We start from the raw sequence: 41964 nt of genomic DNA on the forward strand, positions 1-41964 counted from the left end.
CGTTTGTTGGTCGGCCTCCGGGTTTTCTGGAGGGTGGAGCGTGGGAGGTATCCGATGTGTATACGAGACAGGTGGTGGTGGTGGCGGCGGCGGCGGCGGATGTGGCCGCAAATGCCTCGGCGGTGGCGGCCGTATCGGACGCGTCGACCTTGTCGCGCTCAACACGCGGCTGAATGCGCTTGTGATCCAGGCCCGGGGAGGGAAGTAACGAGCGGCTATGCCGCCGTCATTGATATCGCCGGCTTGATATCCTCCTTTGGCTTCCTATCGTTTGAAACAGTTCTGGTTCTGCAAGGAGCAGTACCGATGAAAGCATTCATCTTGGCGATCGCCGCTGCCGGATTGTCGGCGCTGCCAGCGCAGGCTCAGACGCAGACGCCGCAGCACACGCCGCTGCCGGAAATTGTCGTCGGCGCACCTCCGCCGACGGTCAACCTCAACCGCGACACCAGTGGCGGCACCGGCCGGGCTGCGGCAAGAGGTGGCGGCGGCAGTGCTCCCGCCGAGCGCTGCGGCGATGCAGCCTCGCTTGGCTGCATCAACGAGCGGTTGAAGAAGCAGGTCGATCAGGTCAATCCGCCCGTGACCAACACGCCGCCGATCGACGCGAAGTCGCAAGATCTCAAGGTGGGCGTGGTCAACGTCCCGGCGGTGCAGCAGCAATATGGCCGCAACTTCGGGGTCTCCGCCTTTCCCTATCGCCCGCCAGCGCCCGTTTTCAGTCATCGATAACGATCACGCGACCCGACGCCTGCTTCTCGCAGATCGTGACGCCGTCACATTTCTGACGATGGGCATGTGGACAATAGAACGTGCAACGGCTTGCTGATTCCATGCGAAAATCTGACGTGACGTGCCCCCATTGCCAGGCCGGCTATCGCCGGATCGAGTTGACGTCGAAGGGCGGCATCGCAGGCGAGTTTCGATGCCTGGTGTGCGATCACATGATCGAGCTGATGGATGGCTCGACCGATGTTGCGTTTCGGCTGACCGTGCAGCCGGGCAAGACGTCCTACGCCTATTAGTGTCTGCCCCGGTGAGGCGGTGAGGGATCGCAGCTTGCGATCATTCGCCGCGGATATCGCTCGGTGCCTTGTTCGTCCACCGGTGGAACGCGCGCCTGAAGTTTGCCGCGTCGCTGAAGCCGAGTGCCAAGGCGATATCGTCGTTGGCCAGCGTCGTGTTGCGGAGATATTTCAGGGCAATCTGGGTCCGCAGCTCGTCGTGCAGCCCCCGAAACGAAAAGCCTTGCAGACGAAGCTGGCGACGCAACGATCGGTCGTTCACGCCGAGCAGCTTCGCGATGGCTTCGAAAGTCGGGGGATTTGCGATGTCGCGAAGCAGAATGGCACGAATTTTTCCGGCAACGCCGGTCCGCAGTCTCAAATCCCCGAGCAAATCGTCGCAGAGCGCCACGATGGTTGGATAGGTCGTCTTGTTGCCGAGATCCGCGCTCCGATCCAGCCATTGCGCCTTGAAGACGATCTGGCTGGCCGGCTGATCGAAGCGCACCGGGCATCCCACATGATCGAGCGGAAGTTCGAAGTCCGGTCCTTGCGAATAGGCGAGCGTGATTTCGGTGGGGGCGAAGCCCGACCCCATGATGTCGCGCATCAACGAGATGTGGATGCCGATCTGCATCTCGGTGACGAACCGGTAAAGCGCGGAATCGGCCTGCGCGTGCAGATTGGGCTCGATGGTCCATCTCGCAGAGGCCTTGTCCTCGGTGAAGTCGATCGTCGCCAGCGGCGCCGCGAGCGCGTGGTAGCGCATCGCAAACTCCATTGCCTTGCGGAAGTCCGGGCAGCAGAGCAGCGCATAGCCGTACATTCCGTATGTCGAGATGTGGATCGATGCGCCGATGCGATAGGGCAGATGACGGTCGGTCGACAGGCGCAACGCGTTCTGGCAGACCTTCGTCAGTTGCGTCAGCGAGATCCGCGCTTGCGGAGAATGGACGTCGGCCAGCGGAATCTTGGTGTCGCGCAGGATGGCGTCGGCCGGGACGCCGGCGCCGGCCAGCATGTCGAAGACCGCGCCGAGCTTGGTTGTCTCATAGACCTTGTCGCTGGTGCCGACAGTCAGGATATCGTGCCGGGAGCCCAAAGGCTTCTTCAGTCGCATGGTTGGTTGCAAAGTGAAGCAGCCTTTCCCTGGGTCCCGAAGCGCCGCAAACTTGGCCTGAGCGGATGTCCGCTCGCCGACTCCTTGGAACATAGCCGGTTCGCGCCACAACCCAAGACCTATCAATGGGGCCGCCTTGTTGCGCAGCAGCAAAAAATCGGAGCGGCAAAATCACGATGGGGACGGCACGAGAGCAATTTCGGTAAAGACCGCTGCCGCTGATGAGAGCACCTTGTCCGGTTGAGACCCCTGCGATGACCGTTTCGGACCTTCACAAATCTCGGGCGTCACGCGAGGCTTCGTTCTAGTGTCACACGGTCAAACCGTCGCGACGCAAGACGGCAGACCACGCGATCCGCGCGCTCAAGAACTGCGGACGTCACGGTCGGAGGACATGCCAGGTCGAGGGAGGCTTCCATGGTTGGAAGGCTGATTCAGACTGCCAAATCCGCTTATGACTATCCGCTCATCTTCAAGCAGCTGTGGCACACGCCGCGCGTGCAGGCGCCGGATCAGGAGATCGTCTACCGCGATCTCAAGCGTCAAACCTATCGGCAGACCAGAGAACGCATCGGACGTCTCGCCTCGGCGCTCAGCAAGGCGGGCGTCGAGCCCGGCGACACCGTCGGCGTGCTCGAATGGGACAGCCATCGCTTCCTCGAAGCGTTCTTCGCGATTCCGATGATGGGCGCCGTGCTGCAGACGGTCAACGTCCGCCTGTCGCCCGAGCAGATCGCCTACACGATCGATCATGCCGGCGCGACGACGCTGCTCGTCAACGAGGAATTCGTCGGTCTGCTGGAAGGCATCAAGGCGCAGCTGCCGAAGGTCAAGCGGCTGATCGTGATGTCGGACCGGTCGGCGCCGCAGACCGGCAGCCTGTCCTTCATCGGCGAATATGAAAGCCTGCTGGCGGCGGCCTCGCCGGATTACGACTTTCCCGATTTCGACGAGAACACTCAGGCCACCACCTTCTACACGACCGGCACCACCGGTTTGCCGAAGGGCGTCTATTACAGCCACCGCCAGCTCGTGCTGCACACCATCGCGGGACTGGCGCTGTTCGGCATGGCAGGCTCGCAGGGTCGCTTCTCGCGCGACGACGTCTACATGCCGATCACGCCGATGTTCCACGTCCATGCCTGGGGCTTCCCGTGGTCGGCGACGCTTGCCGGCACCAAGCAGGTCTATCCAGGCCGCTACGAGCCGGCGATGCTGATCAAGCTGATCAAGAGCGAAGGCGTCACCTTCACGCATGGCGTGCCGACCATTTTGCAGATGCTGCTCAACGCCGCCGCCGCGGCCAAGGTCGATCTCAAGGGTCTCAAGATGGTGATCGGCGGCTCTGCGTTGCCGAAGGCGCTGGCCAAGCAGGCGATGGAGGCCGGCATCGATATCTTCGCGGGCTACGGCATGTCGGAGACCGGCCCGCTTGCCGCGGTCTCCCATGTCCAATCCAGGGATCTCAGCGGCGATCTGGAAGGCGAGGTCGAATTCCGCACCCGCGCCGGCATGGCCGGCCCGCTGGTTGATTTGCGTATCGTCGACCCCGACATGAAAGACGTGCCGCATGACGGCAAGTCGGCCGGAGAGATCGTGTTGCGCGCGCCGTGGCTCACGCAAGGCTATTTCAACAATCCCGAAGGCTCGGAGCAGCTCTGGGAGGGCGGCTATCTGCACACTAGCGATATCGCCGTGGTCACCCCGGGAGGCTATGTCCAGATCACGGACCGGATCAAGGACGTGATCAAGACCGGCGGCGAATGGGTCTCCTCGCTCCAGATCGAGGATCTGATCTCGCAATGCGCCGGCGTCGCCGAGGCCGCGGTGATCGGCGTCAAGGACGACAAATGGGGCGAGCGGCCGCTGGCGCTCGTGGTCAAGAAGCCGTCCGGCGCCGACGGCCTCAGCGACGATGCCATCAAGGACCATCTCAAGGTGTTCGCCGACAAGGGCGTGATCTCGAAATACGGAATACCCGGCAAGATCCTGTTCATCGACAGCATTCCCAAGACCAGCGTCGGCAAGATCAACAAGAAGGAGCTGCGCGAGCAGTACGGCGACATGTGACGGTGCGGGCGCGCCTGAGAAAAGATCGAGGAGGACAACGAGATGAGCAACCTCACAATGGCCGGGCTGGGTGAACATGTCGGAAAGGAGCTCGGACTTTCCGACTGGGTCGCGATCGATCAGCAGCGCATCGACAATTTTGCGTCCTGCACCGGCGATCACCAATGGATTCACGTCGACGTCGAACGGGCGAAACGGGAGAGCCCGTTCCGCGGTCCGATCGCGCATGGCTACCTGACGCTGGCGATGGTGGCGCCGCTGGCGATGCAGGTCGGGATCATTCCGCGCGATGCCGCCGCGGGGCTGAACTACGGGGTCGACAAGGTGCGCTTCCTGGCGCCGGTGCCGTCAGGCGCGAAGGTGAGGCTGCGCGTCGTGCTGTCCGGCATCGAGCCGCGGGACGGCGGCCAGGTGATCATGAAGACCCTGAATACGCTCGAGGTCGAAGGATCGGAGAAGCCGGCCTTGATCGCCGAAACGCTGGCGCTTCTGATTCCCGCAGCGGGAGCAAGACAATGAGTGCGGAAAATCGCAGCCCGGATTCGCCGGCCTCCGACATGTCCGAGGCCGCGTCGCGGACCACGCTGGCGCTCAATCCACTGGTCGGCATTCAGGGCCAGGATCTGGTCGAGAGCGCCGGCATCCTGTTCAAGGCGGTCATCAACGAACCGAAGGTGGCGACCGAACAATGGCTGTCCTTTGTCGGCGAGCTCGGCTCGATCGTCGCCGGCAAGTCCGAGCGCGCCCCGAAGTCGGGCGACAGACGGTTTGCGGACCAGACTTGGAAGGAGAGCTCGCTGCATAGCAGCCTGCTCAAGACCTATCTGGCGTGGGGCGAAGCGGTCAACGGCCTGGTCGACAAGACCAGTCTCAGCGACATCGACAAGCAGCGCGCGCATCTGATCACTGACATCCTGATCGACGCGGTCGCGCCGACCAACACGATGCTCACCAATCCGGCAGCAGTCCGCAAGTTCATCGACACCGGCGGGCAGAGCCTGTGGAGCGGGCTGAAGAACTATATCGGCGATCTGACGCAGAATCGCGGCATGCCGTCGATGGTGGACACGAGCGCCTTCAAGGTCGGCGAGAACCTCGCGACCACGCCGGGCGCGGTGATCTTCCGCAACGAGCTGCTGGAGTTGATCCAGTACACCCCGACCACGCCGACGGTCAGGAAGCGGCCGCTTCTGATCACGCCGCCTCAGATCAACAAGTACTACGCGCTCGACCTGTCGCCGGACAAGAGCATGGTCCGTTTCCTGCTCGAGAGCGGCATCCAGGTCTTTGCGGTGAGCTGGCGCAACCCGACGGCGGCGCATCGCGACTGGGGGCTCGACACCTATGTTGCGGCGCTCGACGAGGCGGTCGACGCTGCGCGCGAGATTTCCGGCAGCGAGGACATCTCGATGATGGGATCCTGCTCCGGCGGCATCACCTCGACAGCCTATTTCGCGACGCTCGGCTCCGCCGCCGAGAAGAAGATCAAGAACCTGGTGCTGGCGGTCTGCCTGCTCGATCCCAACTCGGCCGAGGAGAGCACGTTCGGCTGCCTGATGACGCCGGAGACCATGCGGGCGGCGAAGGCGTCGTCGCAGCTGCGCGGCATCGTCGACGGCCATGATCTGGCGCGGATGTTCGCCTGGATGCGGCCCAACGACCTGATCTGGAACTACTGGGTCAACAACTATCTGCTCGGCAACCAGCCGCCCGCCTTCGACATCCTGTACTGGAACGCCGACACGACGCGGCTGCCGGCGGCGCTGCACGGCGACTATCTTGATCTCTATTTCTCGAACCCGTTCGTCAACGCCGGCAAGCTGACGCTCAACGACAAGACCATCGACATGAGCAAGGTCAAGGCCGACAGCTACGTCGTCGCCGGGGTGACCGATCACATCACGCCGTGGAAGGGCGTCTACAAGACGGCGCAGATCATGGGTGAGGGCACCACCTTCGTGCTGTCGAACAGCGGGCATTTGCAGAGCCTGCTCAATCCGCCGAGCAACCCGAAGGCATCTTTCATGATCGGGCCGATCTCCAACGACAAGCCTGATGCGTTCATGGCCTCTGCCGAGAAGCGCAAGGGCAGCTGGTGGCTCGACTGGCGCGACTGGCTGCAGCCGCGCTCGGGCGACGAGATCAGCGCGCCGAGCTCTCTCGGCAGCGCGCGCTATCCGACGCTGGGTGCGGCTCCGGGGACCTATGTCTTTGACTGAGGATGTCACCAGCGCCGACAAGGCCGGGCCTGCGGCGGCTGCGCAGCGCGGCACGATCGAGACCCGGCAGGTCACGATCGATGGGCAAATGCTTCAGGTCGCGATCCGGCACGGCGACGGCAACGGGCCGCCGCTCCTGCTGTTCAACGGCATCGGCGCCAACTGGGAGCTCGCGAAGCCGTTCCTCGACGCGCTTACCGGCACGTCAGCAATCATCTTCGACGTGCCCGGTGTCGGCGGATCACCAAGGCCGGCGTGGCCCTATCGCCCGTCGACGCTGGCGCGGCTTGCGGCCGAGCTCGTCGCGGCCCTGGGCTACGCCGTGGTCGACGTCGCCGGCGTGTCGTGGGGCGGCGGGATCGCGCAGCAATTCGCGCATCAGTTTCCGAAACGCTGCCGTCGGCTCGTGCTCGCCGCGACCGCGCCCGGTTTCACCATGGTGCCGGCAAGCCCCTCGGTGCTGTGGAAGATGGCGACGCCGCGCCGCTACACCGACAAGGGCTACATGAAGAGCATTGCCGCCGACATCTATGGCGGCGCGTTCCGCGACGATCCGTCCCTGATCGGCCGGCATGCGGCGGCGATGCACGGCGCGCGCAGTGCGGGCTACTTCTATCAGTTGCTCGCGATGACCGGCTGGACCAGCCTGCCGTGGCTGTGGTCGCTGCCGCAGCCGACGCTGATCCTGATGGGAGGCGACGATCCGCTGGTGCCTCCGATCAACGGCCACATCATGGCGAGCCTGATCCCGAACGCCGAACTGCAGCTGATCGACGACGGGCACCTGTTCATGGTGACGCGGCCGGCGGAGACCGCCCGGCTGATCGAGGCCTTTCTCGCCGACGAGAGCCGTCAGGTCGCGCCGTCGACCCTGCTCTCGCGCACGACCAGCTACCTCAGGGATCTCGTTCCAACGTCCGGAGAGCGGCGGCAGAAATCGTAACCACAGGGAGGACATCATGACGGATAACAGCTCATACATCGATATGCTGCGGAAGTTCGGTAGTGATCTCGGCTTGCCGAAGCTGAACGTGGACGAACTGCTCCAGAGCCAGAAGAAGAATCTCGAGGCGCTCGGCCAGAGCGCGAAAGTGGCGGCGCAAGGTGCGCAATCGGTGGCGCAGAAGCAGCGCGAGGTGCTGGAGGCGGGCTTGCGCGAGGCCTCGACACTGGCGCGCGAATACAAGCCGCTCGGCAAGGTCCATGAGAACCTCGCCTTGCAGACCGAGTTCGCACGGAAAGTGTTCGATATTGCGGTCAAGGGCGCACAGGACAGCGCGTCGACGGCACGGCAGTCGACCACCGATGCGGTCAAGATCATCCAGGACCGGATGAAGGAGAACTTCGAAGAGTTCCGCGCCAGCGTCCGTCCGAACAAGTCGACCTGAGATCGTCTGCCGGCATCACGACAGATCAAGCAAGGCCTCGCCAGGCATCAGGGAGGACACCATGGTTAACGCGCAGGCAACACGGACGTCGAGGCCGGACTACGCGCCACCGCCGATCAACGGCGATTTTTATGGCATTGCCAACGTCCTGAACGAGACGGAGCGCGCGCTGCTGCGGCGCGTGCGCGAGTTCACCGAAGGCGTGGTGGCGCCGGTCATCGAGGAATTCTGGGGCCGCGACGAGTTTCCGTTCGCGATCATCCCGAAGATGGCCGAGATCGGCATCGGCGGCGTCGGCTACCAGGGCTATGGCGCCGCCGGCGGCAGCTGGCTGCTGAACGGCTTCGTCGCGATGGAATTGGCGCGCGTGGATTCCTCGGTCGCGACCTTCTGGGGCGTACATACCGGGCTTTCGGCGGGCTCGATCTATCTGTGCGGCGACGAAGCGCAGAAGCAACGCTGGCTGCCTGCGATGATGCGCTTCGAGAAGATCGGCTCGTTCGGTCTCACCGAGCCGCTGGTCGGCTCCGCGACGTCGGGCGGGATGCTGACCACCTGCCGACGCGAGGGCGACGTCTGGATTCTCAATGGACAAAAGAAGTGGATCGGTAATGCCACCTTCGCCGACATCAACGTGATCTGGGCGCGCGAGGAGACCTCGAACCAGGTCAAGGGCTTTGTCGTGACGAAGGACAATCCCGGCTTCTCGGTCGAGAAGATCAAGACCAAGATGGCGCTGCGCGTGGTGCAGAACGGCCTGATCACCCTGAAGGATTGCCGTGTTCCCGAGGCGGATCGTCTGCAGAACGCCAACACGTTCAAGGACACGGCCAAGGTGCTGCGCATGACCCGCACCGGCGTGGCGTGGTTCGCCGTGGGCTGCGCGATGGGCGCCTATGAGCATGCGCTGCGTTATGCGACCGAGCGGCGGCAGTTCGGCAAGCCGATCGGCGGCTTCCAGCTGGTGCAGGATCTCCTGGTCAGGATGCTCGGCAACGTCACTGCGACCCAGGCGATGATGCTACGGCTCGGCCAGATGCAGGACGAGGGCGTGATGCTGGACGAGCACGCTTCGCTGGCGAAGGCGTTCTGCACCGTCAAATGCCGCGAGAGCGTCGGCTATGCCCGCGAGCTGCTCGGCGGCAACGGCATCCTGCTCGAAAATCATATCGGCCGCTTCGTCGCGGACGCCGAGGCGATCTATTCCTATGAGGGCACCCGCGAGATGAACACCCTGATCGTCGGCAAGTCGATCACGGGATTGAGCGCCTTCGTCTGATCAACGCAAACGCCAAGAGTTGCAGCAGGCTAACGACGGAGAAGCGGCATGAACGGGGCGGAAAGTCTTTTGCGGACGCTGGTCGGATCGGGTGTCGAGGTCTGCTTCGGCAATCCCGGCACGTCGGAAATGCACTTCGTGGCGGCGCTCGACCGGGTGGATGGTATGCGCACCGTGCTTGGCCTGTTCGAAGGCGCGGTGACCGGCATGGCCGACGGTTATGGCCGCATGGCCGAGAAGCCGGCCGCAACGCTGCTGCATCTCGGGCCGGGGCTCGCAAACGGGCTCGCCAATCTCCACAACGCGCGCCGCGCCGCCACGCCGCTCGTCAACATCGTCGGCGATCACGCGACCTATCACGCACAATATGATGCGCCGCTCGCCTCCGACGTCCACGGTTTCGCGCGGCCGGTCTCCGCCTGGGTGCATTCGTCGGCAAGCGCGCGCACGGTCGCCGCGGATGGCGCGCTCGCCGTGCAGGCGGCGCTGCAATATCCTGGCCAGATCGCGACCTTGATCCTGCCCGCCGACACCGCGTGGCTGGAGGCGGACCGTCCCGCGCCGGCCCTGCCCAAGCCGATGCCGGCGCAGGTTTCGACCGAGGCCATCGACCAGGCCGCAATCGCGCTCCGATCGGGAAAGAAGTCCGTGTTGCTGATCCGCGGCGCCGCGCTGAAGGAGCGCGGTCTCAATGCGGCCGGCCGGATCGCCGCAGCAATCGGCGCGCGGATCGCCTGCGACACCTTTGCGCCACGCTGCCAGCGCGGCGCCGGCCGTGCGCGGATCGAGCGCATTCCCTATTTCGCCGAGCAGATTGTCGAGTTCATGAGAGGAACGGAGCAGCTCATCCTGGTCGGCGCCAAGCCTCCGGTCAGCTTCTTCGCCTATCCGAACAAGCCGTCCTGGTGCACGCCGGAGGATTGCCGGATTCTCTATCTGGCTCACGCGCATGAGGATGGTACGGCGGCCCTGGAGGCGCTCGCCGACACCTTGAAGGCCACCCATCAGCGGCTCGATACCGACACATTGAACAAGCCGGATATTCCGGCCGGGCCGCTCGATGCGCGCACGGCCGGGCAGGTCATCGCCCATTATCTTCCGGAGGGCGCGATCATCTCCGACGAAGGCGCAACGGCAGGTGGCGGCGTCCATCGGTTCGCGGCTGCGATCGAGCCGCACGATCATCTGACCCTGACTGGAGGTGCGATCGGGCAGGGCATCCCGCTCGCGACGGGAGCGGCGGTCGCGTGCCCGGACCGGAAGGTCGTCTGTCTGCACGGCGATGGCGGCGCGATGTATACGCTGCAGGCGTTGTGGACGCAGGCACGGGAGGCACTCGACGTCACCACGGTGGTGTTTGCCAATCGCTCCTACGCGATCCTCAATATCGAGCTCGGACGGGTCGGCGCCGGCGATCCCGGACCCAAGGCGTTTTCGATGCTCGACCTGCACAATCCCGAGCTCGATTGGGTCAAGCTGGGGTCCGGCATGGGCGTGGAGTCGACCCGCGCAACATCGGTGGAGGAATTCGCGAATCAGCTTGGCAGCGCGATGAAACATCGCGGTCCGCGTCTGATCGAGGTGGTCTTGTGATGATCGCTGTCGTCTGAGGCCCGGGCAACGTCACGCCGCCGAGCAAGGACGGTCCGTCATTCGGCCGGCGGCAGGCTGCCATGTCCGCTGCCATGTCCGGCTGCGGCGTTCGCCTGCGCGAGCATGCCGAGTGCGACGAGTGCCGCGGCAAAGCCCGCGGCAGCGCCGACGCCGAGTGCCCAGCGCGGGCCGAGATGATCGGCGACCCAGCCGACGATCGGTGCGCCGATCGGCGTACCACCCAGCGCAACGCCGAGCCGCAGTGCCATCACGCGTCCGCGCATCGCAGGCTCGGTCGAGAGCTGCATCAGCGCATTCGAGGTGTTCAGGATCGTCAGCGAGGCGATGCCGATCACGACGAGGGCGGCGGCAAACAGCCAGTAGTTCGGCGCCAGCGCAGCCAGCGTGCAGCCGACGCCGAAAATCGCGGAGCCCAGCATCAGCGCGACAAAGCGCGGCTGGTCGCGGGTCGCGGCCAGCAATGCTCCCGACATCGTTCCGATCGCCATCATCGATGACAACAAGCCAAAACCGCGCGCGTCGGTATGGAAGACGCCGACCGCCATGGTCGAGATGAAGATCGGAAAATTCAGCCCGAAGGTGCCGATCAGAAACAGCATGACCAGGGTCGCCCTGAGATCGGGGCGCGACCAGACATACTGAAATCCTTCCGTGATGCCGCCCCTGGTGCGGGGTGCGCGCGCATTCGGTCGGAGCTCGGATTTGCGCAGCAGGCTCAGCGACGTCAGCACCGCCATGAAGGACGCCCCGTTGAACAGGAACGCCCAGCCGGTGCCGACCGAGGCGATGAGCAGGCCGGCCATCGCGGGGCCGACCATGCGCGCGGCATTGAACGAGGTCGAGTTCAGCGCGATGGCGTTCGACAGGTCTCGATCGCCGACCAGCTCGGCCACGAAGGTCTGGCGGACCGGAGCGTCAAGCGCAGCGCTGCAGCCGAAAAGAAATGCAAACACATAGACGTGCCAGAGCTGCACCAGCCCGGTAACGGTGAGAATGCCGAGGATGAGCGACAGCGTGCCCATCGTCGCCTGCGTCGCCATCAGGAGCCGCCGTTGGTTGAAGCGATCGGCGGCGAGGCCGGACCAGGGCATCAGCAGCAGCTGTGGGCCGAACTGCAGCGCCATCACGATGCCGACGGCGGAGGCGCTGTGGTTGGTGAGCTGGGTGAGAACCAGCCAGTCCTGCGCCGCGCGCTGCATCCAGGTGCCGATGTTGGACACCAGCGCGCCGGCTGCCCAGACCCGGTAGTTGAAGCTCGCCAGCGATCGAAAGATGCGTCTCATGTTCGCTGAGGATCATTGCCGCCGTGAAACCGTCCGAACCGCCGCGCCAGGAACAGGCCGATCAGGAGACCGCCGAGGCCGAGTGCGGCGACGTCGCTGGTGGTTCGGAGGCCGAAGTCGCCGACGCGGCAGACCAGCAGATATCCGACGGCGAGGTTGAAGAAGCCCCACACGATGTTGACGGTCGATGACGACAGGCCTTCGCCCGGCGGCTTTGCGAACGGGCTCTGGAACGCTTTGCCCATCATGCCGGCGACGACGTGGGGGATCGCGTTGGTGAGGAACGCGCCGCCGAAAAAGTAGGCGACGAGGTCATGCCAGTTCATGGGCGTTGGTCCTTTCAAGGAGATTGATGATCGCTTGCGTCGAGCCGGTTTCGCCGAGCCGCGGGAATACGTGTTCGATGCTGTAGTCATGGGCGTTCGGCCGCGCATCGGTCATGGCGTCGATCGCGAGCGTGACGTTGAAACCGGCCTCATAGGCCTGCCTTGCGGTTGATTCGACGCCGGTGCCGGTGGCAACGCCGGCGATCACGACATGGGTGACACCGCGGGCGCGCAGCCGGGTCTCGAGATCGGTGCTGGCGAACGCGCCCCATGTCCGCTTGGTGACGACGATGTCGCTCGCTTGCCGGTCGAGCTCCGGGATCAGCTCGGTCCAGCCATCGGGAAATGCGCCGCCGGGGCGCGGGCGCTCGGTTCGTCCGGGCGCTGTGCCGTCGACATTGACCAGCGCGATCGGCAGTCGGCGTTGCCGAAACGCTGTGATGAGGTCGCAGGCGCGCGCCACGACGTCGGCGAACGGATGGATGAAGGGCGCGCCGACGAGGCCTGATTGCAGATCGACGACAATGAGGGCGGTGATCGGATCGAGCGTCGTCAGGGCCATGATCGTTTCCTTTCAGCCGATGTTTCTCGCGATCGGCGCGGCGGGCATCAATCCTCGACCAGCCGCTTCAGGAGGCCGACGGCGGCGGCGAGTTCGTCCTGCTCCCGCGCCGACAGCCGCGTGGCGATGGTGCGCGACAGCCAGTCCTGCCGCGCGGCGCGGCCGGTGCGCAGCCGCTCGCGGCAGGTCTCGGTGAGCGACATGATGGTCTGCCGGCCGTCGTCCGGATCGGGCGCGCCGCGGACCAGGCCCGCGGCCTCGAGCGCCGATATCGCCGAGCTCATCGACTGCGGACGCATCCCCTCCGACCGCGCCAGGCTGGACACGGTCGCGGGGCCGCCCTTCTCGAGACGCAGCAGCACCGCGACCTGGGACGGCGGCAGGTCCTCACGCTGGCCTTGCTCGCGCAGCCGACGCTTCAGCTTTCCAATCAGCAGGCGGAGGTCTTCGGCGAGCGCGGAGGTGCGCGCCGAGCCGGTACGGGCCGGTGAATTGTTCATGCCGGTGAGAATGGCATATATGAAGGTAAACTGTAAAGATTATCTTCGCAGCCTTCCTTCAGATCCACGTGATCGCCGGCGTGGCGGCGCATCGCCAACCACCAGAAAGCCGCGACAAAGCTGGGCCGGATCGCTGGATGGGTATGGTGAGGATCAGGGGTGCGCAGGCGTTGAGCCGATCCGACGGCTCGGTGCGGATATGAAGCGCTGAGCAGGGAGCCGGGGAACCGTTGCGTTACCAGATGACGCGTGCGCAAATCAGTGCGAGCGGCACGACAGCAAGACCAATCGGAACCCATTTGCGCATGTCAGCGGGATCGCGGGAATACCGGAATATCTGGATGCAAATGAAGAAGCAGACGGCGGCGCCGATCAGGATGCGGAACAGGTCAGCGGGGGTGTCGTACAAAGTCGCAAAGCTCTCATTCTGGGGCATAGCCACCCGGGCCGTTGTCACCACCACGACCAGTAGAAAGAGCGTCCTTAGAACGAGACCGAGAAACCGCATATGCGTGCCAGCCATCACTCTGTCCGAGTCGATATATAGCACGAATCTGAAGATAAAATAAGCATCTGCACAACTTTGTGCGGTGCGGCGGCCTTATGACAACCCGCTCATTCAAAGGGCAAGCTGCAATGAAATTCGGCACGCTCTCCGTGGTCATCCTGGGATTGACCGTTCTCTCGGGCGCCGCAGCCTCCGCGGCATCCCCAGCGCGTTGCCGCGCCGAGGTGCTGCGATCCGAGGAGCTTCCCTATGCTCCGATCGGCTCCTGGCTGCACAAGTCCACCGTTCGGATCACCTATCCGGACGGCCAAACCGTCGATTCGACGTTTGCCAGGAGTGCGCCGTGGCAGGCTACGCTCCGCCGTGGCGATCGTTTCCGGTTCGACTGCGAGCGGCTGCGCGATGCGTGGCCCATCGCTCCGCAATAGGGGGATACGGTCATGATTGATCTGATCATCGGCGTTGCCCAGATTGCGCTCGCGCTGGGCAGTCCCGCCGGCCCTGCCGCCGATCGCGCTTGGCGGCCGTCGGTTGTCCGGATCAGGATGGTCTGCGATCAGGACTGCAACTGTCACCGAACGCGATATCACGAGCGCCGGCCGATGCCTGCGGGGCGCGACGATCTCGCCTGTCGCACTCCAAGCGGCCGCTACATCGGCCAATACAATGGCCATTACCGCAAGGGGCCGGCGACAGGCGTCGGCTTTGACGACAAGGCCCCCGTCCGTGAATTCCCATTTCCGTTCTGACCGGTCTGCCTGCTTCGACGAGCCTCGGCCGCGCTCCAAAATTCTGAACGGCGCCTGAACTCGATTCCGGATCGCATCACATTAGATTTGGTTGTCTTGGTGCGCGCGTTTGTCGATGACTGTGTTTGCGCTCACGACGTGGCGTCTCGTCCCCGCGGTGGCTCGCAGAGTTCTTTCCATGAAGCTTGATATCCGACTTGCGACGATCTGCGGATCGATCGCCTTCGCTTGCCTCGCGCAGCCCGCATCGGCCCGGACGTGCGAGGCGCCACCGGCGCTGACGTCGGTCGATCCGCCCGGCTTCTATCAGAATGCCAGCGGCTACGCGGAGGCCATCAAGCCGCTCCATGCGTTCATTGCGCAGGTCAACAAGGCGGCCGATGAGCGCGATCCGGACTGCGTCATGGACTTGCTCGCCGGCTGGGCCAGGGGAAATGCGCTGCTGACGATCGGCGCCAACTATCAGGGCGATTTCGAACGCTCCTGGGCCGGGACCGATTTCGCGCTGGCGTTGCTGCGCTTCCCCGCAGCGTCCACCAAAGCGGATCACCGCTTCCAGCAAATCAAGCCATGGCTGATCCGGATCGCTGAGGAGACGCGCGATGCCGATCGCATCAACCACCTCGGCAACAACCTGGTCTACTGGGCCGGGCTCGATCTGATGTCGATCGGCACCCTGACCGATCGCGATGATCTGGTCGAAGCCGGCCTCTCCTGGGCGCGTCAGGGCATCAGGGACATCGGGGCGCACGGCGAACTGGAACGCGAATTGAAGCGTGGCGAGCGCGCGCTGCACTACCACAATTTTGCGCTCACCCCGCTGGTGTTCTGCGCCGAACTCGCAAGCCGCCGGAAGATCGATCTCTATGCGGAGAATAACGGAGCGATCCATCGGCTCGCCGCCGTGATCGTTCGCGCCGTCAAGGATGAGCGGAGCTTCAGCGCTCTCTCGCAAGTGCCGCAGCAGCTCTTCCCCTGGACCTTCCAGGGCGACCTTGCCTGGATGGAGCCATACTACGCCCGGTTTCATGATCCGGATTTGTTGCCGCTTCTTCGCGCGAGACGGCCTTTGAACAATCCGCGGCTTGGCGGCAACGTGACGGCGGCCTGGGGCGCGCCGCTGCCGGACTGACCATCGGGCCGGGGTGCCCGACGACATGCGCTCACTCGCTTTCGCTCTCGCTGGTCGCCGGAGCCGCGTAGGTGTCGCGTGCGCGCTTGGTCACGGCCGCATAGCGCGCCGTCGCGCTGAGGCTCATCAGGCCGGCGCGCACCAGTCCGAGGATGGCGCGCCGTGAGTGGAATGGTCCGGTCTTGCTCGCGGCATATCCGCGCGGGTAAAGCTGCAGGCGGCCGACCAGCGCTTCCTGCAATGCCACCTTCTGGGTCGCGCTCAGGCGCCGGCGCCGCGCCGGCTTTTCCGCCTCCGCCAACATGCGCAGCTCGATGCGCGCCGATTTCCGTGGCGCAGCCCTCATTGTCAGCTCACACTCCGGTCGACTGGCGCGGCCTTCCGAAAAGCCCGGCGCCGGGCTGGCATCGCCATGGACGCCGGCATATGGCACATCACGACTTGCGCTGTTGCTCATCCTCGAACAGAACCGCATTTCGAGCGGCGGCGGCATCTGACGAAAGTCAGGATCAGTTGTGACGAAAGTCATATTCGTTTGCGGCCGCCACCGGCTTACGCCAGAGTGGGCTGCTCGCTGAGTTGATGGGCAACGCATGATCGATCTGAGCAAGGATTTGCTTGCGGCCGCGGAAGCCAATGTCATCGGTCTCGCCGTCATCGGTGCCGACCGGAGCATGCAGCGGAAAATCGGGGGGCTGGTCGAATGGCTTCCCGCCATTGGTATCGATTGCTGCGAGTGCATGCTGCTGGTCGGCATGGAAGCCGAGTTGGCGGCGCTTGCGAGCGGCCAGCGGGACATGATCGCGCTGGCCGGTGTGCGTGGCGCATCGCCTGACATCACGCAGCCGATGACGGCGGTCGTGCTGTGGAATGGCGCGCAGTCGCATTATTTCGTCATCGCCATGCCGGACTTCGCCGGCCGCCAGGTCGAAACTCTGCTCGGCAGCGAGCGCCGGGCCCGGCGCCTGATGGAGCAGCAGCTCGAGGCGGCGAGCGCGGAGGTGCGTTTTGCCTCGCTGGCGCGGACGCGGCTGCGGCTGGCGCGCGATCTGCACGATACGCTGGTGCATTCGATCGTGGCGCTGCTGACCCAGATCCGGTTGATCAGGCATTATCTGTCGGCCGATCCCTCCCGCGTTGCGGACAGCCTTGCGACCGCGGAAGACGCCGCGGCAAGCGGCCTCGGCCGAGCCCGCGAGGCGATCGCCCGGCTGCGCATGCCCGACGATTGGAAGCTCGATCCCGATGTCGAGGGGCAGCTCAGCGACTTCGCCACCCGCAGCGGCGTCAGGGTGTCGATCCAGATCGACGAGGAGGCACGGGCCGGCTTGCGCGACTGCGGCCTGACCGTTCAGCGTATTCTCAGCGAAGCGCTGCGCAATGTTCAGACCCATGCGCAGGCACGCCGCGTCTCGTTTCACGCCTTCGATGAGCCGGCCGCAGTCGGCCGGAAGCTCGTTGTCGAGATCCGCGATGACGGCCGCGGCTTCGATCCCGCGGTGCCTACTCCAGGACATTTCGGATTGATTGGAATGGCCGAATTTGCTGAACTTGTCGGCGGAAGCTGCGCGGTGGAGAGCGCGCCCGGACAGGGAACGCTGGTCCGGATATCGCTCCCCGTGGCGGTGCCGCCGGTAGCATCTGCCGGCGTGCTGGCCGATTGATGTGGTCGCCATGTTGAGGTGGTCGCCGTGCACACCTTTGAGAGGATGATGGAAGCCCGTGAGCAGGATTGAGAAGGTACGGGTGCTGATCGCCGAGGATCAGACGCTGATCAGGGAAGGGATCGCCACACTGCTCGCCCAGCAGAACGACGATTTCGAGATCCTTCCCGGCGCGTCCGACGGCGAGCAGGCCATCGAGTTCGCGCGGCGCTACCGGCCGGACGTCATCCTGATGGACCTGCAGATGCCGCGTGTCGACGGCATTGCGGCGACCCAGCGGATTCTCCGCGAGCTGCCGCAGACCCATATCGTGGTGCTGACGACATTCGAGACCAACGATCTGATCTTCGAGGCAGTGAGCGCGGGTGCCAAGGCGTATCTCTTGAAGGACGCCAGGATGGAGGAGATCGCATCGACGATCCGCGCCGTGATCAACGGCCAGTCCGGGCTTTCGCCTGGGGTCGCCGCGCGCATCCTCGACGAGTTCAAGCGACTCCGCGGTCCGCGCATCTCGGCGAAGCTGCCGGTGCGCGACGGGCTGACGGCACGGGAGAATGAAATTCTCACGCTGATCGTCGAGGGCAAGAGCAATACCGAGATCGGCGAGCGGCTGCACTTGGCCGAGGGAACCGTGAAGAACTATGTCAGCACGATCCTGGAGAAATGCCAGGTCAAGAACCGTACAGAACTCGCAATAAAGGCAATAACTTACTAGAAATAATTGCCCTTGTCCCGACAACCAGGCGGCTGATCTGGCTGAGATTGCTCGCCTTTTTCTGGGCCGCGCCCGCAAAATTGGCTATAGGATCGTTCAGGATTTGCTTTTGGAATGGCAAGTCCGGATTGCGCAGCTTTGACTAAGCAGGGAATGACCATGAAGGGTATCGAGCGCCAGACCAAGGATACGGATGGACTGGCAAACGCGGCGGCCGGCAACGGCGCGGATGCCGCGGCGCATGGCATGGCGGCGATCGATCAGGTCCGCGACCTCCTGTTCGGCGGCGCGCAACGTTCGCTCGAGACCAACCTCACGGGTCTGCGCGACGAGATGCAGGCATCGCTGAAGCAGATGCAGGCGGACTTCACCAACGAGCTCACCGCGCTTTCTGCGCGGCTCTCCGACCTGGAGCGGGACACCGAGCAGAAGCGCCTCGACTCGCTGAAGGATGTCGGTGCGGCCATCACCCAGCTCGGCGCGGCCATCAGCGGATTGGGATCGGGCCGCACGGGCAAATAGCATGGCAGCTGCTGCCGGCCAAAACCGCGAGATCGAGCAGCTCAAGACATTGCTGTTTCAGCCCGAGGCGACGCGTCTGACGTCGCTGGAGGCCGATCTCGATTCGCTGCAGCGCTACGTCGGCAATTCCGATCGCCTGGAGACGGCCACCGCCGGCATTCTGGTCGAGGCGCTGGAGCGCGCCGAGGTCAACCGGCCGCGCGAGCTCGCCACCGCGATTGCGCCGGTCGTGGTCTCCGCGATCCGCAGCGAGATCAAGAACTCGCGCGAGCAGATGATCGAGGCGCTCTATCCGATCGTCGGCCGGCTGGTCAGCGCCGCGGTCGCGAATGCGTTCAGGGAACTGGTGGCCTCGCTCGAGCAGCGCATCAACGCGCTGACCTCGGCGCAACTGTGGGTCGGGCGGGTCAAGTCGCTGGTGACGGGACGTCCGATCAGCGAGTTCGTGCTTGCGGATGCCCCGCCGCAGATCAATCGCCTGCTGATCATCGAGCGCGGCAATGGCCGCCTGATCGCCGACTGGAAGCGCGAGGCGAACCCCGACGAGCGCGCCGATCTGCTGAGCGCGATGGTCGCGGCGATCCTCGAATTCTCCGTGCAGGCGCTGGCCGGCGAAGGCAATCTGCAAACGCTCGATTTCGGTGGACGGCAGCTCGCGCTGCGCGCCTCGCCGCGCTACATCCTGGCGGCGGAGTGCCTGGGACCGTTGCGTCCTGCCGACAATGCCAGGATCAACTCGCTGTTCTTCGATGCGATCGAGCGCATCGACCGCGGCGCCGATTGCGATACGCCGATGCTTGCCTCGCTCGCCGCCGCGATCGAGACCGACGACGCGCCGCCTAGGATCGCGAGCCGGCGCGGCAAGGTGATCCTGTTCGCCGTGCTGGCCGCTGTGGCCGCGCTGTTGCTCTGGCTTGCTGCGACATCGGTGACGCGGGGTCTGTTGGAGCGGCGGACCCATGCGGCGCTGGAGCAGCTCGTTGTGAAGCAGCCGTTGCTCGCCACATTCCCGCTGCGGCTCGACTTCGATCACGGCGGCCGAAGCGTGGCCGTCTCGGGCATCGAGCCGAGCGAGCTCGAGACCGCGCCGTTGATCGACGCGCTCGCTGCGGCCGCTGCGCCCTACAAGGTCGTCAACCGCATCGGGCTGGTGTCCGCGCCGGAGCAGATGGCGGCATCGCAGGCCGGTATCGCAGGCCTGCAGCAGAGCCTGACGCGCCTGCAGGCGAGCCTCGACCAGATGCGCGAGGCAATGAGCGCGCAGACGAAGTCGGGCGACCAGAAATTTGCCGGGCTGACCGAGCAATACGACAAGCTCGGCGAGCAGTCCGTGAAGCTGGGCGATGAAGTTGCAAAACTGCGATCCGTGGTCGAAGGCCCGGCGGCGCGGCTAGACCGCTTCATCGCCTCGACCGCGATCTTCTTCGTCAACAATTCAGATGATTTCCTCGATAACGATCAGGCCGAGCCGCAGTTGCGCGAGCTTGCCGGACTGCTCGCGAACAACGATCTCAAGGTGCGCATCGTCGGCTATGCCGATCAGAGCGGCACCGAAGGCACCAACCGGACGCTGGCGCGCAAGCGGGCGGAGCAGGTGCAGCGCAGGCTGAGCGCGCTCGGGGTCGACCCGTCGCGGCTGATTCTGGTTTCGCGCGCCGCGACGATGCCGATCACCGACCGGCTCGATGCCACCGTCGGCGGCAATCGCCGCGTGGCATTCGAGACGGTCTATCGAGGCGAAGTGGCGCGCTGATGCTCACCGCAAAAGTCATGCTGCTCGGCGACATGGGGGTCGGCAAGACGTCGATCCTCTATCGGCTGATCTACAACCGGTTCGAGGGCCAGTACAAATCGACGCTCGGCGTCGAGATCCTGAGCCATGACGTGACGCCGGCCGACGGCAGCGACCCGATGCGCCTCGTGCTGTGGGACACCGACGGCGATTTCGGCACGCAGATCTTCGACACCGTCTATGTCACCGGCGCCTCCGCGGCGATCATCGTGTCCGATGTCACCCGACCGCAGACGGTGACCCGGATGGTCGAACTGGTCCGCGGTTTCGAGGAGCGATTTCCGGGACGGCCCTACCGGGCGCTGCTCAACAAGATCGACCTGCCGGAAGCCGCGGGAAGCGCCGGCCTGATCGCCGAGCTCGCGAAGTCGAGCGTCAAATCGGTCAGCGCCAAGACCGGCGTCGGCATTGCCGAAAGCTTTGTCGAGCTTGCTCAGGCCATTCGGCGCCGTCAGCTCTAGTTCAAGAAGCGCAAAGGACGTTGGTGTCAGCCGTCCCGACTTCTCGGGGCTGGCGAATCGGGCCGGGACGGCTGACTTCATCGCACGTGGGGCGTACGATGAAACGCGCGCGACGTGCGGCGCACGGCCGCACGAATCTCGCGCCGACTGCACCACGTCGTCCCACACTCCGATAGTGACGATGGTCATCTTCCGCTCGGCCAATGGCCTGCCTATCGTCCGCTCCGTCACCGGAACCAGCCACGAGACAAACGGTGTCTCGGGCGCACGGAGTGAGAGACATGAGCATTTTTGGAAGCATCATGGGTGCAATCTTCGGCCACGGCGCCCAGGCCAAGACACCTGAGAGCAAGACGCCCGAGACCACGACGTCGGCTGCGCCCGGCGCATCGCCTGCATCAACGTCCACCGCCGTACCCACGGCGCCCGGCACGCCCGTCGCGCAAACCGTCGACGTCGCGGCGATCGTCGACAAGGCAGCCGCCGTCACCGGCGAGAAGCTCGACTGGCGCACTTCGATCGTCGACCTGATGAAGGCGCTCGGCCTCGACAGCAGCCTTGCGGCGCGCAAGGAGCTCGCGAAGGAGCTGCACTACACCGGCGATACCAACAACACCGCCACCATGAACGTCTGGCTGCACCAGCAGGTGATGGCGAAGCTCGCCGCCAATGGCGGCAAGCTGCCCGCCGACATCAAGACCTGACGATCCGTATCGAGCCGTGCGCGGTGTTCGCGCCCGCACGGCTCCGAACCATGTGTATTGCGTGAGGAGCAGTTGCGATGACCTCATCTCATCCTGCCATCCTGAACGGGCGGCGCACGAGCGTCGCCGCTGCGCCGATCGGCGCGGGGCTTGGGCTGGCAGCATTGGCGCTGGGCATCACAATCGCCGTCGCCCGCGCGGATAATTCCGGCGACGAGCAGCATTCGACGAATGCGAATGTGCAGCGCGCCGCGCAGCTCCCGCCGCCGGCGCGGGTCATCTTGCCTGCACCCTGGGAGCAGGCGACGCCCGCACAGCCGGCCGCAGCGCCGGCGAAGTCGGAAGTTCACAAATAGGCTTCGCACTTTTGCAGCGGCCGGCGATCCGTCGCCGGGCCGCGCCACACCCTTTCTTGAAACAGGAGATGACATGCTGAAGGAATTCAGGGAATTCGCCATGAAGGGCAACGTCGTCGATCTCGCCGTCGGCGTGATCATCGGCGCAGCCTTCGGCGCGATCGTCTCGTCGATGGTGGCCGATATCATCATGCCGATCATCGGCGCGGCCAGCGGCGGGCTCGACTTCTCCAACTATTTCACCGCGCTGTCGAAGTCGGTGACGGCGACCAACCTCGCCGATGCCAAGAAGCAGGGCGCGGTGCTGGCCTGGGGCAACTTCCTGACGCTGACGCTCAACTTCCTGATCGTCGCCTTCGTGCTGTTCATCGTGGTCCGCCTCATGAACCAGCTCAAGCGCGAAGCGCCGGCGGCGCCGGCCGAGCCACCCAAGCCGACCAAGGAGCAGGAATTGCTCACCGAGATTCGCGATCTTCTCAAGTCGCGTGCGTAGCGATCGCTGCTTGTATCGTGCGTACTGCCCAGCTCTGGAGTCTAGTTATGCCAGAACAGGTCAAGCTGCCCCGTAAATTGTCGCAGGAGCCCGGTGGCCCGTCCAAGCTACGGCCGAGCCACCGGCGGGTCATCGAGGAACTCGACCGTTGGGCCAACAGCTCCGGCCTGCAGCCGCCGAGTGACGCAGACAAGCCGGACGACGACAGGCGCTAGCGCGCGCCAGATGCGACGATTGCTGCTCGCGACGCTAGCGCCGCAGAGCCGTCGCGATCAGCGCGGTCGAGGGAATCGCAAAACTGTTGCCGACCCGTCTGCTGTCGATCTCGGCACGGAAGGCGCCGGCCACCGCGGCGCTCTTGTCTGCGTCGAGCCCGCTCCAATGCGGCATGAACTCGAACAGTTTGTCGACGTCGCCGGGATTGGCGACATCGAGTTTGAAGTCGTGGGTGATCTCGGCGATGACAGGATCGGCGAAGCCGGCGGCGATGACCGCGGCAGCTAAGCGGCCGGGATCGGCGAGCTCGGCGAGGCCTCTGCAGGGCATTGGCGTGACGTTATCGGGATAGAGCCGCCGGATGATCTGCGACAGCAGCAGATGCACTGCTGCGCCGTCGGCGCTTTTCCAGACCGCAATCGCGACCGTTCCGCCAGGCCGCGTCACCCGCGCCATTTCGCGCAATCCGGCGCGCCAGTCCGGAAACAGCATCACGCCGAACACCGACACCGCCGCATCGAAGGCAGCATTGGCCAAATCGAGCGCCTGGCCGTCCATCTGACGTGCTTCGATATTTTGCAGGCCATGCGCGCGGACCCGCGCCACCATGCCGGCGGAGAAGTCGATCGCGGTGACGGCCGCGCCGGTGCGGGCGGCAGCAAGCGCCGCTGCACCCGTGCCGGTCGCGACATCGAGCACTTTCGATGACGGGCCGATCGGGAGTGTTGCGACCGCGGCGTCGGCGAACAGCGTCGTGAACGGCTGCGACTGCGCCTCATAGGCGGTGACCATTTTGTCCCAATGCGCGGGATCGTTGTACGGCAGAGGCTTCGCCTGCTCACTTGACTGCATGAATCTGGTCCTCGAGGCTTTGTTTGTGCTTGGCGAGCCGGCGCTTGAAATCCTTCGCCAGCGCTTCGAGCGTCACGCCGCCGAGCCGCTTCAGGAAGAGCGCCTCGACCTCGCGAAACGTATCGCCGAGTGCGTCGTTGACGGCCTGTTCGACCAGGCAGCCTGGATTTTCCGAGCGGTGGCCCATCGCCACGATCGTGGGTGCGCCGACCGCGCGATAGATGTCTGCGAGGCTGATGTCTGTGGGGTCGCGCGCCAGCGTCCAGCCGCCGCCATGGCCCTTTTCCGAGCGGACCAGGCCTTGCTCGCGCAGGCCCGCCATCACGCGGCGGACGACCACCGGGTTGGTGGCCATCGCCTGTGCAAGTTGCTCCGACGTCACCGGCTCGCCCGCTCCGATCATGTGGAGCAGGCCGTGCAGGACGCTGGATAAACGGCTATCGCGTATCATGTAACTTCATATGTTACATGATGGGGCTGGCGTCAAGAGAGGCGATGGGCATCATCGTTTCTGGCCATCCCCTTACCTCCCCTTGAAAAGGGGGGCGCTTTGCTCGCAAGAGCAGAGCGGGTGGCGATTTGCTCTCTCCGCATACAGCATCGCCTGTGGCTGACCCCCATCCCGACCTTCCCCCTTTCAGGGGGAAGGGGAAGAGATCACGGCGCGCATCCGGATTCTTCAATCGGGATTTGCGTGCCGGATTTGGCGGCGCCGCCCGTTTAATCCCCATCGGGGTTTGAGAGGCGGGGGCGCGATCGTGGGCAGTGCGGCGGTTGATCGGATGTTGCTGGATGCGGTGGCGCATTATGGCGCGGGCCGCGCGACGGAGGCCGGCACGCTGTGCGGCGATATTCTGACTGCCCATCCAGACCATGTCCCGGCGCTGCATCTGTCCGCCGTCATCGCCTTCGTGACCGATCGCGCCGCGGAGGGCGCGGTGCTGCTGAACCGGGTGTTCAGCCTCGATCCGCATCATGGACCGGCCTTCGCCACGCTCGGCGATGCGCTCGCCGTCAAGGGTGAGCACGAGGGCGCGGTGGCAGCGTTCGAGCGCGGCGTGACGCTGCGGCCGGACGATTCTCCGGTGCTGCGGAGCCTTGGTGCTGATATCGTCGACCTCGCGCCGACGCGCTTGGCCACCCGGTCTGGATGCTGTGTCCCTATGCACTCGACCGGCGCTGGCTGCGCGACCGCGCCGACACGCCCTGGTATCCGACCATGCGGCTGTTCCGTCAGGACAGGCCGCAGGCCTGGGAGCGCGTGCCGGCGCGGATGTCGGACGAGCTTGCGCGGCTCGCCGGCGGCGAGCGCGAGTTGCTGCTGCCGGCTCCCTTGGCGCGTTGACCTGCCGTCACCCCGCGCTCATTCCCTGAGCGCCGCCGAGCAGCTTGACGTTGAGCCGGCCGCCGTCGAACAGCATCTCGTTGAGCGCGCCGTCGATGTCCTCAGCGGTGACGTCCTGGCCGCCGCCGCGGGCGATGCTGGCCTGGGCGATGCGGCGCATCAGCTCCTTGATGAAGGCGGCGCTGACGCCTGCGGTGCGTTGCACCGCTGCATCAATGACGGGCGGTTCGAGCGGCAGGCCACGGCCGTAGAGCCGGATCAGCTTGCCGCGTCCGGCCTCGTCGGGCAGCGGCACCTCGATCGCCTGGTCGATGCGGCCGGGCCGGCCGGCGAGCGCACCCTCGAGCTCTTCGGGGCGGTTGGTGGTCAGCACGAACAGGATGTCACAATCCTCTTTCAGGCCGTCCATCTCGTTGAGCAGCTTGTTGAGCAGGGATTCCTCGCACGGTCCGCCCACGTCCTCGCGGTCGCGCGCGATCAGATCGACGTCCTCGATCACGACCACGGTCGGCTGCAGCAGCCGCGCCAGGCTCATATAGGCGCCGAGCAGCCCGACCTGCTCGGCGGTGATGATCAGTGTGGTGTGGTTTGGGAGGTTGGTGGCGAGATAGCGAATGGTGTGGGTCTTGCCGGTGCCGGGCGGGCCGTAGAGCAGGATGCCCTTGCGGGTCGACTGGCCGAGCTTTCGCAGCAGATCGCGGCTTTCGACGAAGTCGAGCACGTTGCGGTCAAGCAGGCGCAGCGTCCGTTCCGGCAGGATCACGACATCGCGCGCGACCGTCGGCAGGCGATGCACGGTCAAGCCACGCGAACGTCCGTGATAATTGGCGCCGTCCTCCAGCGACAGGATCTTGCCGCGATAGGATCGTGCAGCATGCACGGCCGCTTCCAGCTCCGCAAAGGTCCGCTGCATCAAGGCGTTTCCGGCGGCGCCTGCGGGCACCGCGAGCTCGATCCGCAAGCCCGGCTCGGTCTGATAATCACGATGGTAGCTGAGCAGCACCGCGTAGCGCAGCTCTTCGGTTTGGCATAGCCACAAACCATTGGTCAGGCATTTCACCGACTCGGGCTCGCCGACGTCGACGTCGTGATACTGCGGCGGCGCGATCGGCGGCGCGTTGCGGCTGTTCTCCATCAGCGAGGCAATCGCGAGGGTCTCATAGCGGTGTTGCTCATGAATGCCGAAGAAATGGATCGGCGCATCGAACAGTCGGTCGATCGCGATCTGAACGTCCGCTCGCATGTGACCGGGAAATTGCCGCGACCGGGTCATGATCTGATTGCGCGGCGTCCCGGCAAAATGCCAATCGAGCGCCATGAAGGCATATCTGAACTCCTCGCTCGGCAGATTTTCCGAGCTTGCGCGCGCGGAGATCAGGCAGTTGCCGCACAGGCAGACTGTCCGGCGGATGAGAAACACGTCGGTCACGGGCTCCAACGCGCCACAGAGATCGCACGGCCGGGCCGCGTCGGCGGCGGACGCGGTGATCAGCAATGGATGCCCGTTGCTGCGGATCAGCTGTTGGGCGGACTCGAGCAGAGCCTTGGCCACCGTCGCGGGATAGGGGCCGCATGCGAATCCGTTCTGGGCCTCGATTCGCGCTGTGACGGCAATCGCTTCCTTCCGGGATTTGCCGAATACCGTGCGCAACAGGTTACGCATGAATTCCAGCGGTGTTTCGTCGTCATCATGAAAGAAGAGCCGGACCGGACCGTCGTCGCTGAACACGTCGTGCATGATCACCTCGAAACGCAATCGGAACCAAAAGAACAAAGTAAGAACATCATGATGGCCGGCCAGCGTCAAGCGAAAGATTCTGCCGCCTCATCCCTGACGTGTGGTGCGCGGCTCGGCCGGCTCAGCCGGGAACGCGCTGCATGCGTAAACGCCGCTCAACACTTGTGACGTATGTGTTGCGGCAAATGCCAAGACATGGCCGCCACAGCGGCAAACTTCCGACACATCATCGGGGCGAAAAGAGGCGATCCGACATGGCGCGAGCGCGAGAACTGATTCCTTCCGGGGATCTGCCGTCGCGCAATGACTTTCAATAAGAGGCCCTCGTGTCGCACACATTTCGCTTTGCGATCCTTCTCGTCCTCACTTTGCTCATCTCTCCCGCGCTTGCGCAGCCGGGCGCCAAGCCGGCGCCGCCGCAACCCAGTACCAGCGAGGCGTTGACGCCGGAGCAGGCGAAGCGCGCGCTCGAGACGCTGCAGGATGACAAGAAGCGCGGCGAGATCATCAACACGCTGCGCGCCATCGCCAATGCCTCGCCGCGGCCGGCCGCCGCGGAGCCGGCGCCCGAGCAGAATTCGCCGATCCCGCTCAATGCAGACAGCCTCGGCGCGCAGCTTCTGCTGATGGTATCGGAGCAGGTCGGCGAGATGTCGCACGAGGTCGCCGACGTCGCGCGCACGCTGACGAATTTTTCGGCGTTCTATTACTGGTTCGTGCGCACCGCCAACGATCCGGCCGCCTATGGCCTCTTGATCGACATCGCCTGGAAGCTGGCGCTGGTGTTCGGTTGCGCGCTGGCCGCCGAATGGGTGGTGTTCCGCTTCATCAAGCGGCCGGTCGTGTTCCTGGAGCGGCGGCTGCCGCAAGCCGCGCACGTTCCCGTGCCGGTGCTGGCCAGCGCCGATCCGCCGTCGTCGGTTACCGACGTTACGCCGGAACCCGAGTTGCAGCGGCGCCGGCTCAGTATCGCGCGGGCATGGCAGTCGCTGGTCCGGGTGCCCTTCGTGCTCGGCCGCCTGCTGCTCGAATTGCTGCCGGTGGTGGTGTTCGGCGGTACCGCCACCGCGCTGCTCGGCACCGAGATCGGTGATCAGTCGACCACGCGGCTCGTGATCCTCGCGGTCGTCAACGCCTATGCATTCTCGCGCGCGCTGATCTGCGCGGTGCGCGCGCTGGCCGGCCCGTTCGGCCTGTTCAGGGTTCGGGCCGAGACCGCGGCCTATATCGAGATCTGGGCACGGCGCATCGTCGCCGTCGGCGTCTCCGGCATCGCCTTTGCCAATGTCGCGCTGCTGCTCGGGCTGCATCGCGCCGGCTATGCCGCGCTGATCCGGCTGGTGATGCTGGTCGTGCATCTCTTCGTCGTCGTCATCATCCTGCAATGCCGCCGCCAGGTCGCCGACGTCATCCGCGCGCCAGCCGATCGCACCGGGCTGGCGGCGCGGACGCGCAACCGTCTCGCGGGGCTCTGGCACGTGCTGGCGATCGGGCTCGATCTCGCGCTGTGGGCGGTGTGGGCGCTCAACATCCGCAACGGCTATTCGCTGCTGCTGCAATATTTCGTCGGCACCGTCGCGGTGCTGTTGGTCACCCGGCTCGTCACCATGGTGGTGCTGAGCCTGATCGATCGCGGCTTCCGCATCAGCCCGGACCTGATGCAGCGCTTCCCGGGGCTGGAGACCCGCGCCAACCGCTATCTGCCGCTGCTGCGCAAGGTGGTCACGACGGTGATCGCGCTGATCGGCTTCGTCGCGCTGCTCGAGGTCTGGGGCGTCGATGCCATTGTCTGGTTCTATGGCGGCCAGATCGGCTCCCGGCTGATCTCGGCGCTGGTGACGATCGGCATTGCCGCGCTCGCCGCAGCCGTGATCTGGGAAGTCGCCAATGCGCTGATGGACCGGCAGATCGACACGCTGTCGCGCGACGGCCACTACGCCCGCGCCGCGCGGCTGCGCACCTTCCAGCCGATGCTGCGCACCGCGCTGTTCTGCATGATCGTCGCGGTGGTCGGGCTCACCGCGCTCAGCGAGATCGGCGTCAACGTCGCGCCGCTGCTTGCCGGCGCCGGCATCGTCGGCATCGCGATCGGCTTCGGCTCGCAGAAGCTGGTGCAGGACCTGATCACCGGGCTGTTCCTCTTGATCGAGAACACCGTGCAGGTCGGCGACACCGTCACGGTGTCGGGCCTCTCGGGCGTGGTCGAGAACGTCTCGATCCGCACCATGCGTCTGCGCGCCGGTGACGGCTCGGTGCATGTCGTGCCGTTCAGCGCGGTGACGACGATCACCAATGCCAGCCGCGGCGCCGGCAATGCCGCGGTCAGCGTCAACGTGTCCTACAAGGAGGACACTGACCGCGCCGGCGAGGTGCTGAAGGACATCGTCGCGCAGATGCGTCAGGAGACGGCGTATCGCGCGCTGATCCGCGGCGATCTCGAATTGTGGGGCGTCGACAAGGTCGACGGCTCCGTCGTCACCATCGTCGGCCAGATCCGCTGCACCGATGGCGGCCGCTGGTCGGTGCAGCGCGAGTTCAACCGCCGCATGAAGCGGCGCTTCCAGGAGGAGGGCATCGAGATCGCCTCGATGGGCCAGACCATCCTGATGCAGCTTCCCCCGCCCTCCGAGCCCGATACCAACGCGTTGCCGCGCCGCGCGGCGGGCTGATCCTCGCATTTGCTTTCACCTCTCCGCTTGCGGGGGAGGTCGCATCGCAGATGCGATCCGGGTGGGCGCGCTTTCCACAATGTGACTCGCTGAGATACCCCCACCCCAGCCCTCACCCGCAAGCGGGAGAGGGAGCGCGATCCCATTGTGGTCGCTATCCGATATAATCTCCTTCCACCGCTGCAGCGCATATTGCGGCGTCTCATGGTTGCGACACGTCTCGCGACGGTGAGACGCTGTCAGCTCTCTTGAGCCTGGCGATCGGCCGTCGTCGGCCGAAATCCCTCCGATCCCGCCCATTCCCTGCGATTTCCTCCGCTGGAACAGCGCTTGCTGAATGTCGCGCGAATGCGCGGCAAGACGCATTGCACGACTGAACCCAACGCGAAGGAAGGAAACGCACATGGAGCTTGGCTATTTCACCATGCCCTCGCACCCGCCGGAGTGCGGATTGAAGGAGGGCCACGACTGGGACCTGCAGACGCTGCGCTGGCTCGACGAGCTCGGCTATCAGGAGGCCTGGATCGGCGAGCATCACACCGCGCCGTGGGAGCCGCATCCGTCGCCCGACCTGCTGGTGGCGCAGGCGCTGCTGCAGACCAAGAATCTGCGCATCGGGCCCGGCGGCTTCCTGCTGCCGTATCATCACCCGGCGGAGCTCGCCAACCGTGTCGCGATGCTCGATCATCTTTCGAACGGGCGGCTCAACTTCGGCGTAGCCGCCTCCGGCCTGCCGAGCGACTGGGCGATGTTCAACGTCGACGGCATGTCGGGCCAGAACCGCGACATGACCCGCGAGGCGCTCGAGATCATCCTGAAGATGTTGTCCGAGCCCGGACCGTGGACGCACAAGGGCAAGTACTGGACGGTGAGCAAGCCGGATACGATGTTCGACTTCCTCAAGCCGCACATCAAGCCGCTGCAGGGACCGCATCCGCCGATCGGCGTCGCCGGCCTGTCGAAGAATTCCGACACGCTGAAGCTCGCCGGCGAGCGCGGCTTCATCCCGATGAGCCTCAACCTCAACCCGGCCTATGTCGGCAGTCACTGGGACTCGGTGGAAGCGGGCGCCGCCAAGACCGGCCGCAAGCCGAGCCGCAAGGACTGGCGGCTGGTGCGCGAAGTGTTCGTGGCTGATACCGATGAGGAGGCGTGGAAGCTGTCGACCGGCGACATGATGGGCCGGATGATGGGCGAGTACTTCCTGCCGCTGCTCGGCCATTTCGGCTTCAAGGACTATCTGAAGCACGCACCCGACGTGCCCGACAGCGATGTCACCGTCGAATATTGCGCACGTCGGAATTGGATCGTCGGCTCGCCTGCGACGGTCACCGAGAAGATCGAGAAGATCTACCGGGAGGTCGGCGGCTTCGGCGTCCTCTGCGTGTTCGGCTTCGACTACAAGCACAAGCCGGAAGCCTGGCGGCACTCACTGGACCTGCTCAAGAACGAGGTGATGCCGCGGCTGAAGCATCTCGGCGCCGAGTTCGAGAAGGCTGCATGACAGCTGCGCGGGGTGCGGGGCTTGCCTCGCACCCCCCGTCGCATATTTTAAACCGGGTGTTTCCATGAGGTTTTGCGGCATGACGGTCGACGCACAGGGTTTCAAGCAGGCGATGCGGCACTGCGCCGGCGCGGTGGCGCTGGTGACGGTCGGCCGCGAGCCGGGACAGCGCACCGGCCTGACCGTGACCTCGGCCTGCTCGCTGTCGGACAACCCGCCCTCGGTCCTGGTCTGCGTTAACCGTAATGCCAGCGCGCATGAGCGCATCCGCGCGGAGCGCCATTTCGTCATCAACTTTCTGAACGAGGACCACGCGCTGCTGGCGCTGACCTTCTCCGGCCAGAAGGGCGTCAACGGCGACGACCGGTTTGCGTTCGGGCGATGGACCACCGGCGCCACCGGCGCCCCGGTGCTGGAGGATGCGGTCGCAGCGTTCGACTGCGTGCTGGCGCAGGAGCTCGAGACCAAGACCCACTCGATCTTCATCGGCGAGGTCCAGCATGTCCGTGCCGTGACCACGGTCGATCCGCTGATCTATCTGCGCTCCGGCTTCCAGAGCGTGCGCAACATCCACGATCCAATCACGCTCGGCGACGTCGATGCGCGGCGCGTGAGCTGGAACGAGTTTTCCTGAAGCGGCTGGCGCGCGGCAAGCCTCCGATAGTCAATCAGCACCGCTGACCAATCCTGATCACTTTGACGCGCGCGCCATGCGCGTGAGCGGCATGCTATAAGCGCCGCTGCGCTTTCCGTCGACAGTTTGGGGCGCCAAGCGCATCTCGATCTCCAGTCATCGACAGAGGAGACTCAATCATGAAGATCGTTGTGATCGGCGGTACCGGACTGATCGGCTCCAGGACCGTTGCCATCCTGCGCCAGCGCGGCCATGAAGTCCTCGCCGCCTCTCCGAAAAACGGCATCAACACCATCACAGGCGAGGGGTTGAAGGAGGCGCTGGCCGGCGCGGCTGTGGTGATCGATCTCGCCAATTCGCCATCGTTCGAGAACAAGGCGGTGATGGAATTCTTCGAGACCTCCGGCCGCAATCTGCTGGCGGCGGAGAAGCCGGCCGGCGTCAAGCACCATGTCGCACTCTCGATCGTCGGCACCGACCGCACGCCCGAGAATGGCTACTTCCGCGCCAAGGTCGCCCAGGAGAAGCTGATCGAGGCCTCCGGGATTGCCTACACCATCATCCGCGCGACCCAGTTCATGGAATTCGTCGGCGCCATCGCCGATGCGAGTACAGATGGAAAGACGGTCAGGCTATCGCCCGGCCTGTTCCAGCCGATCGCGGCGGAGGACGTGTCGGCGCTCGTTGCTGATATCGCGCTCCAGCCGCCGCGCAACGGCATCGTCGAGATTGCCGGCCCGGATCGTGCGCCGTTCAACGACATCGTGGCGCGCTACCTGAAGGCAAAAGGCGATCCGCGTCAGGTGGTGAAAGACCCCGATGCGCTGTACTGGGGCGGCCGGGTCGAGGAGCACTCGCTGGTGCCGCTGGGCGAGGCGCGCCTCGGCCGCATCGATCTGAACGAATGGCTGCGCCGCTCGCGGTCCGCAGCCTGACTGGAAAGCCTGACGGCAACGTCTATTTGAGCCACACCAGTAGCGGCACGGGCGCGCGGCCCTCGCAGGACAGCGTGCCCTCGTAATTATGCGTCTTGCGGGCGCTGTAGGTGCAGAGCGCGCCGTCGAGCACCAGCTCGGCTGTCACCTGCGAATCCTCACCCGTGATTTGCAGGCGGATCTCGCCGGCGCGTTGCTCCGGTCCGTCCTGCGTGCAGATTCCGACATGCTTCATCTTCAGCGGCCCGGAGAACTGCCTGCGCGCGTCCGGTCCGCTTTCGGTGAGGTGCCCGGTCAACTCCCATTCGCCGAGCACGCCGGCCTGGCCGAGGATCTCCATCGCGCCGAGCGGCGGCACCTGGCAGAGCCACAGCGCAGCGGCGCCGAGCAAGGCGGCCGCGCCGTTGCGCCATATTGTCCGCGCTATCACAGCTTGCTTCCGGTTGTCTGTCGCAACTCGATCAGCTCCGGCCTCGATACGTCGGAATCCGCGGTGAGCCGGGCAATCTGATCAGCGCATTCCTGGGTCTTGGCCTGATCACCGGCTGCCTTGGCGCTCTTGATCATCCCGAGATAAGTCGCCAGCCGGTTCGGCTCCTTCTTCAGCACCGCCTCGTAGGCTGCAAGCGCGTCGGCGGCCTTGCCGCGATCGAGCAGCATCGTCGCGTAGAGCTCGCGCGCCGGGGCGAGCGGTCCCGGGGTGACGGGATGCTTCTCGGTCTTGTCCTCGGCCTCCGCGGCGGCATTCATCGCGCCTAGCGCCTCGTCATATTTGCCTTCGGCGTACAACACCCAGGCGCTCGCGATCTGCTGCTGGATGTCGACGATGTTGGACCAGTAGGCATCCTTGGCGTCCTTCAGCCTGTCGCGCAGCTCGACGAGCTTGGCGATATCGGGCTTGGCGGCCGCCGGATCACCGGAGCGCGCCGCGCCGACCGCGCGGGCGAAATAAGTGATGGCATCAGCATAGGCGTATTTGGTCGGATGCACGTCAAGCGCGGCAGCTCCCTTCCAGTCGCCGCGTTCGAACACATAGCGGGCCTTGCTTGCCGCCACCGCGAAGGGACCGGCGAACCGGTCCTGCTTGAACTGGAGCTGGCCGAGCTCGTCGACCACCGCGCGCGCCTCCTTGTCCTGGCCGAGCTGCAGATAGGCATAGACCAAATAGTCCATCGCGTGCGCCTGGTCCTGCTGTTCGCCGTCCGCTTTGGCAATCCGCGCGGATTCCTTGTTCGAGGCGATCGATTCCTTCCAGTAGCCGACCCGCGTGAAGATGTGCGACGGCATGTGCTGGGCATGCGGCGCCTGTTCGGCGATCTTGGCATAGCGCATCGCCGCGGGGAGGCCCTTCTCGGCGAGCGCCGGGTAGTCGTACAGATGGATCAGATAGTGGGCGATGCCGGGGTGCTCGGGCTGGCGCTTGAAGATCGGCTCGAGCAGCGCCGCGCCTTTCAGCTGGTTGGCATAGGTCTTGTCGGATGGCGACGCCGCGACGTTGAGCGTGATCGCATAGGCGATCTGCGCCTCGTCATCGTCGGGATAGTGCGTCGCGACCTGCTCTTCGGCGGCGAGGAAGCGCTGCACCCGGGTGCGGTGATCGACCTTGTCATAGTCGACATACATCGCGGCGATCGCATCGATGTATTCGCGCTCGCGCGGAGTGTTGGCACCCAGCGCCTGGCCCTTCTTCACGGCTTCGAGACCGAGCGGAAGGTTCTCCGGCGGCGGCGGCGCGTGCGGATTGTAGAGATAGCTGAGCGCGATGCCCCAATAGGCGATGGCGCATTGCGGGTCGGCATCCAGCACCTCCTCGAAGGTGCGTCGCGATGCGCTGTACCAGAACGAATGCTGATACAGCATGGCGCGATCGAACAGCTCCTGCGCTTCAGGCTTGCAGGACGTTGCAAAATGGACTTTGCCCAATCGTTGTTCGGTAGAATCCGAGGCAGCAGGTTGCGAAATGGTCGCGGCAAGGAGGCCAACGACCACAGCGAGGGGAAACCGTGTCATGGGACCCGCTCCGTGGCGTTGAAGGCGAAAGCCGGATCATATCACTGTTCCCGCACGGCCGGAACACGACAGCCGTTCTTACGGAGTACGCATGTCGGGGGTACGGAACGGCTCTCGAACGAAATATTTCGTCTAGCCGTCCAGCTCGATCTTCAGCGCCTTGATCTTCCGATACAGCGTCGCGCGGCTGAGCCTGAGTGCTTTCGCCGTCTCCGTCACGCGGCCGCCATTGGCGCGCAGCGCGGCGACGATCGCGGCGCGCTCGGCCGCCGCATGATCGGTCTCCACGTCGCGCGGGCCGAACGGCGGCAGATCGAGATCGGCCCCGGTGATGACGCTGCCTTCGGCGGTCGCGCCGGCGAGCCGCAGCACGTGGCGGAGCTGGCGCATGTTGCCGGGAAACGGATAGGCCATCAGCTGCGCCCAGGCCTCAGTTGAGATGCGGCAGTGCGGCGCCTCCTCGTCGGCGATCTGCGCGATGACGTCCTTGCGGTCGGCGCGTTCGCGCAAGGCGGGCAGCCGGATTTCCATGCCGCGCAGCCGGTAATAAAGATCGGAGCGGAAGCTGCCGTCTTCGGCCATCCGCGCCAGGTCGCGATGGGTGGCGCTGATCAGGCGGATGTCGACCGGCACGGGCTTCAATGCGCCGAGCGGCCAGACCTCGCGGTTTTCCAGCACGCGCAGCAGCCGGGTCTGCAGCGAAAGCGGCATGTCGCCGATCTCGTCGAGGAACAGCGTGCCGCTGCTGGCCTGCACGATCAATCCTTTCGATCCCTCGCGCCGCGCGCCGGTGAAGGCGCCGGCTTCGTAGCCGAACAGCTCGGCGTCGATCAGGCTTTCCGGCATCGCCGCGCAGTTCAGCGCGACATAGTTGTGGCCGGCGCGATTGCTCGCCGCGTGGATGGCGCGCGCGAACACGTCCTTGCCGGCGCCGGTCTCGCCATGCAGCAGGATCGGCAGGTCGAGATTGCCGACCGTCATCAACCGTTTCACGCCCTTGATCAGCACGGGATCGCGGCCCGCCAGCCGGTGCAGGCCGCTGAACTGTCCCGCCGGCTTTTCACGCGCCGGCGTCGGCAATGGACGCGGTGATCGTGCGCGCACCGGCGGCGCGAGGTGGCCGCGGCCCCATGGCGTGCCGTCGGCCCGGCGCAGCGTGACCGGCTCGTCCGACATGCGCGTGGCGCGATCGTCGAGCTGAATCAGATGCGACAGGTCGATGCCGCGTCGATCATCGCGTCCGTCAAGCCGAACGCGGCGCGCGCGCTGCGGCAGGCGCCGACCACGCGGCGGTCGTTATCATAGGCGAGCATGCCGTGCCCGTCGCCGGGCAGTGTTGCGATCCAGGAAGCACGATAGCGGCGGCGGAAGAACGAATGCTCGATCCGCCGCGTCGCCTCCGTGGTAACGGCGAGCGCCAGCTCATGCGCGCTGCGGCCGAGATCGTTGCGGCACGAGGAGATGTTGACGGCGCCGGCGAGCCTTCCGGCATGGTCGAACAGCGGCGAGACCGCGCAGGTGAACATGTGCCACTGCTCGCGGAAATGCTCGTCGCCATGCACGAGGATCGGCCGCTGCTCGGCGAGCGCGGTGCCGAGCCCGTTGGTGCCCTCGAAGGTCTCGGCGAAGTTCGAGCCGGTGTAGATCTTCCACTCCAGGAACATCCGTTCGTAATCGCCCCCGGGCAGCCGGCTCACCAGCATGGTGGCGTTGGGATCGGCGAGGTTGACGCAATAGCCGCTATCGTGGAGCACGCGGGCGAGGTCTTCCAGTTCCGGGATCGCGACCTGGATCAAATCCTCCATCGGCTCGGCGATGTGCCGGACCTCGGATTCGGTCAGGGTCTGGGGCGGCCCGCGCCGGGCCGGATCGAGGTTGTGATTGACCAGGCAGCGCCGCCAGGACGCGGCGATCCGCGTCTCCGTGTCGACGCCGGCCATCTGATTGGCCGCCGACAAAACACGGGCGACGTGATTTGAGGCCGAAAGATTGGCCATCCAGAGGGCTCCACCCCGAATTTTCCGCGAAGTCTGGCAGGGCGACGGCGAATGTCAATTGGCCGACGGGGTCGCGGGGAGGAGGCCTTGGGAGGGATCGAGTGGTCGGCGGCCGTGGTTTAGCTGCCATTCCCCGATGCGCAATTGCGCATCGGGGAATGACGAGGAGAGAATTTGACACGGTCAGAAACCATCCTCGGCTGAGCAGGAGTGTCCCTAGTTATTCGTCAGGAGAGCAAACCGGCGTCTGTCGATCCGCTCGCGCGCCGGCTGTCCCGCGGCTAGGCAAAGATCGGGCGCATAGAGTTGGCAGGCTCCCCGCTTTTCGATGGCCTTGTCGATCAGATCCAGAAGCCGTGCAGGCGCGAGGTCGGGCGGTGCGGCAATGCGACCGGTGACGACGTGCTTCTCCATCGTCTCGTGGTCGGCATGATCGATATCGGGGTTGCGCCAGCAATTGGCGCACATGATCTTGAAGCTCTCCGAGTGCGAATAGATGACGGCATCCCCGTCCAGCTCCTCGCTCAGGTCGGCCAGTTGCCGTGCCGTCTCCTGCGTGCCCGCGAAATCGAAGAACTGGTAGTTCCGACGCAGCAGCGTCGCCAGATGAGGGAAGACCGGGATCTGCTCGTCACCGTATGTGTGATGCGTGATCGGGGCGCCGTCCATGAGGATGACATCGCCATAGTCGACGCCGAGATCGCCGTACAACACGCTGCGGATGATGCCATGGCATGGACTGAGCCGTTCGATCCATACCGTTTCCTCTTTGCCTGGATCGTCAGAGTCTGCCGTCCGCTCGGCAAGCGGCCGCTCGGCAAGCCTCACCTTGCAGGCCGGATATCCGCCTTCCGGCAAGCCGAATCGTCCAGGCTCGATTTTCTGTCCGATCCGCTTCCACACCGCCAAGGCGATCTCGGCATTCCCGGCGCCCGTGGCGCAGATTCCAAGATTCCATTCGATGCTGTCGACAACCTCCTGCGGCAGGCTTGCGGCAGCCCGGTTTGCCGCCACGCCTTCTGCGAACTTGCCCCGCGTCTTGTAGAAAAGCCCCAGATTGTAGTGGTACGCGCTCCTCTGCGGATCGATCTCGGTCAGCTTCCGAACATTGTGCCCGGCGAGCGCATCGTTCTGGCGTGCCATCATTCGCGCCGCCGTGGCGAGCCCGCGCAGGATCTGCTCCTGCTCAGGCTTTCCGTCATGAAGCCTGGCCAGGTGGCCGAGCTTCTCGACCGTCGTCTGAAATACCGGGTGTTCCGGCGGCGGCGCGTTCAAATCATCGATGTCGCGGACGGCTTCGAGGCGTAGGCCAAGCGCCGAGAGGGTACCGATGTCGTCGTGGGCGTCCGCGACCTCCGAAAGAAGGTCTGCCGCCTCTTCCCTCGCAAGGCTTCGTTCGTCGACAATCCATAGCAACGCCATCGCGGCCTCAGGCTGGTGGCGATGTGCCTTGCGCAAGGGTTGGATCTTCTGCCATGCGGCCTGCTTGTCGTCCGCCTGTCCCGCTGCAACGGCGTCACGTGCAATTGCGGCGATCTCGTCGGAAGAAAGAACCGCACTCGGACCGTTCGACATCATCGTCTCCGTGCAGGCGCCTCGGTGTAGGCAGGGATCGGCGGTGGCGTGACGCGTCTCAGTGCAATGAGACTATATCAGACGCATGCCCTTGAAGCTCGTTTGCCCGTTCTTGCCGACTATGATGTGATCGTGCACGGCGATCCCGAGCGGCTTGGCGATGTCGACGATCGCTTTCGTCATCTGGATGTCGGATCGCCGCGGCGATTCCCGTTACAGCGGGGTGCTCTCTCGTTGGTCATTGGCCTGGAACGCGTAAACCAGTCTCTTCCGATCCATCGGGTTCTTCTCCCGGATGAGCCCGGTCTTCTCCGCGAAGTCGAGATCGAGATAGATCTCCGGATTGTCTTCGGTGAACTCGAAAAATACCTTGCAGCGAAGGCTGGCGACCTGAGCGAACGGGACATTTGGAGGTGCCGCCCTCAGGATGATCAGGCTGGTCTTGACCAACTCGTCAAAGTGGCTGTCGCCGCGTGGAACACCAGCGAGATAGGCAAGAATGTCGATCAGTCCTTCACTCGCGTCGCCGTCGCGATACCATTCGCAAACCGCGACCGGTCCATAGGACATCGTGAGAGCCAAGCCGAAGCTGAACGCATGTCCAAGATGCTCGCCGTTCGCGTGGAAGCGCATGCCTCGGTCCGTCATCTCAATGGAGTCGAGCTTAAAGGCGATCGGCGTCCAGGGGCGCTCCGCGGCGATCTGCCTGGCATGGTTGATTTCGGCATGGACCTCAGGCGGAAGCTGCGTGAGGAACTCGTCGCGACGAATGCGACGATTTTGAATTTGAAGCCGCAGTCGGGCATAGGTCGCGCCCGAAACTGCCAGAATGATCGCAACGAAGATAAGGTAGATACCGAAAGGCGAAACGGACGTCGATGGCGGAGTGTAGCCCTTAACGGCAGGACCGACACCGAGTGCAATTTGGGCACGTGTGTCGCCTTTTTCGGCGAGCGGTCCCAGCAGCCGTGTGGCAGTCGGGTAGTCGCCGCGTCCCAGCGCCTCGACGCCGTCTTCGAACTGGCCGGCGATCGCGCCGCCTGTCAGGCCGACGATGAGAGCAACGGTTGCGATGTTGGTGTTGAAACGATCGAGCATTGTTCACACCGGACTTCAGATCAACTTCATGCCCTTGAAGCTCGTGTGCCCGTTCTTGCCGACGATGATGTGATCGTGCACCGCGATCCCGAGCGGCTTGGCGATGTCGACGATCGCCTTCGTCATCTGGATGTCGGCCTGCGACGGCGTCGGGTCGCCGGACGGATGATTATGCACCAGGATCAGCGCGGTCGCGGACAATTCCAGCGCGCGCTTGATCACTTCGCGGGGATAGACCGGAGTGTGATCGACGGTGCCGGTCTGCTGCACCTCGTCGGCGATCAGCTGGTTGCGCTTGTCGAGGAACAGCAGTCGGAACTGCTCCTTGTCGGCGAACGCCATGCCGGTGCGGCAGTAGTCGATGACGTCGTTCCAGGACGACAGTGCGATGTTGCGCTTGATCTCGCCTTTGGCGATCCGCCCCGCAGCCGCGGCGAGCAGCTTGATCTGGTTGATCGAGGCATCCTTGACGCCGTCGACCTCGCGCAGCCGCGCCACCGGCGCGTGCACGACCTCGGCAAAGGAGCCGAATTTCTTCAAGAGAGCCTTGGCCAAGGGCTTGGTGTCGCGGCGCGGGATGGCGGCAAACAGCGCCATCTCCAGGAGCTCATAGTCGGTCAGCGCGTCCGGCCCCGCAGTGTAGAAGCGCTCACGCAGCCGTTCTCGATGGCCGTGATAGTGCGGCGTCTCGTCGGCATCGTCGCTGTGGGCATCGGGTTTGGCGGGCATCGGCCACAACCATGCCGTGCCCGCCGGGTTTTGCAAGAGGCGACGCAACTTCCCGGTTTGCCACGATGCGACGGCCGAATTACCGTTGGTCGCAACAGTTCGGGATCAGGAAGGGGAGGGCGGCGTGACATCGTTCAAGGTGATCCGCGCGCGTGCCGAGAAGCGCAAGGGCGGGCCGAAGGCGCTGGAGAAACTGCTGCGGCCCCCGGCGGGGGCAAAGGCCCTGGCAAAGCTCGGCGACGACCGCGTGCTGGCCGAGATGACCAGACGCGTGTTCTGCGCAGGCTTTGCCTGGAGCGTGATCGACGCCAAATGGCCGGGCTTCGAGGACGCCTTCCTCGGCTTTGCGCCCGCCAAGCTCGCCTTCAAGCCCGATGAGTTCTGGGAGAAGCTCACGAGCGACGCCAGGATCGTGCGCAACGGCGCCAAGATCATGTCGGTGCGCGACAATGGCCGCTTCGTGCAGGAGATCGCGCGCGAGCACGGCAGTTTCGGCAAGTTTCTCGCGGCATGGCCGTCGTCGGATGAGGTCGGATTACTGGACCTGCTGTCCAAGCGCGGCAGCCGGCTCGGCGGCAACACCGGGCAGATGCTGTTGCGCTTCCTCGGCTGGGACGGCTTCGTCACCTCGCGCGATGTCGTCGCCTGCCTGCGCGATGCCGGGCTCGATATTGCCGAGGACGTCAAGTCGAAGCGCGACCTTGCCAAGGTGCAGGCGCAGTTCAACGCCTGGGCGGAGGAGACCGGGCTGTCCTACCTGCATCTGTCGCGGATCTGTGCGATGTCGATCGGCGAGAACCACACGCCCGAGGAGATCGTCGAGCGCACGCGGAGCGACTACTGAATCTTGTCGAGCATTACACCTGCACCCACGGCTTCTCGCCATGGCGCTCCGACAGCGTGAAGATCTCGACGCCGTCGGCGGTGACGCCGACCGAGTGCTCGAACTGCGCCGACAGCGAACGGTCGCGGGTCACCGCGGTCCAGCCGTCGGACAGGATCTTCACGTGCGGCTTGCCGAGGTTGATCATCGGCTCGATGGTGAAGAACATGCCGGGCTTCAGCGGCGCGCCTTCGCCGGGGCGGCCGATATGGATGATGTTCGGCTCGTCGTGGAACAGGCGGCCGAGGCCGTGGCCGCAGAAGTCGCGCACCACGCTCAGGCCCTGCGGCTCGACGAAGCTCTGGATGGCGTGGCCGATATCGCCCGTCGTGGCGCCGGGCTTGACCGCCGCGATGCCGCGCATCATCGCCTCATACGTCACTTCGATCAGCCGCTCGGCCTTCCGCGCGATGGCGCCGATCGCATACATGCGGCTGGAGTCGCCGTACCAGCCGTCGACGATGAAGGTGACGTCGACGTTGACGATGTCGCCTTCCTTCAGCGGACGGTCGCCCGGCATGCCGTGGCAGACCACGTGATTGATCGACGTGCAGGTCGAGTAGCGATAGCCGCGATACATCAGCGTCGCCGGATAGGCGCCGTGGTCGAAGGCGAACTTGCGGACGAACTCGTCGATGACGGAGGTCGGGACACCCGGCTTGACGATGTCGGTGAGCGCATCGAGGCATTTCGACACCAGGGCGCCTGCCTTGCGCATGCCCGCAAAGCCGCTCGGACCGTGCAGCTTGATCTGGCCGGTCTTGCGAAGCGAGGTGTCGGTGGCGTCGATATAGCTCATGGGCGGGATGTTTCTGCGGGCAAAGGGCTGATTTCAGGCTCTAATTTAATGATTGGCGCGCCCGGTGCAAGCCAAGCTTGGGCATGGGGACAATGTCCAAACGGCCTGATTCGCGGACAATCCGGAATACCGGCCGTCTAGGGCCGAAAAAGATCGCACCCAAACGGCTAGTTGGAGACCTCGACCACGCTCTCGACCGGCAGCGCGCCGCCGCGGATTCGGAGTTCCCGCACCGGATAGGGCACCTTGATGCCCTGGTGCTTGAAGGCGTCCCACAGCGACAGCATGACGTCGCTCTTCACACCGTCCATGCCGTCAGGATCGGCGATCCAGAAGGTCAGCGAGAACTTCATGCCGAGCTCGGCGAATTCGGTCAGGATGCAGTTCGGCGGCTTGCCCTTGAGCGCGCGGGCGTGGGCCGTAGCGGTATCGATCGCGAGCTTGCAGACCAGCCTCGGATCGGCGTCGTAATTGGCGGCGAAAGCGATCTTCACCAGTGTGTTCTTGTCGGTGTAGGTC

The 41964-nt window shown here is 64.9% G+C and carries 43 protein-coding genes and 3 pseudogenes; 26 read left to right on the forward strand and 20 right to left on the reverse strand.

Features of this window, described 5'->3' with window-relative positions; translation table 11 throughout:
- Positions 1 to 306 precede the first annotated feature (306 nt).
- The gene (locus FNJ47_RS51245) at positions 307 to 732 is read left to right on the forward strand and encodes a hypothetical protein (protein WP_235999903.1); all 426 of its coding nucleotides are present in this window, start codon (positions 307 to 309) and stop codon (positions 730 to 732) included.
- Positions 733 to 848: 116 nt separating this feature from the next.
- The gene (locus tag FNJ47_RS15560; RefSeq protein ID WP_347341672.1) at positions 849 to 1025 is read left to right on the forward strand and encodes an MJ0042-type zinc finger domain-containing protein; all 177 of its coding nucleotides are present in this window, start codon (positions 849 to 851) and stop codon (positions 1023 to 1025) included.
- A 40-nt stretch (positions 1026 to 1065) separates the two neighbouring features.
- Here the strand turns inward: FNJ47_RS15560 and FNJ47_RS15565 are convergent, their stop codons facing one another.
- Positions 1066 to 2124, reverse strand: a complete 1059-nt coding sequence (locus FNJ47_RS15565; protein ID WP_163154511.1) for an AraC family transcriptional regulator — start codon at positions 2122 to 2124, stop codon at positions 1066 to 1068.
- A 417-nt stretch (positions 2125 to 2541) separates the two neighbouring features.
- On the opposite strand from FNJ47_RS15565, the gene FNJ47_RS15570 reads away from it, so the two are divergent.
- From FNJ47_RS15570 to FNJ47_RS15600, 7 genes are all read left to right on the forward strand, one after another.
- Positions 2542 to 4194 carry a fatty acid--CoA ligase gene (locus FNJ47_RS15570; RefSeq protein ID WP_163154513.1) on the forward strand — a complete coding sequence of 551 codons (1653 nt, stop codon included), beginning with the start codon at positions 2542 to 2544 and terminating at the stop codon, positions 4192 to 4194.
- Positions 4195 to 4236: 42 nt separating this feature from the next.
- Entirely contained in the window at positions 4237 to 4713 is a 477-nt protein-coding gene (locus FNJ47_RS15575) for a MaoC family dehydratase (protein WP_163154515.1), read from the forward strand.
- Complete coding sequence (locus FNJ47_RS15580; protein ID WP_163154516.1) at positions 4710 to 6413, forward strand: alpha/beta fold hydrolase; 1704 nt, start codon at positions 4710 to 4712, stop codon at positions 6411 to 6413. Before FNJ47_RS15575 ends, FNJ47_RS15580 begins: the two co-directional genes overlap by 4 nt.
- The gene (gene phaZ / locus FNJ47_RS15585; RefSeq protein WP_235999904.1) at positions 6406 to 7356 is read left to right on the forward strand and encodes a poly(3-hydroxyalkanoate) depolymerase; all 951 of its coding nucleotides are present in this window, start codon (positions 6406 to 6408) and stop codon (positions 7354 to 7356) included. The genes FNJ47_RS15580 and phaZ overlap by 8 nt, the downstream gene beginning before the upstream one ends.
- A gap of 16 nt (positions 7357 to 7372) precedes the next feature.
- Positions 7373 to 7801 carry a phasin family protein gene (locus FNJ47_RS15590; protein WP_163154526.1) on the forward strand — a complete coding sequence of 143 codons (429 nt, stop codon included), beginning with the start codon at positions 7373 to 7375 and terminating at the stop codon, positions 7799 to 7801.
- Positions 7802 to 7862: 61 nt separating this feature from the next.
- Complete coding sequence (locus FNJ47_RS15595) at positions 7863 to 9080, forward strand: acyl-CoA dehydrogenase family protein (RefSeq protein ID WP_163154528.1); 1218 nt, start codon at positions 7863 to 7865, stop codon at positions 9078 to 9080.
- Positions 9081 to 9128: 48 nt separating this feature from the next.
- Entirely contained in the window at positions 9129 to 10673 is a 1545-nt protein-coding gene (locus tag FNJ47_RS15600) for an acetolactate synthase large subunit (protein WP_163154530.1), read from the forward strand.
- 56 nt (positions 10674 to 10729) lie between these two features.
- Here FNJ47_RS15600 and FNJ47_RS15605 read toward each other — a convergent pair whose 3' ends face one another.
- From FNJ47_RS15605 to FNJ47_RS15625, 5 genes are all read right to left on the reverse strand, one after another.
- The gene (locus FNJ47_RS15605) at positions 10730 to 11977 is read right to left on the reverse strand and encodes an MFS transporter (RefSeq protein ID WP_163154532.1); all 1248 of its coding nucleotides are present in this window, start codon (positions 11975 to 11977) and stop codon (positions 10730 to 10732) included.
- Positions 11974 to 12303 carry a hypothetical protein gene (locus tag FNJ47_RS15610; RefSeq protein WP_163154534.1) on the reverse strand — a complete coding sequence of 110 codons (330 nt, stop codon included), beginning with the start codon at positions 12301 to 12303 and terminating at the stop codon, positions 11974 to 11976. Before FNJ47_RS15610 ends, FNJ47_RS15605 begins: the two co-directional genes overlap by 4 nt.
- Positions 12290 to 12865, reverse strand: coding sequence for an isochorismatase family protein (locus FNJ47_RS15615; protein ID WP_163154536.1), 576 nt, complete (start codon positions 12863 to 12865; stop codon positions 12290 to 12292). The genes FNJ47_RS15610 and FNJ47_RS15615 overlap by 14 nt, the downstream gene beginning before the upstream one ends.
- Positions 12866 to 12912: 47 nt before the next feature.
- The gene (locus FNJ47_RS15620) at positions 12913 to 13365 is read right to left on the reverse strand and encodes a MarR family winged helix-turn-helix transcriptional regulator (RefSeq protein ID WP_163154538.1); all 453 of its coding nucleotides are present in this window, start codon (positions 13363 to 13365) and stop codon (positions 12913 to 12915) included.
- Between the two features lie 235 nt (positions 13366 to 13600).
- On the reverse strand, positions 13601 to 13888 hold the full coding sequence (locus FNJ47_RS15625; protein ID WP_163154540.1) for a hypothetical protein: 288 nt from the start codon (positions 13886 to 13888) through the stop codon (positions 13601 to 13603).
- A gap of 113 nt (positions 13889 to 14001) precedes the next feature.
- On the opposite strand from FNJ47_RS15625, the gene FNJ47_RS15630 reads away from it, so the two are divergent.
- The 3 genes from FNJ47_RS15630 to FNJ47_RS15640 all read left to right on the forward strand — a co-directional run bounded on the left by FNJ47_RS15630 (position 14002) and on the right by FNJ47_RS15640 (position 15754).
- Entirely contained in the window at positions 14002 to 14301 is a 300-nt protein-coding gene (locus tag FNJ47_RS15630) for a hypothetical protein (protein ID WP_163154542.1), read from the forward strand.
- A gap of 12 nt (positions 14302 to 14313) precedes the next feature.
- Positions 14314 to 14622 carry a hypothetical protein gene (locus FNJ47_RS15635; protein ID WP_163154544.1) on the forward strand — a complete coding sequence of 103 codons (309 nt, stop codon included), beginning with the start codon at positions 14314 to 14316 and terminating at the stop codon, positions 14620 to 14622.
- A 178-nt stretch (positions 14623 to 14800) separates the two neighbouring features.
- Positions 14801 to 15754 (forward strand): alginate lyase family protein, encoded by a 954-nt coding sequence (locus tag FNJ47_RS15640; RefSeq protein ID WP_163154545.1) that lies wholly within the window; start codon positions 14801 to 14803, stop codon positions 15752 to 15754.
- 31 nt (positions 15755 to 15785) lie between these two features.
- Here FNJ47_RS15640 and FNJ47_RS15645 read toward each other — a convergent pair whose 3' ends face one another.
- The gene (locus tag FNJ47_RS15645; protein WP_235999905.1) at positions 15786 to 16100 is read right to left on the reverse strand and encodes a hypothetical protein; all 315 of its coding nucleotides are present in this window, start codon (positions 16098 to 16100) and stop codon (positions 15786 to 15788) included.
- A gap of 247 nt (positions 16101 to 16347) precedes the next feature.
- Here FNJ47_RS15645 and FNJ47_RS15650 point away from each other — a divergent pair, with 247 nt between their 5' ends.
- The 8 genes from FNJ47_RS15650 (at position 16348) to mscL (ending at position 22461) form a co-directional block, all read left to right on the forward strand.
- Entirely contained in the window at positions 16348 to 17418 is a 1071-nt protein-coding gene (locus FNJ47_RS15650; protein WP_163154549.1) for a sensor histidine kinase, read from the forward strand.
- 58 nt (positions 17419 to 17476) lie between these two features.
- Entirely contained in the window at positions 17477 to 18133 is a 657-nt protein-coding gene (locus FNJ47_RS15655) for a response regulator (protein WP_163154551.1), read from the forward strand.
- A 159-nt stretch (positions 18134 to 18292) separates the two neighbouring features.
- Positions 18293 to 18655 (forward strand): hypothetical protein, encoded by a 363-nt coding sequence (locus FNJ47_RS15660; RefSeq protein WP_235999906.1) that lies wholly within the window; start codon positions 18293 to 18295, stop codon positions 18653 to 18655.
- A 1-nt stretch (position 18656) separates the two neighbouring features.
- Positions 18657 to 20408: an OmpA family protein gene (locus FNJ47_RS15665; RefSeq protein ID WP_163154555.1), complete on the forward strand. Its 1752-nt coding sequence runs from the start codon at positions 18657 to 18659 to the stop codon at positions 20406 to 20408.
- The gene (locus FNJ47_RS15670; RefSeq protein WP_163154557.1) at positions 20408 to 20908 is read left to right on the forward strand and encodes a Rab family GTPase; all 501 of its coding nucleotides are present in this window, start codon (positions 20408 to 20410) and stop codon (positions 20906 to 20908) included. The genes FNJ47_RS15665 and FNJ47_RS15670 overlap by 1 nt, the downstream gene beginning before the upstream one ends.
- Before the next feature lie 281 nt (positions 20909 to 21189).
- Positions 21190 to 21612 carry a DUF3597 domain-containing protein gene (locus FNJ47_RS15675; protein ID WP_163154559.1) on the forward strand — a complete coding sequence of 141 codons (423 nt, stop codon included), beginning with the start codon at positions 21190 to 21192 and terminating at the stop codon, positions 21610 to 21612.
- Positions 21613 to 21689: 77 nt separating this feature from the next.
- Positions 21690 to 21968: a hypothetical protein gene (locus FNJ47_RS15680; protein WP_163154561.1), complete on the forward strand. Its 279-nt coding sequence runs from the start codon at positions 21690 to 21692 to the stop codon at positions 21966 to 21968.
- A gap of 73 nt (positions 21969 to 22041) precedes the next feature.
- Positions 22042 to 22461: a large conductance mechanosensitive channel protein MscL gene (gene mscL / locus FNJ47_RS15685; protein ID WP_050419983.1), complete on the forward strand. Its 420-nt coding sequence runs from the start codon at positions 22042 to 22044 to the stop codon at positions 22459 to 22461.
- 249 nt (positions 22462 to 22710) lie between these two features.
- Here mscL and FNJ47_RS15690 read toward each other — a convergent pair whose 3' ends face one another.
- From FNJ47_RS15690 to FNJ47_RS15700, 3 genes are read right to left on the reverse strand one after another with little or no spacing between them, the layout of a single operon-like run.
- Positions 22711 to 23529, reverse strand: a complete 819-nt coding sequence (locus FNJ47_RS15690; RefSeq protein ID WP_235999907.1) for a class I SAM-dependent methyltransferase — start codon at positions 23527 to 23529, stop codon at positions 22711 to 22713.
- Positions 23516 to 23980, reverse strand: coding sequence for an Rrf2 family transcriptional regulator (locus tag FNJ47_RS15695; RefSeq protein WP_163154563.1), 465 nt, complete (start codon positions 23978 to 23980; stop codon positions 23516 to 23518). The genes FNJ47_RS15690 and FNJ47_RS15695 overlap by 14 nt, the downstream gene beginning before the upstream one ends.
- A gap of 13 nt (positions 23981 to 23993) precedes the next feature.
- Positions 23994 to 24557, reverse strand: coding sequence for a hypothetical protein (locus tag FNJ47_RS15700; RefSeq protein ID WP_163154565.1), 564 nt, complete (start codon positions 24555 to 24557; stop codon positions 23994 to 23996).
- Positions 24558 to 24679: 122 nt separating this feature from the next.
- Here FNJ47_RS15700 and FNJ47_RS15705 point away from each other — a divergent pair, with 122 nt between their 5' ends.
- Positions 24680 to 24874 carry a hypothetical protein gene (locus tag FNJ47_RS15705; protein ID WP_163154567.1) on the forward strand — a complete coding sequence of 65 codons (195 nt, stop codon included), beginning with the start codon at positions 24680 to 24682 and terminating at the stop codon, positions 24872 to 24874.
- A 7-nt stretch (positions 24875 to 24881) separates the two neighbouring features.
- Here the strand turns inward: FNJ47_RS15705 and FNJ47_RS15710 are convergent, their stop codons facing one another.
- The gene (locus FNJ47_RS15710; RefSeq protein WP_163154569.1) at positions 24882 to 26612 is read right to left on the reverse strand and encodes an ATP-dependent Clp protease adaptor ClpS; all 1731 of its coding nucleotides are present in this window, start codon (positions 26610 to 26612) and stop codon (positions 24882 to 24884) included.
- 326 nt (positions 26613 to 26938) lie between these two features.
- Here FNJ47_RS15710 and FNJ47_RS15715 point away from each other — a divergent pair, with 326 nt between their 5' ends.
- The 4 genes from FNJ47_RS15715 (at position 26939) to FNJ47_RS15730 (ending at position 32354) form a co-directional block, all read left to right on the forward strand.
- Entirely contained in the window at positions 26939 to 29281 is a 2343-nt protein-coding gene (locus tag FNJ47_RS15715; RefSeq protein ID WP_163154571.1) for a mechanosensitive ion channel domain-containing protein, read from the forward strand.
- 403 nt (positions 29282 to 29684) lie between these two features.
- Entirely contained in the window at positions 29685 to 30785 is a 1101-nt protein-coding gene (locus FNJ47_RS15720) for an LLM class flavin-dependent oxidoreductase (RefSeq protein ID WP_163154573.1), read from the forward strand.
- A gap of 79 nt (positions 30786 to 30864) precedes the next feature.
- On the forward strand, positions 30865 to 31419 hold the full coding sequence (locus tag FNJ47_RS15725) for a flavin reductase family protein (RefSeq protein ID WP_163154575.1): 555 nt from the start codon (positions 30865 to 30867) through the stop codon (positions 31417 to 31419).
- A gap of 179 nt (positions 31420 to 31598) precedes the next feature.
- The gene (locus FNJ47_RS15730; RefSeq protein WP_163154577.1) at positions 31599 to 32354 is read left to right on the forward strand and encodes an SDR family oxidoreductase; all 756 of its coding nucleotides are present in this window, start codon (positions 31599 to 31601) and stop codon (positions 32352 to 32354) included.
- Positions 32355 to 32376: 22 nt separating this feature from the next.
- Here the strand turns inward: FNJ47_RS15730 and FNJ47_RS15735 are convergent, their stop codons facing one another.
- The 7 genes and pseudogenes from FNJ47_RS15735 to radC all read right to left on the reverse strand — a co-directional run bounded on the left by FNJ47_RS15735 (position 32377) and on the right by radC (position 39763).
- A complete protein-coding gene (locus FNJ47_RS15735) occupies positions 32377 to 32784 on the reverse strand; it encodes a hypothetical protein (RefSeq protein ID WP_347341673.1) in 408 nt (135 codons plus the stop codon).
- Positions 32781 to 34277 (reverse strand): hypothetical protein, encoded by a 1497-nt coding sequence (locus FNJ47_RS15740; protein WP_163154579.1) that lies wholly within the window; start codon positions 34275 to 34277, stop codon positions 32781 to 32783. The genes FNJ47_RS15735 and FNJ47_RS15740 overlap by 4 nt, the downstream gene beginning before the upstream one ends.
- A gap of 219 nt (positions 34278 to 34496) precedes the next feature.
- Positions 34497 to 36361 (reverse strand): annotated as a pseudogene (locus FNJ47_RS15745) (sigma-54-dependent Fis family transcriptional regulator).
- A gap of 216 nt (positions 36362 to 36577) precedes the next feature.
- Entirely contained in the window at positions 36578 to 37936 is a 1359-nt protein-coding gene (locus FNJ47_RS15750; protein WP_163154581.1) for a tetratricopeptide repeat protein, read from the reverse strand.
- 72 nt (positions 37937 to 38008) lie between these two features.
- Positions 38009 to 38143 (reverse strand): annotated as a pseudogene (locus tag FNJ47_RS15755) (JAB domain-containing protein); the annotation flags it as partial.
- Positions 38144 to 38149: 6 nt separating this feature from the next.
- Positions 38150 to 39034: a hypothetical protein gene (locus FNJ47_RS15760; protein WP_163154585.1), complete on the reverse strand. Its 885-nt coding sequence runs from the start codon at positions 39032 to 39034 to the stop codon at positions 38150 to 38152.
- Between the two features lie 15 nt (positions 39035 to 39049).
- A complete protein-coding gene (radC, locus tag FNJ47_RS15765) occupies positions 39050 to 39763 on the reverse strand; it encodes a RadC family protein (RefSeq protein WP_163154587.1) in 714 nt (237 codons plus the stop codon).
- 124 nt (positions 39764 to 39887) lie between these two features.
- Here radC and FNJ47_RS15770 point away from each other — a divergent pair, with 124 nt between their 5' ends.
- A complete protein-coding gene (locus tag FNJ47_RS15770; protein ID WP_163154589.1) occupies positions 39888 to 40607 on the forward strand; it encodes a DNA-3-methyladenine glycosylase I in 720 nt (239 codons plus the stop codon).
- 13 nt (positions 40608 to 40620) lie between these two features.
- Here the strand turns inward: FNJ47_RS15770 and map are convergent, their stop codons facing one another.
- Entirely contained in the window at positions 40621 to 41445 is an 825-nt protein-coding gene (gene map / locus FNJ47_RS15775; RefSeq protein WP_163154591.1) for a type I methionyl aminopeptidase, read from the reverse strand.
- Positions 41446 to 41612: 167 nt separating this feature from the next.
- Positions 41613 to 41964, reverse strand: a pseudogene (locus tag FNJ47_RS15780) (mechanosensitive ion channel domain-containing protein); the annotation flags it as partial.

The organism is Bradyrhizobium uaiense (assembly GCF_010811875.1).
Classification (GTDB): Bacteria; Pseudomonadota; Alphaproteobacteria; order Rhizobiales; family Xanthobacteraceae; genus Bradyrhizobium; species Bradyrhizobium uaiense.

Bases quoted from the DNA above. Each gene is read 5' to 3' on its own strand.
- FNJ47_RS51245 (WP_235999903.1), top strand. From the start codon at position 307: ATGAAAGCATTCATCTTGGCGATCGCCGCTGCCGGATTGTCGGCGCTG.
- FNJ47_RS15565 (WP_163154511.1), bottom strand. From the start codon at position 2,124: ATGCGACTGAAGAAGCCTTTGGGCTCCCGGCACGATATCCTGACTGTC.
- FNJ47_RS15570 (WP_163154513.1), top strand. From the start codon at position 2,542: ATGGTTGGAAGGCTGATTCAGACTGCCAAATCCGCTTATGACTATCCG.
- FNJ47_RS15575 (WP_163154515.1), top strand. From the start codon at position 4,237: ATGAGCAACCTCACAATGGCCGGGCTGGGTGAACATGTCGGAAAGGAG.
- FNJ47_RS15580 (WP_163154516.1), top strand. From the start codon at position 4,710: ATGAGTGCGGAAAATCGCAGCCCGGATTCGCCGGCCTCCGACATGTCC.
- FNJ47_RS15590 (WP_163154526.1), top strand. From the start codon at position 7,373: ATGACGGATAACAGCTCATACATCGATATGCTGCGGAAGTTCGGTAGT.
- FNJ47_RS15595 (WP_163154528.1), top strand. From the start codon at position 7,863: ATGGTTAACGCGCAGGCAACACGGACGTCGAGGCCGGACTACGCGCCA.
- FNJ47_RS15600 (WP_163154530.1), top strand. From the start codon at position 9,129: ATGAACGGGGCGGAAAGTCTTTTGCGGACGCTGGTCGGATCGGGTGTC.
- FNJ47_RS15605 (WP_163154532.1), bottom strand. From the start codon at position 11,977: ATGAGACGCATCTTTCGATCGCTGGCGAGCTTCAACTACCGGGTCTGG.
- FNJ47_RS15610 (WP_163154534.1), bottom strand. From the start codon at position 12,303: ATGAACTGGCATGACCTCGTCGCCTACTTTTTCGGCGGCGCGTTCCTC.
- FNJ47_RS15615 (WP_163154536.1), bottom strand. From the start codon at position 12,865: ATGGCCCTGACGACGCTCGATCCGATCACCGCCCTCATTGTCGTCGAT.
- FNJ47_RS15620 (WP_163154538.1), bottom strand. From the start codon at position 13,365: ATGAACAATTCACCGGCCCGTACCGGCTCGGCGCGCACCTCCGCGCTC.
- FNJ47_RS15625 (WP_163154540.1), bottom strand. From the start codon at position 13,888: ATGGCTGGCACGCATATGCGGTTTCTCGGTCTCGTTCTAAGGACGCTC.
- FNJ47_RS15630 (WP_163154542.1), top strand. From the start codon at position 14,002: ATGAAATTCGGCACGCTCTCCGTGGTCATCCTGGGATTGACCGTTCTC.
- FNJ47_RS15635 (WP_163154544.1), top strand. From the start codon at position 14,314: ATGATTGATCTGATCATCGGCGTTGCCCAGATTGCGCTCGCGCTGGGC.
- FNJ47_RS15640 (WP_163154545.1), top strand. From the start codon at position 14,801: ATGAAGCTTGATATCCGACTTGCGACGATCTGCGGATCGATCGCCTTC.
- FNJ47_RS15645 (WP_235999905.1), bottom strand. From the start codon at position 16,100: ATGAGGGCTGCGCCACGGAAATCGGCGCGCATCGAGCTGCGCATGTTG.
- FNJ47_RS15650 (WP_163154549.1), top strand. From the start codon at position 16,348: ATGATCGATCTGAGCAAGGATTTGCTTGCGGCCGCGGAAGCCAATGTC.
- FNJ47_RS15660 (WP_235999906.1), top strand. From the start codon at position 18,293: ATGAAGGGTATCGAGCGCCAGACCAAGGATACGGATGGACTGGCAAAC.
- FNJ47_RS15665 (WP_163154555.1), top strand. From the start codon at position 18,657: ATGGCAGCTGCTGCCGGCCAAAACCGCGAGATCGAGCAGCTCAAGACA.
- FNJ47_RS15670 (WP_163154557.1), top strand. From the start codon at position 20,408: ATGCTCACCGCAAAAGTCATGCTGCTCGGCGACATGGGGGTCGGCAAG.
- FNJ47_RS15675 (WP_163154559.1), top strand. From the start codon at position 21,190: ATGAGCATTTTTGGAAGCATCATGGGTGCAATCTTCGGCCACGGCGCC.
- FNJ47_RS15680 (WP_163154561.1), top strand. From the start codon at position 21,690: ATGACCTCATCTCATCCTGCCATCCTGAACGGGCGGCGCACGAGCGTC.
- mscL (WP_050419983.1), top strand. From the start codon at position 22,042: ATGCTGAAGGAATTCAGGGAATTCGCCATGAAGGGCAACGTCGTCGAT.
- FNJ47_RS15690 (WP_235999907.1), bottom strand. From the start codon at position 23,529: ATGCAGTCAAGTGAGCAGGCGAAGCCTCTGCCGTACAACGATCCCGCG.
- FNJ47_RS15695 (WP_163154563.1), bottom strand. From the start codon at position 23,980: ATGATACGCGATAGCCGTTTATCCAGCGTCCTGCACGGCCTGCTCCAC.
- FNJ47_RS15705 (WP_163154567.1), top strand. From the start codon at position 24,680: ATGCTGTGTCCCTATGCACTCGACCGGCGCTGGCTGCGCGACCGCGCC.
- FNJ47_RS15710 (WP_163154569.1), bottom strand. From the start codon at position 26,612: ATGCACGACGTGTTCAGCGACGACGGTCCGGTCCGGCTCTTCTTTCAT.
- FNJ47_RS15720 (WP_163154573.1), top strand. From the start codon at position 29,685: ATGGAGCTTGGCTATTTCACCATGCCCTCGCACCCGCCGGAGTGCGGA.
- FNJ47_RS15725 (WP_163154575.1), top strand. From the start codon at position 30,865: ATGACGGTCGACGCACAGGGTTTCAAGCAGGCGATGCGGCACTGCGCC.
- FNJ47_RS15730 (WP_163154577.1), top strand. From the start codon at position 31,599: ATGAAGATCGTTGTGATCGGCGGTACCGGACTGATCGGCTCCAGGACC.
- FNJ47_RS15750 (WP_163154581.1), bottom strand. From the start codon at position 37,936: ATGTCGAACGGTCCGAGTGCGGTTCTTTCTTCCGACGAGATCGCCGCA.
- FNJ47_RS15760 (WP_163154585.1), bottom strand. From the start codon at position 39,034: ATGCTCGATCGTTTCAACACCAACATCGCAACCGTTGCTCTCATCGTC.
- radC (WP_163154587.1), bottom strand. From the start codon at position 39,763: ATGCCCGCCAAACCCGATGCCCACAGCGACGATGCCGACGAGACGCCG.
- map (WP_163154591.1), bottom strand. From the start codon at position 41,445: ATGAGCTATATCGACGCCACCGACACCTCGCTTCGCAAGACCGGCCAG.